41 protein-coding genes (1 of these 41 cut by a window edge) are annotated in these 57,671 nt (G+C 45.6%); 9 read left to right on the top strand and 32 right to left on the bottom strand.

Going from position 1 to position 57,671, the window contains the following annotated elements; genetic code table 11:
* The 4 genes from A8709_RS22990 to A8709_RS22975 all read right to left on the bottom strand — a co-directional run.
* On the bottom strand, nucleotides 1-625 hold the 5' portion of the coding sequence (locus A8709_RS22990) for an ABC transporter substrate-binding protein (RefSeq protein ID WP_065855547.1). It extends 719 nt beyond the left edge of the window; only the first 625 of its 1,344 coding nucleotides appear in the window; the start codon lies at nucleotides 623-625; its stop codon lies beyond the left edge, outside the window.
* Nucleotides 626-755: 130 nt separating this feature from the next.
* Nucleotides 756-2,552, bottom strand: a complete 1,797-nt coding sequence (locus A8709_RS22985; protein WP_167357157.1) for a cache domain-containing sensor histidine kinase — start codon at nucleotides 2,550-2,552, stop codon at nucleotides 756-758.
* 92 nt (nucleotides 2,553-2,644) lie between these two features.
* Nucleotides 2,645-4,282: a response regulator gene (locus A8709_RS22980; RefSeq protein ID WP_167357156.1), complete on the bottom strand. Its 1,638-nt coding sequence runs from the start codon at nucleotides 4,280-4,282 to the stop codon at nucleotides 2,645-2,647.
* A gap of 133 nt (nucleotides 4,283-4,415) precedes the next feature.
* Nucleotides 4,416-7,394: an RICIN domain-containing protein gene (locus A8709_RS22975; RefSeq protein ID WP_065855541.1), complete on the bottom strand. Its 2,979-nt coding sequence runs from the start codon at nucleotides 7,392-7,394 to the stop codon at nucleotides 4,416-4,418.
* Nucleotides 7,395-7,717: 323 nt separating this feature from the next.
* Here A8709_RS22975 and A8709_RS22970 point away from each other — a divergent pair, with 323 nt between their 5' ends.
* Nucleotides 7,718-8,590, top strand: coding sequence for an aldo/keto reductase (locus A8709_RS22970; RefSeq protein ID WP_244163293.1), 873 nt, complete (start codon nucleotides 7,718-7,720; stop codon nucleotides 8,588-8,590).
* Nucleotides 8,591-8,670: 80 nt separating this feature from the next.
* Here the strand turns inward: A8709_RS22970 and A8709_RS22965 are convergent, their stop codons facing one another.
* The 7 genes from A8709_RS22965 to A8709_RS22935 all read right to left on the bottom strand — a co-directional run bounded on the left by A8709_RS22965 (nucleotide 8,671) and on the right by A8709_RS22935 (nucleotide 18,113).
* A complete protein-coding gene (locus tag A8709_RS22965; protein ID WP_065855536.1) occupies nucleotides 8,671-9,168 on the bottom strand; it encodes a metallophosphoesterase family protein in 498 nt (165 codons plus the stop codon).
* 120 nt (nucleotides 9,169-9,288) lie between these two features.
* A complete protein-coding gene (locus tag A8709_RS22960) occupies nucleotides 9,289-11,364 on the bottom strand; it encodes a 3-keto-alpha-glucoside-1,2-lyase-like domain-containing protein (protein ID WP_065855534.1) in 2,076 nt (691 codons plus the stop codon).
* A 254-nt stretch (nucleotides 11,365-11,618) separates the two neighbouring features.
* Nucleotides 11,619-13,838, bottom strand: a complete 2,220-nt coding sequence (locus A8709_RS22955) for a glycosyl hydrolase family 95 catalytic domain-containing protein (RefSeq protein WP_084225337.1) — start codon at nucleotides 13,836-13,838, stop codon at nucleotides 11,619-11,621.
* 106 nt (nucleotides 13,839-13,944) lie between these two features.
* The gene (locus A8709_RS22950; protein ID WP_141692630.1) at nucleotides 13,945-14,973 is read right to left on the bottom strand and encodes an SGNH/GDSL hydrolase family protein; all 1,029 of its coding nucleotides are present in this window, start codon (nucleotides 14,971-14,973) and stop codon (nucleotides 13,945-13,947) included.
* Nucleotides 14,970-15,794: a carbohydrate ABC transporter permease gene (locus tag A8709_RS22945; protein ID WP_065855530.1), complete on the bottom strand. Its 825-nt coding sequence runs from the start codon at nucleotides 15,792-15,794 to the stop codon at nucleotides 14,970-14,972. Before A8709_RS22945 ends, A8709_RS22950 begins: the two co-directional genes overlap by 4 nt.
* Nucleotides 15,779-16,663: a carbohydrate ABC transporter permease gene (locus A8709_RS22940; RefSeq protein WP_065857287.1), complete on the bottom strand. Its 885-nt coding sequence runs from the start codon at nucleotides 16,661-16,663 to the stop codon at nucleotides 15,779-15,781. The genes A8709_RS22945 and A8709_RS22940 overlap by 16 nt, the downstream gene beginning before the upstream one ends.
* A 64-nt stretch (nucleotides 16,664-16,727) precedes the next feature.
* Nucleotides 16,728-18,113, bottom strand: a complete 1,386-nt coding sequence (locus A8709_RS22935; protein WP_065855528.1) for an ABC transporter substrate-binding protein — start codon at nucleotides 18,111-18,113, stop codon at nucleotides 16,728-16,730.
* Nucleotides 18,114-18,308: 195 nt separating this feature from the next.
* Here A8709_RS22935 and A8709_RS22930 point away from each other — a divergent pair, with 195 nt between their 5' ends.
* On the top strand, nucleotides 18,309-19,943 hold the full coding sequence (locus A8709_RS22930) for a response regulator (RefSeq protein ID WP_167357155.1): 1,635 nt from the start codon (nucleotides 18,309-18,311) through the stop codon (nucleotides 19,941-19,943).
* Nucleotides 19,944-19,956: 13 nt separating this feature from the next.
* Nucleotides 19,957-22,881 (top strand): cache domain-containing sensor histidine kinase, encoded by a 2,925-nt coding sequence (locus A8709_RS22925; RefSeq protein WP_065855524.1) that lies wholly within the window; start codon nucleotides 19,957-19,959, stop codon nucleotides 22,879-22,881.
* A gap of 112 nt (nucleotides 22,882-22,993) precedes the next feature.
* On the opposite strand, the gene A8709_RS22920 is transcribed toward A8709_RS22925, so the two are convergent.
* Genes A8709_RS22920 through A8709_RS22905 form a run of 4 tightly spaced genes read right to left on the bottom strand, consistent with a single transcriptional unit; the run spans nucleotide 22,994 to nucleotide 28,580 of the window.
* Nucleotides 22,994-23,755, bottom strand: a complete 762-nt coding sequence (locus A8709_RS22920; protein WP_065855523.1) for a DeoR/GlpR family DNA-binding transcription regulator — start codon at nucleotides 23,753-23,755, stop codon at nucleotides 22,994-22,996.
* Between the two features lie 10 nt (nucleotides 23,756-23,765).
* Complete coding sequence (gene rhaB / locus A8709_RS22915) at nucleotides 23,766-25,268, bottom strand: rhamnulokinase (RefSeq protein ID WP_065855521.1); 1,503 nt, start codon at nucleotides 25,266-25,268, stop codon at nucleotides 23,766-23,768.
* Nucleotides 25,262-26,482 (bottom strand): L-rhamnose isomerase, encoded by a 1,221-nt coding sequence (gene rhaI, locus A8709_RS22910; protein ID WP_065855519.1) that lies wholly within the window; start codon nucleotides 26,480-26,482, stop codon nucleotides 25,262-25,264. Before rhaI ends, rhaB begins: the two co-directional genes overlap by 7 nt.
* A 28-nt stretch (nucleotides 26,483-26,510) precedes the next feature.
* Entirely contained in the window at nucleotides 26,511-28,580 is a 2,070-nt protein-coding gene (locus tag A8709_RS22905) for a bifunctional aldolase/short-chain dehydrogenase (RefSeq protein ID WP_065855517.1), read from the bottom strand.
* On the opposite strand from A8709_RS22905, the gene A8709_RS35610 reads away from it, so the two are divergent.
* Entirely contained in the window at nucleotides 28,556-28,981 is a 426-nt protein-coding gene (locus A8709_RS35610; protein WP_341833435.1) for a DUF6199 family natural product biosynthesis protein, read from the top strand. The genes A8709_RS22905 and A8709_RS35610 overlap by 25 nt on opposite strands.
* 855 nt (nucleotides 28,982-29,836) lie before the next feature.
* Here the strand turns inward: A8709_RS35610 and A8709_RS22895 are convergent.
* Nucleotides 29,837-30,463, bottom strand: coding sequence for an SLOG family protein (locus tag A8709_RS22895; RefSeq protein ID WP_065855514.1), 627 nt, complete (start codon nucleotides 30,461-30,463; stop codon nucleotides 29,837-29,839).
* A 386-nt stretch (nucleotides 30,464-30,849) separates the two neighbouring features.
* Here A8709_RS22895 and A8709_RS22890 point away from each other — a divergent pair, with 386 nt between their 5' ends.
* A complete protein-coding gene (locus A8709_RS22890; RefSeq protein ID WP_065855512.1) occupies nucleotides 30,850-31,284 on the top strand; it encodes a methylglyoxal synthase in 435 nt (144 codons plus the stop codon).
* Nucleotides 31,285-31,417: 133 nt separating this feature from the next.
* Nucleotides 31,418-31,792 (top strand): YmaF family protein, encoded by a 375-nt coding sequence (locus A8709_RS22885; protein ID WP_065855510.1) that lies wholly within the window; start codon nucleotides 31,418-31,420, stop codon nucleotides 31,790-31,792.
* A 66-nt stretch (nucleotides 31,793-31,858) separates the two neighbouring features.
* On the opposite strand, the gene A8709_RS22880 is transcribed toward A8709_RS22885, so the two are convergent.
* The gene (locus A8709_RS22880; RefSeq protein ID WP_065855508.1) at nucleotides 31,859-32,890 is read right to left on the bottom strand and encodes a dienelactone hydrolase family protein; all 1,032 of its coding nucleotides are present in this window, start codon (nucleotides 32,888-32,890) and stop codon (nucleotides 31,859-31,861) included.
* Nucleotides 32,891-32,911: 21 nt separating this feature from the next.
* Nucleotides 32,912-34,198: a Gfo/Idh/MocA family oxidoreductase gene (locus A8709_RS22875; protein ID WP_065855505.1), complete on the bottom strand. Its 1,287-nt coding sequence runs from the start codon at nucleotides 34,196-34,198 to the stop codon at nucleotides 32,912-32,914.
* 162 nt (nucleotides 34,199-34,360) lie between these two features.
* On the opposite strand from A8709_RS22875, the gene A8709_RS22870 reads away from it, so the two are divergent.
* Nucleotides 34,361-35,182 carry a helix-turn-helix transcriptional regulator gene (locus A8709_RS22870; protein WP_167357154.1) on the top strand — a complete coding sequence of 274 codons (822 nt, stop codon included), beginning with the start codon at nucleotides 34,361-34,363 and terminating at the stop codon, nucleotides 35,180-35,182.
* Nucleotides 35,183-35,250: 68 nt separating this feature from the next.
* Here the strand turns inward: A8709_RS22870 and uxaC are convergent, their stop codons facing one another.
* Nucleotides 35,251-36,651 (bottom strand): glucuronate isomerase, encoded by a 1,401-nt coding sequence (uxaC, locus tag A8709_RS22865; RefSeq protein ID WP_065855500.1) that lies wholly within the window; start codon nucleotides 36,649-36,651, stop codon nucleotides 35,251-35,253.
* A 125-nt stretch (nucleotides 36,652-36,776) separates the two neighbouring features.
* The gene (locus A8709_RS22860) at nucleotides 36,777-37,709 is read right to left on the bottom strand and encodes a VanW family protein (protein ID WP_065855498.1); all 933 of its coding nucleotides are present in this window, start codon (nucleotides 37,707-37,709) and stop codon (nucleotides 36,777-36,779) included.
* A gap of 169 nt (nucleotides 37,710-37,878) precedes the next feature.
* Between A8709_RS22860 and A8709_RS22855 the strand changes: the two genes are divergently transcribed.
* The gene (locus tag A8709_RS22855; protein WP_065855496.1) at nucleotides 37,879-39,111 is read left to right on the top strand and encodes an aminopeptidase; all 1,233 of its coding nucleotides are present in this window, start codon (nucleotides 37,879-37,881) and stop codon (nucleotides 39,109-39,111) included.
* 62 nt (nucleotides 39,112-39,173) lie between these two features.
* Here the strand turns inward: A8709_RS22855 and A8709_RS22850 are convergent, their stop codons facing one another.
* The 5 genes from A8709_RS22850 to A8709_RS22830 all read right to left on the bottom strand — a co-directional run bounded on the left by A8709_RS22850 (nucleotide 39,174) and on the right by A8709_RS22830 (nucleotide 44,054).
* Nucleotides 39,174-39,977 carry a polysaccharide deacetylase family protein gene (locus tag A8709_RS22850; RefSeq protein ID WP_244163292.1) on the bottom strand — a complete coding sequence of 268 codons (804 nt, stop codon included), beginning with the start codon at nucleotides 39,975-39,977 and terminating at the stop codon, nucleotides 39,174-39,176.
* Nucleotides 39,978-40,015: 38 nt separating this feature from the next.
* Nucleotides 40,016-41,290 (bottom strand): D-alanyl-D-alanine carboxypeptidase family protein, encoded by a 1,275-nt coding sequence (locus A8709_RS22845; RefSeq protein WP_065855494.1) that lies wholly within the window; start codon nucleotides 41,288-41,290, stop codon nucleotides 40,016-40,018.
* 176 nt (nucleotides 41,291-41,466) lie between these two features.
* Nucleotides 41,467-42,021, bottom strand: a complete 555-nt coding sequence (locus A8709_RS22840) for a DUF1003 domain-containing protein (protein WP_065855492.1) — start codon at nucleotides 42,019-42,021, stop codon at nucleotides 41,467-41,469.
* Between the two features lie 301 nt (nucleotides 42,022-42,322).
* The gene (corA, locus tag A8709_RS22835; protein ID WP_065855490.1) at nucleotides 42,323-43,252 is read right to left on the bottom strand and encodes a magnesium/cobalt transporter CorA; all 930 of its coding nucleotides are present in this window, start codon (nucleotides 43,250-43,252) and stop codon (nucleotides 42,323-42,325) included.
* Nucleotides 43,253-43,382: 130 nt separating this feature from the next.
* Complete coding sequence (locus A8709_RS22830; protein ID WP_065855488.1) at nucleotides 43,383-44,054, bottom strand: O-methyltransferase; 672 nt, start codon at nucleotides 44,052-44,054, stop codon at nucleotides 43,383-43,385.
* Nucleotides 44,055-44,182: 128 nt separating this feature from the next.
* On the opposite strand from A8709_RS22830, the gene A8709_RS22825 reads away from it, so the two are divergent.
* The gene (locus A8709_RS22825; RefSeq protein ID WP_065855486.1) at nucleotides 44,183-45,076 is read left to right on the top strand and encodes a LysR family transcriptional regulator; all 894 of its coding nucleotides are present in this window, start codon (nucleotides 44,183-44,185) and stop codon (nucleotides 45,074-45,076) included.
* A 23-nt stretch (nucleotides 45,077-45,099) separates the two neighbouring features.
* Here A8709_RS22825 and A8709_RS22820 read toward each other — a convergent pair whose 3' ends face one another.
* From A8709_RS22820 to A8709_RS22790, 7 genes are all read right to left on the bottom strand, one after another.
* A complete protein-coding gene (locus A8709_RS22820) occupies nucleotides 45,100-45,567 on the bottom strand; it encodes a hypothetical protein (RefSeq protein WP_208607734.1) in 468 nt (155 codons plus the stop codon).
* Between the two features lie 193 nt (nucleotides 45,568-45,760).
* Nucleotides 45,761-51,919 carry an Ig-like domain-containing protein gene (locus A8709_RS22815; protein WP_141692628.1) on the bottom strand — a complete coding sequence of 2,053 codons (6,159 nt, stop codon included), beginning with the start codon at nucleotides 51,917-51,919 and terminating at the stop codon, nucleotides 45,761-45,763.
* A gap of 348 nt (nucleotides 51,920-52,267) precedes the next feature.
* On the bottom strand, nucleotides 52,268-52,744 hold the full coding sequence (locus tag A8709_RS22810; protein WP_065855480.1) for a DinB family protein: 477 nt from the start codon (nucleotides 52,742-52,744) through the stop codon (nucleotides 52,268-52,270).
* 28 nt (nucleotides 52,745-52,772) lie between these two features.
* Nucleotides 52,773-54,053, bottom strand: coding sequence for an FAD-binding protein (locus A8709_RS22805; protein ID WP_065855478.1), 1,281 nt, complete (start codon nucleotides 54,051-54,053; stop codon nucleotides 52,773-52,775).
* A gap of 160 nt (nucleotides 54,054-54,213) precedes the next feature.
* Nucleotides 54,214-55,578, bottom strand: a complete 1,365-nt coding sequence (locus A8709_RS22800; protein ID WP_065855476.1) for an allantoinase — start codon at nucleotides 55,576-55,578, stop codon at nucleotides 54,214-54,216.
* A 74-nt stretch (nucleotides 55,579-55,652) separates the two neighbouring features.
* Nucleotides 55,653-56,783 carry an ABC transporter substrate-binding protein gene (locus A8709_RS22795; RefSeq protein WP_065855474.1) on the bottom strand — a complete coding sequence of 377 codons (1,131 nt, stop codon included), beginning with the start codon at nucleotides 56,781-56,783 and terminating at the stop codon, nucleotides 55,653-55,655.
* A gap of 46 nt (nucleotides 56,784-56,829) precedes the next feature.
* A complete protein-coding gene (locus tag A8709_RS22790; protein ID WP_065857283.1) occupies nucleotides 56,830-57,669 on the bottom strand; it encodes an ABC transporter permease in 840 nt (279 codons plus the stop codon).
* Nucleotides 57,670-57,671: the final 2 nt, after the last annotated feature.

Here is a 57,671-nt window from a genome sequence, read left to right as displayed (position 1 = left end):
CTGCTACGAGTCCAATAAATCCAGCACTTTTAATCTTTTTGGCTGTCGCAAGCAATTCATCCAACGTCTTAGGCGGCGTCAGTTTCAAATCAGAGAAAATCTTCTTGTTATAGATAACGCCATACGTCGCAAGCCCATAAGGAAGACCATATATTTTCTGGTCATCTGCTTTGCTTGACCCCAACCCTTCCCAATCACTTACGAGATTCGGGAATTGATCATCCAGCGAGAGCAAGTATTCTTTCTTCAAACTGTCTGCATATTCATAAAGTGGGAGCGTGACGACGTCTGGCATTTCATTGGCAACCATTTTCACTTTCACATCATCACGGAAATTTTTCGACGTTGAGGTGATCACCTTAACACCCGGATATTTCGCTTCAAACTCTTTCAATACAGCTGGGTACCAAGAGTTCAGCAAGTCATCACGGTATGTCATGAATGTCACTTCACCTTTGATATTGGAGGCTTTAGCAGTTGGAGTTGCACTACTTGCTGCAGCAGTAGATGCAGCGCTTGGCGCAGCTGAGGCAGTCGTCTCTGTCTCTTTACCACATCCGGCGATGACAGAAGTTGTAGCTACAATCACAGATAATGTGAGTACCGTTGAGCGTTTTTTAAACATGTACACGTTCCCCCTATTGGTTAACTGACTCTTTAATCGCCGCCATCGGTGCACCTCAATGGAACGATTAATTACCTTCATCATAGCACCCGCCATGGCTAGGCAGAATGCGAATCCTTAGGGTACCTTGTCATATCTTCGGCAGTTCTTGCGGAGCAAGTACACCTCGAACAGGCAGCTCAAGACGGACTATTGTACCTAATTCAGGCTTGCTTTCAATTCGCAAACCGTAACCTTCCCCACAATACAACTTGATCCGTTCATGAACATTCCGAAGACCAATGCCCCTGGAGCCTTGAGCAAATGAATCCTCATCGTTAATGTGCCGCATAAGCTCCTCTAGCTGCTCACTCGTCATGCCTTTGCCATTATCCTCAATGTCAAACCACATTTTCTCCCTACCTGCAAAACCACTGATCTTGATAACCCCTTTCTCGTCCTTCGTCTCAAGTGCATGATAAATCGCATTTTCCACGATCGGTTGAAATAGGAGTTTAATCACTTTCAAGCTAAGTAAATCGTTAGGGATGTCCAGCACAAGTTCAAACTTATCTCCAAACCGTCGATTTTGAAGTACGATATAATTGTTCAAATGCTCAATTTCTTCCTTAACCTCTACGACCCGATTCCGTGTATTGATGCTATAGCGAAGCAAGCTGCCTAGAGTACTTATCATACTTGCTGTATCCATGTCTCTTTTCATCCGAGCGGTCATGCGAATCGATTCCAACGTGTTATAAATAAAATGGGGATTAATCTGCGCTTGAAGCGCATTCAACTCAGCTTCTTTCTCACGCATACTCGTCAAATATACGTCGTTAATTAACCGTTCAATTTCATTAATCATTTTATTAAACCCTTTGCTGAGATTGCCGATCTCATCATTTGAATTGACTTGTAACCTTATTGTCAAATCACCACGTTCAATCCGTCTCATACTTTCGATTAATCGCTTAAGCGGTTTAATGATGCCATAAGAGATTGATGCCGACATCACCAAGGATAGAACCGTAAAGGCAAAAATTAACAAGATTAACCGGTTTTGCACTTGTTGACCATCACCAAATAACGCTTTTTCTGGAATAATGCGCACAAAGGTCCACTCCGCAGAAGGAATCCGACTAACCATCATGTAGCGATTGCCCCCTGGAACTTTCAGCAATTGACCATTTGCTCCGCTTACATCTATTCCTTGCAAAAAAGCCAGTCCGAGATCCGGTTGGCTGGCATGTAGTCCGATATGACGTTCATTTAGATCATAAACAATCGTATTCGACTTATCCAAAATCACGATTTGTTCACCAGCAGTCGAACTAATTTTGGAGCACACATCACGTAGAAGAGAAATGTCCGTGAATAACCCAATGACTCCAAGAAGCTCCCCGCTATCTATGTCTTTCAACCCTCTCGCAACGGGGAATACGAAATGTTGGCCATTTGTTACCTTCGGGATCGTATTGGGAATTTCAGTCGCTCCCGCAATGATTTCAGTTCCATTCGAGACTAAGCTGCGTTGGAACCAATCTTCCTGTGATGGTGAATAGGGCTGAACCAATTGTTCCGAAGATAACGAATAATTGACCATTTGTCCTTGCCGATTAAAAAGAAACACGGAATGGATATACTTCTTCGTCAACCTCATACTATTAATTAAATTATTAGATTCGTTTTGAGTCATATCCCATACGTCTGGGTTTTCATCCTTAGAGGTCAAACCGTCGGCTTCTTTCAATACAGTCCGCAAGCTCCGATTATATAGCGGTTGGAGCGTCAACCGAGCCATATCATTGATATACAGATCGATCCCCTCGGTTGCTTGTTGATTTAACTGCTGAATTAAACGAATTTCCTTCTGTTTCGTATTCTGGGAGTACGTATGAAAGATGATGTAATAAATCAAAAGAGGCAACAGAATCAGAAGTGTCATGTTAACTAAAATCTTTTTTTGGATGCTTATATTCCGGAGTCGCCCCCTTTGCAGCATGTGCCATCCCTTCATACGGATTCCCCCACATTCATTTATTCGATCAGATTACGGTATTCGCTTGGCGAGACACCAATCATTTTCTTAAACACTTTACTGAAATAGGCAGGATCGTCATAGCCCACTAACTCCCCTACCTCATAGGTTCGATAGCTGCTATTTTTAAGCAGACTTTTTGCCTTATCAATTCTCACTTGCGTGACGTAATCAATGAAATTGATGTTGCATTGGATTTTGAACAATTCGCTCAGATAGTTGGCGTTCATAAACACCAGATCTGCCATTTTACCAAGCGTAATTTCTTCCCGATAATTTTCGATGATATAGGACTTAACCTGTTGAATGGATTTCTTCTCTCTCTTTTGATCAATGACCTGCATGTGCTGAATGACCTCGCTAAACAAGTTTATCGTATGCAAGCGGATTTCATCCAAGGTATCGAACTGATCCAGAAACTTAACGAATGAGAAGGCAACACCAAAGCAATCGATGAGCGCTTCTTTGAACCTAACATTATCCGACTGTAAAGAAAGAAAGGTATTCGACAATTCTAAAATAACCAATGATGGCTGTGTGAATTGATTGACATGATACTGACAATAGTTAGCGAAAGCCCCTTTGAGTTTACGGGTATCCCCTGTCGAAAGGCTATCCAGCCACCCTTTTTGCAATTCGGACGTGACTTTGGGGAATGAAGCTTCAAGGAACCTAGGCAACTTGGCATTGCCGTCAATAATGGAACTGTTGGATCGATAAAACCGATATCCCAACTGGGATACAGCGCTTTCATAGCTTTCATTTAAATCTTGAAATTGAGCCACCGCACGCCCACTGCTTATTGAAAAACGAAGCTTTGTATAAGTTTTCAAATTACGAAATATATCCGATGCAATCGAGCTCTGAATGTGTTCAAGCGACGCTTGATCCTTGACATTATATACTAGCACAAGAATGGTATCTTGATAAAAAGAGTGACACTGTGCATGGAGTGCCGCTGACTCTTGCGCAATATTTTTGACAATAAATTGATTAATTTTCAGTTGCTCAGTCCCTAAACTCATCTGCAAATAACGATGATTATCTAATTGAACAAGACTGACAGCATACATCCCATCCATCACTTCAATATTATAGTAGTCTAATTTCTCCCCGGCATCTCGCCTTGCTAGACGCTTACCCGAACAAATCAATTGCTGCAAAAACTGATCCCTTAACAAGGGCATGCTTTCATTAAATTTCATATTCATGCTGAGAGAATCCAGCTTACTTTGTTTTTCAGCTTCTAAATCGCGGTCAATCTTGATCAATAGTTCATGAAGCTGTGACTCAACAACTGGTTTGAGCAAATAATCAAGTACGCCTTCCTTCATAACCTCTCTAACAAACTCAAACTCATCGAACCCGCTCAAGACCACTTTTTTGATCTCCGGGAACCACTCCGACATCCGCTTCACTAATTTTACGCCATCCATCTTCGGCATCTTAATGTCTGTAATGACAAGATCTGGTTTCGTCTCCTCAATAAGCAACAGAGCCTCATATCCGTTAGCTGCTTCACCAATGATCTCATAGCTCGGATCTAAATCTGAAATAATAAAGGACAGCCCCTGCCTGATCGGTAACTCATCATCCACAACGAGAATTCTTAGCATGCTGCCACCACTTTTCGACAAATTCCTATATGCCAATACTATAGCACATTCCATTTCCACTAGAGAATGTAATCCTTGCGGCGATGTTGTCTTTTCTTCGGAAAAAGCCCGCATGGCACTTTTGTCCACACAGGCTACTTTTACATTTATGAAGTTATTGTTTGGCTAGCACCCAACGTTGATTGTCTCCGCCTGTATCGGTCCACTGAATAATGTTGGCGCCATCCGATGTGGAACCCCCATTAATATCCAATGGTAAACCGCTGGTTTGAGCGACTATTTTATAATAACCGCCGCCACTAGATGTCAGGGTGAACCGCTGGTTGATGCCGCCGTTATCCGTCCATTGATCAATCCCAGCACCGGCAGTTGTGGAGAATCCTACAACATCAAGCACCTTGCCACTATTCACATTCGTTAATTTAAAAGAACCACCACCCATGTCGTCCAAGCGCCATTTCTGGTTATTCCCTCCATTACTTGTCCACTGATCAACGATTGCGCCGTCTGTGGCAGAAAGAGCAGCTACTTCTATCACTTTCCCACTGCTTTTGGAGGAGATCACGTACGTTGCGCCACTTACGAGCGCCGCTGAAACACTGCCTTGTGCTTTGACGGATATATCTTTGAAATCATTATCCATCATATTCGATAGAACCCCTACTGAACCATTTGCCACAGAAGTGTCTGTATCTGTTCGCAGTGCTACACCATTCTCATAAGCAGTGAAACTAGATCCATTGACGTCGACCATTAGGTTGGTATACGAACCGACGCCTGGGAAAGGAGCACTAACATCTCCGCCTACTTTGGATTCTACGCCATTCACCATTTTGTAAAGTCGCACATAACCGTCCTCTGCCCATCTGTAGACATAATAATTCCATCTGTCTTTAAAGCGGAAAACTAACCCCGCATAGGTGTCGATTTTCTCCGAATTGATGCCATACCATGTATAAGGTTTCTTCGTTGGTTTCACTGAAGCACTGTAGGTATAATTCGTCCAAGTATTGTTTCCACCTGTTATCATAGGTTCATGGAGGGCACCCGTCAGATTACCACCCGCTCCAGTTTGGAACTGTTCGACTCTGCCTTCGCTCATATTGTAATTGTGCAGGACCTTCGTACCGCCATCCGTATCTACTTTCCAATCCCCATTGCCGTCTACAACTTGCCAGGATTCAGGTAGATTGCCAACTGTATCCGACGCAAATGTTTCCGTCCATGGAATACCCGACGCGCCTACGATGGACACATCGACTTGATCCGATGCGGTTGCATCATCCTTACTGACTGCTTTGATCGTCACCTTACCGCCTGATGGAATCGACGTTGGTGCAATATAGAAGCCATTGCCGTCGATCGTCCCTACGGAAGAATTCCCCCACAGTACACCATTTACATACCAATTGAATGTGGATGACCAACCATCGTTTTGCGCAGCGTTAAATCTAAAACTGTTGCCGGCCGCAATTTTCTGAGGATTAGGGAAAGGTAAAATGACTTTTAAGGCACTATACACAGGGTCATATGTCGTGCCTTGTTCAATCACCAGAATATCATCCCACTGTAGTTCAGGGATTGAAATCGTAGCAACACCGCCACTGTACGTGTACGCTGGGATCGTTCTCCGCGAATTCCACAGTTTATCTGGCGTTGTCATCCAAATGCGTGTTGGTGCTGTCGATAACGATACTTTGGCGGTAAAATTCGTTTGTGTCGTCATGACCTGTGTACTTGGATTAAAATTCCCATTCACCAAATGAAGGACGGTACGCCCAGTCTGTCCAAGCGCACTCATGTACACTTTGTTCGCACTTGAGGTTAATGTCGATGGGGAGAGCTGTGTGAGATTATGGAACAACTCTGAGTTCTCTCTCATGAACTTAAAATGACCAGCTTGAAGGGAGAATACACCATTCTGATAGGTATCATAGGAATTCATCCAGCTTTTCAACTGTCCAGGGAAACCGCCAGCGGCAAGTCCTTGTGCATTACCTGATCTTAAAAATGCTGCGTAATCTGCCGCATTGCTTGGTCCTGTCGTGAAGGATCCTGCATGATCCTGAAACCACATGACCGGCACATTGGAGCTGGTCACATGACCCTTTAACCAACTAATATTATTGACACCGGCATCAAACCTGCCATTCGTTGTCGACATGGGATAATCATTGATATTGTAATCGGACACACCTGCTCCGCCCCAATAGTTATTCGCCATGACGAAAATTTTCTTACCGTACGTATTCCAAGCATAATTCCGGACATCTTGTAAAATGCTTGCTGCATTGTTCTGATTGTACATTTCATCGAATTCAATACCCATTGCACCAAGATCGATCTGCTTTTTGGCTTTATACTCCAGTTGCGCTTTGCCGCTAACTGTGTTTGGATCGATATAGGTATAATCATCCGTCGCATTATAGCCTGCTTCATTCACATTCACCCCAGGAGCAAGCGTTTCATACCGTGGAGCCCACCAATGTGCGGATACACCTCCTGACAAGATGCTGCCGTCCTTTGTGAGACGTTGAACCGTAGCGGTAATGCCATCGAAGTTCTTGTCTTGCAGCTCCGTTCCCACCCACTCATAAATACCACGATGAATAATATCGGGTTGGATAATTCGTGTAAGTGCACGATCTCTAGAGTTGTTGACGGCTTGATCGAAGGCCCATACATTCACTTGACTCATATCCGTGACCAAATTTGCCGGAGAATTTGAAATCCCCGACCAATTTGTACCATCTGAAGCTTTGATACCGAACCAATATCGCGTATTCGCTGATAAGCCTGATACCGTAAATGTCTGCTGCGAACCTGAGGAGGCAGGACTAGGCACGCCTGACACTTGTGTGGCGACATTCCAAGTTTGATCTGTGACAGGTCCGCCCTTGTAATAACGGATCTCATAGGATGTAGCTGTTCCCACAGTTCCATCGTTTCCAGGTGCCGTCCAGCTTAGCTGAATCGACGTGCTGTTCGGCTGTGTAGTTCCGAGATCATTAACGATTGATGGTGGAATAGCGTCTGCTGCATATGAGGTACCGCTGAACGTAGTAAGCGTTTGCACTGCGATGGTCGCTAACGCGAGTACTCCTTTTAACCCATGTGAACGCAATCTTGTCATCTTACCAATTCCTCCCTGACTGCTTCTACGAATTTTCAAAGCTTATCGTGACTTATGTAGCTGCCCTAACTCCTCCCTCATTTATGCTTCACTAGCAAAATAATCATAAATCGGATCCATTCGTATTTGAATGTAGAATTTCAAGCTTGTTTGCACTTTTTACGTCTATTTCGTTTGTATCCTCTTTCCGCCTCTCTTTCTGGTGCACGTTTCTTTCGAAAACCATAAACTTACCCTTTCCAATATGTTAAAATTGGTATGTCTTGGTAGTCATTGTGGGAACGATAGAACAGAATAAGATTAGCTTACAAGGCGTAGGAGGAATGATAGCATTGGAAAAACGACCTTTTGGCCGGACGGGGCAGCAATTCCCGGTATTAAGCTTTGGCGCGCAACGTATTGTGGACGAGCATAACTGTACAGAGGATGAAGCCATTCAGATTGTAAATCGAGCGATTGATGAAGGCATTACTTATTATGACACAGCACCCAGCTACTCTAAGGGGCAATCCGAGGAACGTTTGGGTAAAGCTCTTGCACTGCATAACCGCAGGGACAAGGTATGGATTGCAACGAAGACGAATGATCGTACGCGAGATGGCTCCTTACGACTGCTTGAGGCCAGCCTCAAGCGCCTGCAGACGGATCATGTGGAGGAATGGCGCTTACATAATATTATGAAAATGGAAGAGCTGGATCAGTGCTTTGCCAAAGGAGGCGCACTTGAGGCTTTAATCGAGGCGAAGGAACAAGGGATGATCAAGCACATCTCGATTAGCGGTCATACGAATCCGAATGTCCAACTGGAGGCCATTAACCGCTATCCGTTCGATAGTGCGCTCGTTGCCCTGTCTGCAGCCGATCATCTCGTCTATAGCTTCGCTCATGAGTTCCTGCCGAAGGCGAATGAGAAGGGCATTGCCATTATCGGCATGAAGGTTATGGCGCTCGGCCAATTGGCCCCTTGGTATGAGAAAGCGCTGCGCTACACGCTCTCCCTCCCGATTTCCACCGCCATTGTTGGCATGGAGTCGATGGAACAGCTGGAACAGAATCTCGCGATTGCCAAAAATTTCACCCCGATGACCGATCTCGAGCAGCTCGATTTCCTGAAGGAAATTATGCATCTAGCCAATCCCGATGTGTTGAAATGGAAATCCAAGGACTGGGTGTCCGGCGAGTGGTATGTAAGATAGAAACGGTGAAAGCCCGATAAGCTCAGATGAGCCTATCGGGCTTTTCTACTTGATAAGTACAGCGTACGTCACAATAATCGCTATTGCTTAGAATCGAAATAGAAATGCTCAGCCTTCCATTGCTTCCCTAATTGAAGAATGCCATACGAGTAGCGGGGCTGTCTTCTTTTATCCGTAGGTGAACCGGGATTGAACATAATTATACCTTGCACATTTTGAAGATACGGGATATGCGAATGTCCAAAGATGACCATGTCGGGCCGCTCAGCTTCGAATGCTTCACGCGCTCTTTCTTCTGTTGTTTTACGGAAGCCATCCCCATGGATCAGCCCTATACGAAATTCACCGAAGGTTAATAGCTTCTTCTTCCCAAACCTTGCCACAATATCTGCACCGTCATTGTTACCAGCAACCGACTCACATGGCGCAATCTGCTCGACTAGCTCGATGACATGCTCACTTACCCAATCGCCAGCATGAATGATAAGATCAACACCCTGTAAACCCGCTATGAGAGCATCAGGCAGCTTCTCAGCTTTGTAAGATAAATGCGTATCTGCTATCACACCAATTCGCATCGCTTTCCACTCCTTCCAACATCAACTAGTCCTTAAGGATATACTAGTCATGAAAAAGCAGGAATGCAAATCAGCGTGCGCAGCGCTCTATGCACAATATTATGTCTGGAACCAGTAATATTACTGGGTAACCAGAACATCATCAAAGCTTGCCGTCGAGGATGCCATGCGGTAACCGATTTTGCCTGTGCTCAGCTCCGTTGTTCCATTTGTCCAATTAATAAGCTGCGTACCGTTCAAAAAGCCTAGTATATTATTGCCGGTTACTTTCACTTTGAGGTCGTACCAGGTATTGATACTTGAGCTGAATGAAACACTCGTAAGCAAGGTCAGTGTTCCACTTACCTTCTTGTATAACTCAAACGCATTCGTGCTGTTGTTGATGCGCAGCATATAGTAATTGTTCGCATCTGTTACACGGAAGAGTATACCAGCGTTGGCATATGCATTATTCAGCTTCAGCTTCGAGGAATACGTGTAGTTCGTCCAAGAGCTTCCGGCAAAAGCAAGCGCTTCCCCAGTAACCAAGGACTGATTAAACACTTGGCTGCCATCTGTGATGACACTCCATGTACCGCCGCTGGTTGTCCAATTACTTGATCCGCTCTCGAAATTGTCGCTAAAGACGGTAACTGGCGCGGAACCAATCCCCACTCCCTCGTATGCGCCCCGGTCTGTTACGCTGTTAGCCGGGACTGCGCTGCCCCAATAATCTTTACCGCCGTTGCTGCTAATCGCAACTCCGCTATCGATGGCTGGAGAACCGTACTGCAACTTGTAACCATCGAGCGCGGTTAAACTCGTTCCTGTCCCTGGGTTCACTAGGAGTGGGTTGGTCGTAAGCTTGTGCGCATCACTTGGTTCAGAACCGGGATGATTACCATAAAAAACATTATAATCAAACACATTATTCGTGCCGCTGCCGAATGAGTATCCGCCGCTGCCTAGGTTATAGATGATATTATTATTAAAAGTCGTATTGCTCGCATATCCACCCCAATCGTTGATTAGCAGAATATTGGTGCCAGCTCCCGCCCCAACGTAGATGGTATTGTTATAGATGCTCGTATTAGTGACAGGACCTGCCAATTGAAAAATACGTGTACCATCGTTCTGACTAATGTTATAACGCACAATAGTACCATTATTGAAATTACTTGTACCGTTGTTACAAATCAGAACAAAGCCGCCATCATTGTCATGACTGTAGTTGTATTGGATGATCGTTCGATTCGACACATAGTCCGAGTCAAATCCTTGCCCATCCAAGCTTCCATGCGTGCTATACGCTTCGTTGTATTGCACGAGTGCATCGTCCGTATTGAACGGCCAGATCGCAACCCCTTCAGCGCCTGAGCGCATATTGGCATGATGAACGACATTGTACTGAATGACAGGAGCTGTGCTTACCCTAACCAGAATGCCGTCACGCCCAATATCGTACACGGTATTATATTGAATCAGCACGTTGGTGAAGCCTGACCATGGCCCGGAGTCAACCATGCCGCCACGATTCATCCAGCGAGAGTGCGTTTGAATACCTGTTGCATCCACCGTATACACGGTATTTCCTTCGATCCGCACGTCGTTCCACTTGGTGGATACGGAAGTTCCTAATGCCTGAACCGCGATGCCGCCATTCTTCTTATCCGTATTAATCCCGTTCACATCGTGTACGGTTAGATTTGAAATATGAATGTAGTTGGCCGTCCCATAGTCCGAAGCAACTACATTGACACCTAAGCGTTTTGCAGCGGTCGTCCCCTTATTCGTCACTTCTAAATTTTTAATTTCCCAGTATTCCTGATTGTACAAATAGACAGCCGCTCCTCCGCTGCCATCGGCATTCATCGTAAGCCCATTGCCGTTAATGAGCGGTTTATTACCGCTGCCGTAGCTAGAAAGGGTAATCGGGCTGCCAGGCACGCCAGAACCCTTCGGATAAAGCTGCCCCGTCCAAGTACCTCCCGCCTTGAAAAGGATCTGATCGCCAGCTACGAACGTTGTCGCATTCACCTTGGTCAAGCTTTGCCAAGCCGTTGCCTGGCTTTTCCCATCTCCGCTGTCATCAGGTCTCGATGAATCCACATAATAAATAGTTCCTGCGGCCAAAGCAGCTTTAGGCATTGCTCCTACTACGGAAAGCAGGATAACGATGGCAGCGAAAATGGTCATTAATTTTTTGGCTGAACACATAAATGATTCCCCCTTACATGATTGGACACAAATTTGTTAACGCTTTCAAAATTTTCCATTTCAAATCTACTCCTCTTAAACGATAAAACCTCAGCATTCAACGATTGATCATTTGTCATTCATCAAGCAGGTTTCTTTTTTCATGCGACTGCTGTGCTGTGCTCTCCCCTCACCTCCCTTCAAGTATCCTTCGAACAGCAGTCGCTCCTACGACTGCTGTTCGCTGTGTCACCTCAAGGAATTACCATTTAGACTTATAGATTGGAAACCGGACCAATGCCGATCTCCTCAGGGAGACTTCCGGAATAAAGAAGGACAGTTTCCCCCTGCTTCAAATCAATCTCATACACACCTGGTGACATCTCCGTAACGGAGAAAATCCGTTCTCCGCTCGTTTCGAGCGGTCCAACCAAATTCGGCATGATCTTCAATGGCGCGCCGGCAAGACTTTTAATCACCACAAATTCCGTTTTGCCCTTCTTCCATCGACCAGAAACTTCAAAAGCGCCTTCCGCCAAAAGCTTCCCAAAAGCTATTTCCTTCCATTCATCAGGAACGGCTGGAAAAATGCGGATCATATCGCCCCAACACTGCATGAGCATATAATGGATGCACTCCGCGCTGGACAACGGCGTTTCGATCACCGGGGACAACTCCGCATACATGGAATTTGGATACAAAAAACGGCGGAATTCTGTTAAGTAAGCCAGCGTTTGATTGCCATCACCCAGCGTAGCTGCCATACAAGCCGCACCTGTATAGGAATAGCCTTGTAATCCTCCCATTAAATCAATCCAATGAGAGATGGATTTCTTAATCAATTCTGCATATTCCGGCTGATCAGCATGGACAAGATGCAGAGGGAAAAACATCAATAGATGGGAATAATGCCGATGAGATACGGCAAAGGGCACGTCTTTTCCTACCTTGAAGCCATTGTTGTCAATGGGATAGGGCGTCAGATCCCGCAGCACTTCCCTCCAACGCTCCTCAAGCGGATCGCCAAGACGCAGCTGATCATTAGCCGTAAGCAATGCCTGACAGCCCCAACGGAACAATGCCAAATCATAATTAGCGTCCTCCGATGGATAAGCCGTACTATTTTCCGGTCCCGGATACTCGGGGGAAACTGTTTTGGGCAAATGAAGATAGCCATCCTCACCCCTAAAGCTGATGTGTAAATACACATTCATGCTGGCTCGCAGCAATGGATAAAGTCGATCCTTAAGGAACGTTTCATCCATTGTGGAACGGTAGTGCCTCCACACATTATGCAACGCCCATGGTAAGTTCCCGTATTCAAAATCAGGTTTTAGGCATGGTGATATTAAATGAACGCTGGATTGCCTTTCGATATACGCACCGTCATCTAGTCCGATGGGTATCGCGTTTTGGCGTAAGTTTTCTTGATATCGTTCCAAATTTCCGATTAATGACTCACCGATTGACAGCCGATTTGCTTTATAGACCGAGAGATAGGACAGCTGTACGTTTAAATTCCACCAAGTTCCTGGCCAAGCTGATTGCGTAAGCCAAGGCCCCTGATTATCCAACACGGGTGTATCCTCACGGACAGCACTTGCCAACTTGTACATTTGAATCCAATACATCCCTTCCCAATACTTATCAGGAATAGAGATGAAGCTCGCCGGATAGTAGTCATGCCACCAGGCTCTATGCGTTTCAAGAGAATCTTCCAAACAAAGCTTAGTAGCGGAGTCAATCGTCCTAAGAGCGTCATCTATTGCGCTTTCGTCATAATAGGAATTTGCGATGCTTACGTATACGACACCATGGGACTCGCTATAGTTAATCTCTTTCCAAGCCACGACACAGGCTCCCTCGGAAATAACGGTGCCGTCTTCCTGTTCTTTAACGAAAGTTTGAATACTTATCTGTGTTCCTTGCTGAGTAAGCTGCAGTGGAGGCGGAGGGAGAAACCTTCGAGACAGATTGTGTGGCTGGAACTCCAACCTCGGACTCACGCCATGGCGGGGCCGAAATCCCACTAACGCGCTTTCGCGTCCAGTTGATTTCCATTCAATCATCAGACAATCCATCCGAGCATGGGCAATGGATCGCCATTCAAGCGTTCCTTGATCTGTCGTCATCATTCCTGTTGCTTCTGCATGCCATAAAGACAACCGCATGGTTTCTTCCTGGATCTTGCCTCTTGGCCGCAGCAGCATATCACCAATCGGAACACGCGGTACGGACCAATCGATCCCAGTCAAATGATTATGCGCAACAACATCATTCCGTCCCAGTTCCCACGCCAAATCCTGCGGCGAGTCCTTCAGAATCATGGCCCCAATCATCCCATTTCCGATGAAAGCGCCTTCTCCCCATTCCTTTCGTGGACTATGGCAATTACGCCCTTCCGTTGCTTCGTAATAACCGCCGTGAAACTTAAGCTCGTTCTGAACCAAATCGTGTGCAGAAAGAAATGATTCCCAATCTACTTTAAATGCCATCCTGGATTCCTCGATTTTCCTATAGTTATGCAGGCCTGTATTCTGCAGTTACCTTATGGAATAAACAGATTACAGGCCAAGTTCTTCATTCATTTAATTCTTTTGTTTACAAATGGGTAGTGATCGCCGCATACAGCCGCTGAGCAATCTGCTCCATGCCAGCTTGGGATGGATGTACCAAATCAACTGTTTGGTTGTCAGGATCTAATAGATCACGGCCAGGAATACCGATAATACCTGGGTGGTTACGCTTACAGACAGCCTGCTGCACAATCTCACGAAACTGGTCTGCCTTGGGATCTCCTGATGCATCCATCGCAAACCAGAACATATCTATAACGAATAACTTGCGATCTCCGAGTCCGGCAGCTAATCGAGCTAGGAAGATATCAACGGCTTCACGAAATTCTTCCGCCGTCCAGTCATACACCACATTGATTCCCAGCTCAACGGTAGCGATCTCCCAGCCTTCCAACTCCATCAAATAATCTGCCATTTGCGGTTCAAGTTTAGCTCCGCCTGCAAGCCCGAAATTGCGCAGATCTGAACCAAGCAGTTGCGCTAGACGGAAGGCATACGTTCCTGTTGGCGACCAAGCTGAAGCTCCATGTGTGATGGAGGAGCCGTAGGCTAGATAGCCTTTATTAGGGATCTTCATGCTGTAAGGCGGCTCCACTTCACCTTCTACAGAAGCTAGATACACCTTCCCTTGATAGGGAAGTACCAATCGGTACAATTCCCTATCGTAGGCATACTGCGGCAGGATCATGTTGAGCTCTGGCCGCAGTTCAACTTTGTTGATGACAATCCGGTTATATCCGACATGCAAATAAAAAATTTCAGCCTGCAGACCACCTACGACAAGTGATGCCATGGTCGTAATCGGTGTTTCAAGATGCGGCTTCCACCAAAGCCCGATCTCTACCCGTTCACCCGTCATGCGGAATCGAATTTCGGAGCCTGCAGCGCTCTGGGCATTCCGCTGCGCAAACTCATTCAGTGTTAGTCTCAGTTTTTCCGGTATTCGGCATAAACGCAGCCCTTTTGTTTCGTCTTCCACCACTTCCGTTACATGGTGAAGCACGACCTTAGGCTCATTCGGCGGATATAACATCGTTTCCCTCCACTCGATCAACCTTTAACCCCTGACATCGTAACGCCCTGAACAAAGTATTTCTGCGCAAAAATAAACAGAACAATCGTAGGCAGTACAGCTACAGCAGCACCAGCCATTTGCAGCGCATAGTCAGCCCCAGCTTCGGTCTGGAAGTATGATAAGCCAACCGTTAGCAGTTGCTTCTTCATATCTGTTATGAATACAAAAGGCGAAGCGAAATCGTTCCACGTCCATAAGAAGGTAAACAATACCATCGTGACAAGCGCCGGTTTGGCCAATGGTAAAATAATTCGATAATACACTTTATAATGCGAACAACCATCGACAATGGCCGCTTCGGATATTTCTTTGGGAATACTAATAAAAAATTGTCTGAGCAAGAAAAGGAAGAAAACATCGAAAGCAGCAGGCAAAATAATCGCCCAATGCGTGTTATTCAAATGAAGGTACTTATACAACAAGAACCTTGCCACAATCGTCGTATCGGATGGAATCATCATCTTAGCGATCAAGATCATGAAAATGACATTTTTAAACCGGAATTCCAGCCTTGCAAAGGCATAAGCCGCCATGGTCACGAGCAGCCCTCTTAACACTAGGACGCCTAACACGACTTTAATGGAGTTAAAATACCAGATGAAATAGGTTTTGTGCTTGAAGATGGTTTCAAAATTGCCCATAAACGGATGGCTGATGAAGAGAGAGGCCGGATGCTGCGTCATCTCTAGTGGCGTTTTCAACGCAAATGAAATCATGAACAGAAACGGAATGATCATCACAATACCGAGAAGCAGCATCACGTAGGTCATCATCAATTTCGGTTTTAATAATGTACCCATCTTTTTTGCCCCCTCCATTGGATAATCGTAATCACTAAGATAATGGCAAACAACAGAATCGCTTGAGCCGAGGCAAAGCTATATTTGTTGTAAGCAAACGCTTCTTCATAAATATTCAATGAAATAACACGCGACGAGGTACCTGGACCACCATTCGTCAAGTTACGGATAATCGCATAGTTTTGAAAAGATCCGATAATATTGGTAATCACCAAGAAGAAGGTCGTCGGTGAAATCAATGGCAATGTCACGCTCATAAACTTCTTAAACCGCCCTGCCCCATCGAGTTCCGCTGATTCGTACAAATCTTTGGGCACGCCTTGCAGAGCTGCTAAGTACACGATTGTTGGGAAAGCCAGTGAATGCCAAACTTCAACGCCAGCGATCGTTGGCAGCGAGGTGTGAATACCTCCCAACCATTGCGGAGGATGTGCAATACCTACAGCTGCGAGCAGCTTGTTCACAACCCCATCATACGGATTAAGCAAAATGGAAAACACAATCGCGATCGCCACTACGTTCGTAACATACGGCAGCATAATCAACGTCCGTGCTAATGTTCGCAAATGAAAAGTCGCATTAAACAACATAGAGAGCAGCAAAGCTGCAATAATAACACCTGGTACATAACAAATCATAAATAGAAAGCTTCTTCCAAATGAACTTAAGGCAATAGGATCCTTCAAGACCGAGATATAGTTAGAAAGTCCAGCAAAGTGTACATCCGATAAGCTTTTGAAGCTATTGTAATCCAAAACGCTGATGACAAATGCGTAAAGGGTCGGCAGTAAATAAAAAAGCGCAAATCCTGCCACGAAAGGCGTGACAAACCAGAAAGCAACCTTTTCTTCGTTCGTAATCCGCAGCATGCTCCATTCTCCTCTTTTTAGGAAGGAGGACATCACCATGATGTCCTCCTCCGTCACTTCTCAATTATTGTTTGCTAGCCGCTTGAATCGCTTGGTCTTCTCTTGTTTTAATCGATTTAACAGCTTCATCTACTGATTTCTGACCTGCAAAGTACAACTCGGATTCTTGCATAATAATGTTGCTGTACTCACTCATTGCACTACCTAGCAATTTCTCCTGTGTGAAGCCTAGTCCATTATCAAGGAGCGCTTTGCGAAGATCGTCTGATGTTACACTGCCTTGCGATTTATCTGCGATATTTTTCAGTACTGCATTCATGTCATCCTTGCTCAAATTCTTCTGAGCTGGGAATTCGCCTCTTTCTTTGTAGCTATTCTCTGCAAAGTACGATAGGAAATCAAACGCTTCCTTAGGGTGAGCAGATTTCTTATTAATCCCAAGAGCAGCGGTAACCCCAATGTTGTTATTGCCTTTGCCATCATCAGGTGTTGGAGGTTGAACTACGCCCCATTTCCAGTCACGCGGATATTTATCGAAATTGTTTAATGAACCCAAGTACCATGTTCCAATGAACTGCATCGCATACTTGCCTTCCAAGAATCCAAGGTTAGACAGTTTCTTTGTCTTAAACTCAATCCAAGACGGTTGAATTTTGTGAACAGCACTCAAATCGTTGTACCATTTAAGCGCATCTTTATATGCCGGATCATCATAATTGGAAGTTCCATCTGCTTTATAACCTGGTACGTCTTTTTGTCTAGCCTGCATATACAGGTAATTATCAAACGTAAGCATATAAGAGCCTTGGATGCCTTTTGCCGGATTCGTTAATTTTTTGGCCGTCTCAATGTATTGGCTCCATGTCCATTTTCCTGTAGGGTATGGAATACCAGCTTCATCAAACAGCTTTTTGTTATAAAAGACTGCCCACATCGACAAATTGTACGGAATATAGTAGACTTCATCTTTGTATTTCGTGAGTGAGTCCCCGTAAATCTTGTCAATATCATAGTTAGCTTGCTTTGCCAAATCTTTCATCGGATACAAGAAATCTCTGGACGCATACTTGTTCTGATCGATGGGATTCGAAAGGTTAATGATATCCGTCTTGTCACCCGAGAGCATCGCGATATCGATTTTCTTCATGGCTTCGTCTAGTGTCCCTGGTAAAATATTAAGCTCAAGCTTATTCCCGGATTTGGCTTCCCACTGTTTCTTTATTTTATCGTTAGGTGAGCCGTCGTCCCATTCTTTCTGGCTAGCTGATGTAATGAACATCGACAACGTGACAGGATCTGCCTTTTTGGGTGCCGTGCTTGATGTAGCTGCTGTAGCTGCTGCTCCTGTTTCTTTTTTTGTAGTGGTAGCGCTACCACATCCGCTCAAAAGGCTTAACCCGACGACTGACGACAAACTTATTAATGCCCAACTTTTCTTGAACCCCTGCATAAAAGCGCCTCCATTTTTGTGTTTGCCACATGTATTGTGTTGCTTACGAGTTTCATTCTAGGGGGAATTCGGATAAAAAAATAGGGGATGGTTTTTGGATTAGGTTTGATCTTTTTGACTGTTATTGATATCCTTCAGAAGTTCCTTTACATGAAAAGCATGCCTTATTATGATAGAGTCAAAGGAGTGAGTCCGATGAACGATACCTATAAAATACTGATTGTTGACGACGAATTCGAGATTCGGGAAGGGTTAAACTCCTTTTATTGGGAACGCTTTCAATTTCAGGCAATTGGGCTAGCTGCCAACGGCAAGCAAGCGCTCGACTTGATGCAGCGAAATGATGTGGATGTGGTCATCACAGATATTAAGATGCCCGTTATGGATGGCATTGAACTAAGCAGAGAGATTTCCATCCACTATCCTCATGTCAAAATTGTGATTTTATCTGGCTATAAAGAGTTTTCCTACGCACGAGATGCCCTTCAAGCAGGCGTGTCCGAATATTTATTGAAACCTGTAGACCTGAAGAATCTCAGCGAAAGTATGATGAAATTAAAGTTGCAAATGGATGCAGAACGGCAATCTTCTCAAAAATTACAATCCTATGCGAACCAGTTAGCTAACAGCTTGCCTGCCGCCAGAGATCACTTTTTCCAGTCATTGGTCGAGGCTCCCTTACCTGAATACCATGAGGCCAAAGAAAAAATGAGCCTATTGGAAATTGAAATGAACGCCTCCTATTATTGCTGCGCAGCTGTTAAGCTCGAAACCAAGGAGCAACAGGACGGGAATGCACCTGATTCCACGATGATGAACAAGGCTCACACCATTCTCGAACGTCATCTCGATGCAGGGCAATGTCACAGCTATGCGCTTAGGAAAAAAGCGGGTGAACTCATCGTCTTCCTAAATCTGAATGGGACATCGGTTCCTCCTCGTCGATCACTTTCATTGCTTTTTGAGCAAATTATCGTATCGATCGAACATGAAACAGGTTGCAGGTCCATCATAGGCCTTGGTGATGTTTATCAGAGTCTACTCTCTTTCCCTGATTCTTACAAGCAAGCAAGAAGTGTCATGGAACGAAACATTTTCTTGGAGCGTGGCGGGTTGTTTCTATGGGATTCTGCCGAAGGGCAGCTACTAGAACGCAAAGATTATCCCTATCCCCATGAAACCAAATTACTAGATGCTGTACTAGAAGGCAATCTAGATAGCAGTTTACTGCATTTTCAGCAATTTTGGAACAGCTGTGGTTTAGATGCAGAACAAGCTGAGCACGCCCATGTCCACAGATACTTGATGCCGCTGTTTACGATGCTAGAACGAAGGCTGGATCTGCATGGCGCTTCATTTGAATCGATCGCAAGTCTCTCTATGCCTTTCATCGAATTTGTTGAGCAGTTCCAAACTTTGTCTCAATTAAAAACAGCGTTGGACCGCTTGATTTCAGATATTACGCTGCATATCAAAAAATTAAATGACGTCGTCCAAACGACCTCACATTCGGCTGTCCATCAAGTAAAAAAATATATTGAAGAGCATTGCAGCGAAAAAATCACACTCAATCAAATGGCTGAGCTCGTTTACCTCAATCCCAGCTATTTCAGCATTCAATTTAAAAAAGAAACGGGCATTAATTTTATCGACTATTTGAAAAATTGCAGAATGGAAAAAGCCAAAGAATTGCTGCGCCGCATCGATCTTAAAGTCTATGAAATCGGAGAAATCGTCGGCTATCAAGACCGTAAATATTTCGCAACGACCTTCAAGAGTTATACCAAGCTAACGCCGCTCGAATACCGTCAATCCTTCATCACATACTGAAAGCGGTGTCAACATGGAACGATTGAAGCAGATTTTGTTAAGCTTACTCTATGATCATTCGATTCGCAAAAAACTGCTGTTCTGTTCCGTACTGCTCACATTGACGTTAGCCTCCACCTTTTATTGGCTATCCGAATCCTTCGTGAGTCGACTTATTGTACAAGAAAAAGCAGAATACCAAGTCAATGAATTTAAACAAACGGCCAATTACTTCAAATCTCTATTCGCAGATCTGGATGCCAATACGAATAAGCTAGTTAATGAACCCTCGATACAAAAGGCCGTCAACGAGCCATTTACCCAGAACGATTTCTTTCAAATTGGCCAAAGGGTTCAGACACTGACGAGCGAAATCAATGATACGTTGTTATACCATGATTATATCGACAAAATTATGATACTAGGTAAAAACGATCTTGTTTATCTGTATGAATATGATAATGGCGGCAAATTCGCCGGAACCGATTTCAAGTTTACGCATTGGCTGAATGAAAGTGCTGCAACTTTACTCTACAAACAACAGGAAGGTGTACCTTTCTACGCTGCATCCTTAGATTCATCTCTCACCAAGGGTTTAGATGAAAAAATGCTTACGAACATGCTTGATCATCGCATTGCTTATTACCGGCCAATTCGCCTGGAAAATGAAACGATCGGCACCATCGTGGTGACATTTAACGTTCCAGAATTCGCTAAAGAAGTATTCAATAGCTCTGACATTGATGAAACGCTGTTTATGCTGACGAATCAACACCAGTCCATTTGGAGTAATCATACAGTTGGTCTGCCCGAAGACTTCTTCCCTACTTTATCCGAACAATCGGACAATGCTTCGTATAAAGTCATGAAGAGGAACGGAAATAAGGTGCTCGTTACTCATTTTCAGATGTCATCCTATCCCTTTGAACTCATGAGTGAATATCCGATCACATCGATCGTTACCGGTACTAGCGGAACGCACACCTTTATTTTCCTATTCGGTTTGGGATCACTTATCTTTGTCATGATCTTGTCGTTCTGGTTTGCAGGTACGCTATCCAAACCGCTGCTGGAATTAACACAAGGGCTTTCCACGGGATTCGCTGCTTTAAATGAGCGTTCGGCAATCGAACCGCACATAAGCTTTCCGAATTTTAGCGTGCGTTGGAAGTTAATTGCGTACTTCATTCTAACTACCTTTGTGCCGAACCTACTGTTCGTCCTGCTGCTGACTTATGTGCATTATGACAACTATCAGCATAAGGTGATGCAATTTACTGAAAGCACGGTACAGCAAGTCAAACGAAATATTGATTATAGTCTGAAAAGCTACGACAGATTGACGCAGCAGCTCATTTTCCATCCTGATGTCCAACAAACGATGCGCAAGTCAGAAGAGGCTACTTTGCAGCCTTCGGATATGACACTGTTAGAACTTCAATTCGGCAATGTCAAGCAGCGGAAAAGAGAGTTTCTTTCCATGGAGCTCTATAACCAAACGCGTGACCGCATTTATACGGGCATGTATGCGGGCACCGTTCCCATTTCGAAAACGGATCCGCGCGTCTTTGAAAGACTTGATCATAGCTCAGGTGAGCTGCAGTTGATCGGAACGTATCGCAATTTATACATGACGCCGGTGCTTACATTTGCCAGAAAAATCAGCAGCTCCAGCGCTGGGAACCTTGGCTCCCAACTTGGCTATTTGATTGTTAATGTAGAACAAGACATGCTGAACAATATATTTCGCACCATTCGCATCGGAGACTCCGGTTATTTCTTCTTGATTGATCAGAGCGGCACCATTCTCTCCCATGACAACGACGATCTCACATCACATGTGCTGCAGAAAGATGACCCCCTCATATCCGAGATGATGCAGCAGAAGAGCGGTTCAACGTTCAAAACTGTGGGCAGCAACCGATATATGGTTTTCTACGACACAGCGTCTTATTTTGGTGTAAAAATGGTAGGGATTGTCCCCTCTGCCGAGCTTAAGAAAAAGGTGTATCATCTGATCTGGTACGGCGCTGCCTTCTTCGCCCTATTCGGTATCTTGATCCTGCTGATAGCAACCGTGATCTCAGGCCTAATCAGCAAACCGCTGCGTAAACTCCAAGACTTGATGCATGAAGTGAACACAGGAAACTTCGAAGCACGTATGAATCACAAAGGACGAGATGAAATTGGCAGTTTAAGCCGGCATTTTAACAATATGATCAAACGTTTAAATGAGTTAATTACTGAGAATTATCAATCGAAGATTCGCGAGAAAGAGCTTATGTTTCTCGAGAAGGAAGCTCAGCTTCATGCGCTGCAGCAGCAAATCAATCCCCACTTTCTATACAACACGTTGGAATCGATTAAATGGATGGCTTTCCGGCAAGGCGCTGAAGAGATCGTTGAAATGACTACCGCGCTGGGGCAGTTTTTTAGAGTGAGCATTAGTAAAAAAAGCGGTCTCATTCCAATGACCGACGAACTTGACCACCTAGAGCAGTACTTGCGGATTCAAAAAATCAGAGCCAAGAATCGATTCCATATTATTTGGAATGTCTCGGAGGAATTACAATATTCCTTAACTGTCAAATTGATCTTGCAGCCTATCGTAGAGAACGCCATCGTCCACGGCTTGGACCCTATGGAAGCTGACGGATTGCTGATGATCAAGGGGTATATCGAAGGAAGCCATATGCATATCGAAATTCTCGACAATGGCATGGGGATGAGTGAGGAACAATTACAGCGGTTGCGTTCGACTGAAGAAGATCAAAGGGAGTCCAATCATACCGGTATTGGTCTGATAAATGTGTTCCAACGGTTGAATTTGTATTTTGGCGAACACTATTCCTGGGATATCGACAGCAAGGCTGGCAAAGGAACGCTCGTACGGCTCCATCTGCCCGTGCTGTCAGAGGGTGATACGTTTACGCAATCATTGTCGGTTGATCAGAATTAGTTTAGAACATACATTCCCATATCACGAATGAACGAAACCCAGTCCACACACTTTATTATCGTGTTTGGACTGGGTTTTTGATTGTTCTTATCATCTAGTTACACATAGTCTGTTAATCTAACTGACGCACATTCACGCCTTTTTCACGAATACGTGCCAGCGCGTCTTTACTTGTCAGTCTGTCCGTAATGACGTGTTGAATATCGGACCAATCTGCAACCTGTGTTAAGTCTTGCATACCGAATTTACTATGGTCAGCCAGCAGATAAGTTTCGTCTGCGATGCTGATCATTTTGCGCTTAATCAGCGCTTGAAGCTCGTTCGACTCACTGATGCCGCGCTGTACGTGGACACCTTTGCACGAGAGAAACAGCTTATGCGCATGGTACATATCCAAGGATCTCTCCGATAATGGTCCCACGTAGGATAAAGACTTTGGAGAGAGTAAGCCGCCAGTGGAGATCACTTGAATCTTCTCTTTGCCGCTTACTTCCAAGGCAACCTTCATCGAGTTGGTGATGATCGTAATCGCCATATCGGGAATCATTTTCGCCATATACCAAGCCGTGGTACTCGCATCAAGAATGATGCGGTCCCCCTCCTGAATATGCGAGACCGCTTCCTTCGCAATACGATTCTTAAAATCCGCGTGCGCCGTCTCCCGCTCCATGAACGGAACTTCGGTCTGTGCTTCTTTCACGCTTACCGCACCGCCGTGGCTGCGCATAAGCTTGCCTTCAGCCTCTAACCGATCCAAGTCACGTCGAATCGTTTCTTCCGTAACTTGGCACAGTTCGCTCAGCTCGGTCACCCGGATGCTTCCTCTTTCATTTACCAATTGGACGATTCTCTGCCATCTTTCTGCTACCAGCATCGTTAACCCCTCATTTCACCGTCGATCGGGAGGCCACCAGACAAAAACTTGCATACGCCGCCTGCCAACCCGCGCCATCCTCTGGCTGATACGTTTTGACTGGGAACGAATTCCGAATCAGTTTCCTGGCTTCGCGTAGATTCGCGATATACCCTAGTGCTATCCATTGTACTACAAGGTTACCTAAGGCACTACCCTCTACGGGACCCGCCCATACCTCACGTTGTGTGGCATTCGACGTGAATTGGCAGAGCAGCTCGTTCTGGATGCCGCCGCCAACGATGTGTAGTCCACGATACGTTGTGCCTGAAAGCTGCTCGGTACGCTCCAAAATAAAGCGATATTTCAACGCTAGGCTTTCCATAATACAACGTACTATCTCTCCATCGGTTTGAGGCACAGTCTGCCCAGTGTCGCGGCAAAATTGTTGGATTTGCTTCGGCATATGTGCCGGATTGAGGAACATATCATCGTCCGGATCAATGAAGAATTGAAAAGGCTTCACGACTTCCGCCTGCTTCACGAGTTCAGCGAAGCTGGCAGTTTTCCCTTCCTTTTCCCATGTCCGCTTACATTCTTGAATGAGCCATAAGCCCATGATGTTCTTCAATAAGCGATTCGTCCCATAGACGCCGCCTTCATTCGTGAAATTCCAAGCTAGCGCTTGTTCCGTTAGGACAGGAGCGCTCGTTTCTGTCCCTAGCAACGACCATGTTCCACAGCTAAGGAAAGCAAAGTTATCATCTAAGGCAGGAACAGCAACAACTGCTGAGGCGGTATCATGCTCGCCAACAGTGTAGACGGGAATGGAAGGAACATCCAGTTCCTCGCAAATGGCTGGGCTCAATGCCCCCACTTGTGTACCCGAAGCAACGGGCGGCAAGAAAATCTGTCCAGGAAGTCCTAATTGCTCGATGAGCGATGCATCCCATGTTAAGCTAGTCGCATTATACAACTGGGTCGTCGTCGCGTTCGTGTATTCACTATGTTTTTCGCCAGTTAAGAAATAGCGAAGCAGATCTGGGATCATCAGAAATGTTGCCGCACGATCAAGCAGTTCGGGATTATTTTCTTTTAACGCAACCAGCTGGAAAATGGAATTGAATTGCAAAAACTGCAGCCCAGTAGCGGCATACAGCTCTTCACGACCTATTCCATCTATCACTTTATCCATGATGCCATCTGTGTGGTGGTCGCGATAATGATAAGGATTACCCAGCAGCTCACCATTCGAAGCAAGGAGTCCAAAATCGACAGCCCACGAATCAATCGCCAAGCTCTCGATATCGGAATATCCATGATGCTTCGTTTGTAAAATGCCTTGCTTCAGCTCATGAAGCAGCCGCAAAATGTCCCAATGCAGGTGGTTGCCCACCTGCACAGGATCATTCGAAAAGCGGTGAACTTCCTCGATCGTGATCCGGCCCGCTTCAGAATCAAGACGTCCGACGATCGCTCTGCCGCTGCTTGCTCCCAAATCAAAGGCTAGAACTGCCGAAGAGGTACTCACCAGCTTGCACCGCCTTTGCCTCGCGCATTAATTTTCTCGTCGTAGCCGCTTGCCAAGTAAGCTTTCATCGGATCAACCGGCACCCCGATTTCTTCACGAACTGCTTGAAGCAGAGGCGTTACATCGAATTCAAAAGCTTTACGAACCGCATCTTCAGCACCCAGAACATCTTGATTTTCTTGAGCAGCACGAACTTCTTCTAGGTTGATCAGAAGCGCTTTCGCGTATTGCGTTTGTACGTTAAGTACAGAGCGAAGCATCGCTGGGATTTTACGCTCGATGTTATGACTTTGATCGATCATATAAGCAATATTGTCAGATGCTTTACGAATCAGTGGATTCTTGTCGTTCGCTGCATCAATGATTTGATAGAAAATAAGGAATAATTCATACGGATTCACGGATCCAACGATCAGATCATCATCCCCATATTTACGGGAGTTGAAGTGGAAACCGCCTAGTTTATTCTCGTCTAACAAGTACGTCACGATGTGTTCGATGTTCGTTCCTTGCGGATGATGTCCTGTATCCACGAGCACTTCAGCTTGCGGACCTAATTTGTTCGCCAAATTGAACGCCATGCCCCAGTCAGCTAGATCCGTGTGATAGAACGCTGGCTCGTAGAACTTGTATTCGATCAACATGCGCATACTTGGTGACATCGCATTGTACATTTCTTTCAGTGACTCATACATCCATGCTTTACGCGCTCTGATGTCCACTTGACCTGGGTAGTTGGAGCCGTCTGCGAACCATAGGCTGAGCACATCGGAGCCTACTGTTTTGGCGATATCCACGCACTCCAGCAAATGATCCGTCGCTTTACGGCGAATCGCAGCGTTCGAGTTCGTTACACTTCCGAAGATATAATCATCTTCTTGGAAAAGGTTCGGGTTCACCGCACCGATGGATACTCCTAGATCAGTCGCATGCTGCTTCAGCTTCGCGTAATCGTCTACTTTGTCCCATGGGATGTGGATGGCAACCGACGGGCAAACACCCGTCAGCTTGTGCACTTGCGCCGCATCTTCGAATTTCTCGAAAGGATTACGCGGAACACCTGTTTGTTGGTAAACTTTAAAACGTGTGCCTGAATCCCCGTAGCCCCATGAAGGCGTCTCAACTTTAAGGGCTTTTAGCTTCTCTTTTACAGCTGCAATATCGATACCTCTAAGGGTTTGTTGTTCTTCAAATAATGCGTAGGCTTTATCGCTCATCGGTTTATTGCCTCCTATTAGGTGATTATTAGCGTGTGAAGGCAGCAGGTACGCCACCGTCAACTGTGATCATGCAACCTGTTGTTTTCGCCGCTTTAGATGAAGCGAAGTATACGATAGCTTCTGCCACATCTTTCGGGAAAATGTTAACAAGCAACGTCGTTCTTTTGCGGTAGTGCTCTTCCAGTTGGTCTGGTTCGATGCCGTAAGCAGCAGCACGCTCATTGCGCCAGCCGGAGTTCCAAATCGCGGAACCTTGTAGAATCGCATCTGGCAATACGGAGTTCACGCGAATACCGAATTCGCCGCCTTCTGCTGCGATACAACGAGCCAAGTGAATCTCTGCCGCTTTGGCCGTGGAGTATGCGGATGCATTTTTCCCAGCAAATACGGAGTTTTTGGAACCAACGAATACCATGCTGCCGCCGATCGTTTGCTTTTTCATAATTTTAAACGCTTCTCTTGCAACAAGGAAGTACCCTGTGCTTAGCACGTTCATGTTCAAGTTCCATTCTTTCAACGATGTTTCGTCAAAAGGACTCGAAGTCGCAAGACCTGCGTTATTCACGATAATATCAATACCGCCATAGCTAAGAATGGATTCGCGGAATGCTGCTTCTACTTCTTCTTCCTTCGTTACGTCCATACGAACAGCAATCGCTCTGTTTTCTCCATATTGTTCATTAAGTTCTACGGCTAACTTCTGTGCACCTTCAAGGTTCAGGTCAGCAAGCACAACGTGCGCGCCATCTTTGAGGAATTGACGAGCTGTAACACTTCCGATACCGCCCGCGCCGCCAGTGATGAACGCAACTTGACGGGAGAATTCAGCTTCTGCTGGAGCTAAAGTTAATTTATAAAGTTCAAGAGGCCAGTATTCCACGTTGTAAGATTCATTTTCACTTAATGAAACGAAATTCCCAAGCGCAGTTGCGCCTCTCATTACGGAAATTGCACGTCGGTAAAGTGCGCCGCTAATTTGAGCCATTGCCCAGCTTTTGCCTGTGTTGATCATCCCAATACCTGGAATAAGGATAACACGCGGAGCAGCTTCGTTGATAACGTCGCCTTCATTTTTGTTACGGTCAAAATAGGCTTTGTACTCTTCTTTGTAAGCTTCGATTCCTGCTTTCAAAGCTTCTGTTAAAGATGCTGCGTCACCAGTTGTCGGATTCCAGTCGATATATAATGGCTTCATTTTCGTGTGAACAAGGTGATCCGGGCAAGCTGCTCCTACTTGGGAAAGAACTGCTGCATCACGGCTGTTTACGAATTGGATGACATCAGCCTCAGTGTCAATGGTAAGGATCATTTTCTTCTCGTTGCTTACTGCACCGCGAACGATGGGAAGAACTTGAGCTAGAATCTCGCTGCGAGTTTCTGCACTAAGGGATTCATATTTGGATCCGCCATACAAATTCGCTTCGTTCACGCGAGCTTCGATGAAGCTTGCTGCTTCATTAATGATAGCGATGGTTTTGAGGTAGCTTTCTTCGGACGTTTCGCCCCAAGTTACAAGACCATGCTTCTCCATTAGAACAAGCTCAGCCTTCGGATTGTTGCGAACGCCGTCTGCGATCATTTTGGAAAGTGTAAAACCAGGACGTACATAAGGTACCCACACGAAACGATCGCCATAAATTTCTTTGGCAAGCTCAGGTCCATTATGTGCGCAGCAGAGCGAGATAATCGCATCTGGATGCGTATGGTCTACGTTTTTGAATGGCAAGAAAGCATGTAAAAGCGTCTCAATGGAAGCACGCGGATGTTTGCTGTCGATCATACAGTTCGCAAGGTAAGCAACCATTTCTTCGTCGGACATTTCTTCGCGCTCGATCAATGGACGAATATCTTCCATGCGAAGACCTGTGAAATTCTTTGCTTTCATCGTTCCAAGGTCAGAACCGCTCCCTTTGACCCACATCACTTCTACATCGCGACCACGGAAATCCTTCTCGATCGTTTTGTAAGAGGTGTTGCCGCCGCCCCAGTTGCAAACAGCGCGATCCGTTCCTAATAAATTAGAACGATACACAATTTCCTCTACGCCTTTCGATATTGCATTCGCTTTTGATGCTTCCCATAAATTCGCAACCATTTAAGTACCCTCCAGATATAGGGATCTTTGAGCGTAGACCAAAGTCTCACCGCTCTACATCCCATGAGTATGTGTTTGTTTTTGATGGTTTCATCTTATCATATCTTTGTTTATTTTTGAATAATTATTTTTATGTTTGTTTTATAAAGAAACAGAAACAGTTTTCGGTGCCCGCCGTATATAGAAGAAAGGAGATGATTCGAATGATTTTCTTCAGCATTCTGTTTGTTGCGATCGCTATTCTCAACATTTTCTACCCCAGGTTCGGCTGGTACATGAGGTATGGCTGGATGGTCAAAGGGGACTCCGAACCCAGTGACGCTTATCTGCTAATGAGCCGAATTTCTTCGGTTATTGTTTTGATTGTGTTTCTTTTTGTCTTTTTACCTTTGTTATTTTGAAATATAAGCTTGGAGCTGCGTTCCTTGCTTTTGCCGCCGCAGCGCGGGGGTTAGTCGGGTTTTCCGACTAATTGCGCACCAATTGACAATATCGCAAGCCAGTTACTCGGATTTCCCGATTAAGTACACACTAATTGACATTCTCGCGTGCCAGTTGCTCGGGTTTTCCGACTAATTACACACCAATTGACATTCTCGCGTGCCAGTTGCTCGGGTTTTCCGACTAATTACACACCAATTGACATTCTCGCGTGCCAGTTACTCGGGCTTTCCGACTAAGTACGCACCAATTGACAATATCGCGTGCCAGTTACTCTTGTTTTCCGGCTAAGTACGCACTAATTGATATTCTCGCGTGCCAGTTGCTCGGGTTTTCCGACTAGCTACTTGTCTACTCTCACTCTCGCGCACCATTATGTCGATTTGATCGACTTGCAACCCCCCTACTCTCACTCTCGCGCACCATTATGTCGATTTTATCGACTTACGACACGCCTACCCTCACTCTCGCGCACCATTATGTCGATTCTATAGACTTACGACACACCAACTCTCACTCTCGCGCACCATTATGTCGATTTTATCGACTTGCAACCCGCATACTCTCACTCTCGCGTACCAATATGTCGATTTGATCGACTTGCAACCCGCCTACCCTCACTCTCGCGCACCATTATGACGATTTAATCGACTTGCGACCCGCCTACCCTCACTCTTGCCCACCATTAAGTCGATTTTATCGACTTGCAACCCGCCTACCCTCACTCTCGCGCACCTTTAAATCGATTCTATCGACTTGCGACCAAAACAAAAGACGCCCATCAGGTCAATTGACCCGACGTGCGTCTTTTCACATTAGATATCATCATCAAAATGCCACTTATCTCCGCCACTGTGCGACTCGCCAGCCATGTCTTCCTGCATGTCACTACCGTAGTCTCCTTGCTCGTCCTCGGCTACATTTTGCAAATCAAAGGCATTGATTGTCATGATCGGATAAGCATGATGCGCCGCAATTTGTGCTGCTTGCAGCTTCATAAACTTCGGTGAGCCCTCTGTCTCTTCATCATAGACAAGCAGGATGCCATCCGAGTTTCGGAGCAGGAACTTGTCCCGTTCTTTGAACTGCCAAGGCCCCTCATATTTGGTCTTCGTTATACTGTTTACATAGTTGGCGCGCTGCATAACGCTCGCGTAGCACCCTTTCTTGTCGTCACTCCACTTCTCTTCCTGTTCCAGAAATGGCGTGATCACAGCAAGCTTCAGCTCAGGATGGGTGCTCTCTCGCAGATCCAGCACAGCTTCAGCAGCCCAAAGCTCGACACCCCATTGACCACTCACAACAACCCATTCTAGTCCGTCATCCAACAAGGCGATGAGCCGCTTTTGAATCGCTTTTTTGATAATCGGAATACCCGGATGCTTCAACGAGAAAATGCCAAGCTCATTGGCTTTATATCCCGTGATTAAAATTCGTTTCAAACAAACTCACCTCTTTGTTGATCGTCCTATCAGGTTAGCATACATAGTCATAATTAGGAAGGCGCGCGCGTTCTTACTCCCGATATGTTGTATCTTTCTTTTTTTGTTTCTTTTTTCATGTTTCTTTTTTTGTTCATTTTTTATGTTTCTTTCATTTTTTATATTTCTTTCATTTTTTATATTTCTTTCATTTTTTATGTTTAGGGTTCTTGTTCACGAACTTATATGTCATATTACATAACATTAATATTCACAACCACGACATAAAGACAGTTAATTGACTGAATTTTTCAAAATAATGATTGAATTTTTCACAAAACTGCGATATTTTGATCTTAACACAAATGGATTACGTCAGATTACATAACATAAAGGGGCGAAGAGAAATGAATATTGCACTCGTTGCGCATGATGTATACAAAAATTTGCTTGTCGACTTCGTTATTGCTTATAAGCATATTTTTCAAAAACACCAGCTTTACGCTACAGGAACTACGGGAAAAAGAATCAGTGAGGCCGCTAAGCTCGAAGTGATTCGGTTACGTTCCGGCCCCTTCGGTGGTGATCAGCAAATCGGCGCAATGATCGCAATGGATGACATTGATTTACTCATTTTTTTCCGTGATCCGATTTCCGCATTAGGTCATGAACCAGATATTACTGCTCTTCTTCGCCTCTGTGATGTGCAACAGATTCCTCTCGCCACCAATGTAGGCACAGCAGAAATGCTAATTAGAGCCATGGAAAGCGGCTTCCTCTCTTGGCGCGAAGAAATACGAAAATATGATTCCCCACGATTGAATGGAACAGAAAACAACTAATAATTATAAACAGGATGTCTAGCAATCTATTTTTCAAGTGCGAACTTTTCTGTGATTAACTAACCTTACGACCAAGCCAGTCCACATTGATTTGCATACCTTATATTATCTCTTCTTGAAAGGATGATATATAATGACAAAAATCAAGCAAGGATCTGGCGGGCCCGTACAATTCAGACATCGCATGGAGGGTTTGACATCTCTCGTACAAAATCATCGGCATTCATTCGGTAATTTATCGGATATCGTAATCCCCGAGGATGGCAGACATCGTCATACGTTTCAAGGCATTACGACAACAGCAGATGGGCATCGTCATTCCTACTCTGGGCGAACTGGCCTCAACATCGGTGTAGGTCCGAACCATTTTCATCGCTTTCAAATTACCACCAATATTGCAAATGGACATCGCCACGTCATCTCCGGCAGAACAACGGGCAACATTCGTATCGGTGGAATGGTCGGGTACAAATTGATCATCGAGCGTATCGTACGTCAGAAAGTTTAAAAAGTCCGCTCAAAAAAGACTACTGAATAATCTCAGTAGTCTTCATCTTTTAGACCTATATAGAGGTCAAGATTCATTCCCCATTAAGGCCTCAACCAGCCAAGGATATGCCTGATCACCTTTCACCTCATGAACACCTTCGTACAGATGAACGCCTAAGCGTTCCCCAACTCCCTCTTTTTGATATACCTGTTTCAAATAAGAGACAGCCGCTTCCACCGTTGCAATCGGGAATATCGGATCCTGCCTGCCTGACGCAATGAACAGCGGACGCGGAGCAAGTAAGCCCACCAATTCAGGAAGCTCTGCATAATCAAGCACACCTGGTACATAGTTATCGATACAATGATGAATAGACATGATGCTGCCTTTGAATGTATTCGTAAAAGCACAAAGGACTGCAGCCTGAATGCGCTCATCACAAGCCGCGGTATACGCAGCAAGTAATCCGCCTCCTGAGAATCCAAAACATCCCATGCGATTCACATCTACTTCCTCACGCGTCATGAGATAATCCAATGCTCGCCGGGCTTCTTGAACACGCACAGCAGCAATTGAAACACCATAAAGCATAAGATGCGACGCCAGTGTTTGGCACGAGGAATTACCGACTTGCCCCGAGCGCTGATCAGCCTCCAAACGGCGATCTCCGAATCCCAAGACCTCAGGTACGATAACCACAAAGCCACGCCTCACCATTTCTAGCGCATAATTACCGTGAATATCCGACTCGCCAATGTGATCTGTGCCATCTGCGTTCAAACCCACGATCTGTCTGCTGCCGTAGCCATGTCCATGCAGAGCCAACACAGCAGCTGATTTGCCAACTACGCCTTTGGGCAGCAGTACATAAGCAGGAACACGGAAGCCCCAGAATGTCCCGAACTCGACACGTTCACGGATATGATCCTCGAGCTCAACGCGTTCTAGAAGAACGGGACGAAGCTCGTCCAGTTCTTCCATGGGTACAGCCAATGAATGAACCAGCCGCTTTCGCTGCTCTTCCTTTGTTTGCTCTGCCCATTCAGCGCGCTGTTTCTCTCGCTTCCGCTCGTATGCTCGATACAGCCCTTCCATACTTGCGTCCGGACTCCACATCTATCTTCCCTCCGTCACCTGCTAAAATTTCACCAGCTTATCAACCGCAACTGGCTGACCCGTACGAAGTGAAATATTACCTGCAATCCCTGTTAGAATCGACATCGCCCCATCCACATGGGAAGCCGCACGGTTGAATCGATCATCCGATGGTTTGTCGAAAATATCCTTCAACAATACAGGATCCCCACCACCGTGACCGCCAACACCTTCTTCAAGCTCCACTTGATAAGGCGCTGCGAACATTGGGAAGACGGTAATCGACTTCGATTTCAACGCGCCCTCATCCGCTTTCTCGCCGCCTGCGTTTACGTAAGATTTCTCAACAACTTTCATTTCAATCCGGCCTTTGCTGCCGTTTATGTTCACATTAAAGCCTTCCCAAGGCAAGTACGCATTTAAGGAATACGTCAGAATCGCTTTATTTTTATAGCGTACCATGACGCCCATCGTATCTTCAATGGAGATCCCGTCGCCAAAAACGCTCTGATCACGTTGATAACCATCCTCATGCTCCGCATCCAAATATAGCCCTTTCAGATGTTCATTCGAGTCCAAATGAAGCGCAAACGGATCTTCTTTCGCATAGGCGTTCCCTGTAGCACGTTGATAGAACTTCGTTTCTCCGCGTTTCTCCGCGTTCGCTTTCCCATAGAACATGAGGTCTCCCATGGCAAAAACCGTCTCTGGCTGCGTCCCCAACCAGAAGTTAACCAAGTCAAAATGGTGTGTTGACTTGTGAACAAGCAATCCGCCTCCATTGCGCTTATCGCGATGCCATCTGCGGAAATAATCAGCGCCATGCTCAGTATTGAGCAGCCACTCGAAATGCACGGAATGCACATCACCGATGGTGCCGTCCATAATAAGTTCACGAATCTTCGTGTTGTGCGGTGCGTAGCGATAGTTGAACGTCACACGCAATTGACGACCTGTACGTTTAATGGCGTCAAGAATTTCTTGGCATTTTTCCTCATCCACCGTCATCGGTTTCTCTGAAATCACGTCACAACCTAGTTCCATCGCTCGGATGATGTACGTATGATGTGTGCGATCTACCGTCGTGACAATGATGGCATCCGGCTTCTCTTGACGAATCATGTCCTCGAATTGGTCCGCTTTATAAGTAGGAACTGCATGGTATTCATATTTCGTCGCGAGTAAATCGTTCGTAAAATTCATCCGCGTTTGGTTAATATCACAAATCGCAACTAGCTCCGATGTATCTCGAAAGTCTTTTACCATAGATCCATAGAAAAATTCGGCCCGTCCTCCGGTACCTACAATTGCATAACGTGTTTTGTTCATATCAGTGCTTCCCCTCTCGTCATTGAACCTTCAATATCGCTTAATGCAAGATTAATACAATATTTGTTGTGTTTCTATTCAAATATTACCTAATCACTTTATTTCCTTGCATATATTGCTGTAAAATAGAAGGAACGAATGCGAACTAGAGGAGTGTCCACCTTGATCCATTATGAGATTGAACGACTACGCAGGGAACACCCCTACACGATGCTTGTAAATCATTTTCACGACCATTATGAAATCTATTATCTACTTAGTGGCAAACGCAAATATTTTATCCAAGACCGCGTCTATGCCATGCAAGAGGGTGATCTCGTATTTATAGATAAACATACACTCCACAAAACGCTAGATGCGGATGATCGTCCCCACGAGCGCATCTTAATCAACTTCGAAGAGCACTGGATCGCTGCAAAAGGGGATGATACGTATGCCATTGCCTTCACGCCTTTCCACGAAAAGCAATATATTTTCTCGCTCTCCGGAGCGAATCGCACGCTCATAGAGAACCTGCTCTTCAGTTTGTTGCGGGAAAAACAACTGGAACAGCAAGGTTGGGAGCTGAATAGCAAAGCGTTACTCACGCAGCTGTTAATCTTCTGCACGCGGCTTATGGATCAGCTTAGTCCAGTCGAAGAGCAGCCACAGGGCTATAATCCGAAGATATTCGAGATTGTGACCTACATCAATGAATATTTCAACGAACGACTAACACTGGCACTAATCTCCGAAAAGTTTCATATTAGCCCCAGTTATTTCTGTCGCTCATTCAAGGACACGACTGGCTTCTCCTTCGTTGAATACTTGAACAATCTCCGTATACGTGAGGCGCAGCGTTTGCTCCGGGAAACGAAGCTCAAGGTGATTCACATCGCCGAGCAGGCAGGCTTCGACAGCGTCGCGCACTTCGGACGTGTGTTCAAGCAGGTTACTTCACAGACACCATTGGAATGTAGGAAAATGATGCATTTGGGGTTGTAAGTTCATCACCTAACGAAAAAACCCTTCATGCAAGCTTCAGCTCGCACAAAGGGTTTTGTTAGCTTATATTAAAATCCAAAATATTGCTTCGCATTATTGTACGAAATCCCTTGAACCAACTGTTTCAACAGCTGCTCGTCGTTCGGGAATTCACCCGCTTCGACCCACTCGCCTATCATGTTACACAGAATCCGACGGAAGTAGTCGTGACGCGTATAGGACAGGAAGCTGCGGGAGTCCGTCAGCATACCGACAAAACGGCCCAGCAATCCGAAGTTACCCAGCGTTTTCATCTGGGAGATCATACCATCGCGGGTATCGTTGAACCACCATGCGGCGCCCAATTGGATTTTGCCAGCGATGCCATCGCCTTGGAAGCTGCCCATCAAAGAAGCGAGAATTTCGTTGTCACGCGCATTCAACGAATATAGAATCGTGCGCGGCAAGGAATCGGCGACAGCGAGTGCAGACAACAAGCCCGTTAACGCGCTCGCTACAGGAGCATCACCAATAGAGTCAAAGCCTGTATCTGGACCTAGCGTTGCGAATGCATGTCCATTGTTGTTACGGGAAGCGTTGATGTGGTACTGCATCGCCCAATCCAGCTTCTTATAAACGCCACCTAAGAAGATCAATGTGAATGCTTTGTATTTCTTCTCATCTTCCAAGCTAACTGACTGACCAGCAAGTCCTGCCGCGAAGATCGCATCCACTTCTTCTTTGGTCCCCACTGCAAAAGGCACATAATCCAGCGCGTGGTCAGATACTTTACAACCAACGGAGTCAAAGAAGACAGCGCGGCTTTCTAGACCTGCTAACAAGTCATCATACGTACGAATTGGCGTGCCAACCGCTTTCTCTAGTTGCGCAATCCACGGAAGGAACGTCGCACGGTTGATTTCCAGCGCTTTATCCGGACGATAAGAAGGCAATACTTGCGTATCGAATCCTTCAATATCTTTGATTTTGATATGGTATTCCAAGGAATCTACAGGATCATCTGTTGTACAAATAACCGTAACTTTGGAATTCGTGATCAAGTCGCGGGCGCGGGAGTTCCCCTCAGCCAGCTTCGCATTTACTTTTTCCCAGATTGCTGGTGCATTCTGCTCATTGATAATGTCTTTCACGCCGAAATACGTTTGAAGCTCCATATGAGACCAGTGGTATAACGGATTGCCAATCGCCATAGGAAGTGTAGCGGCCCAAGCTACGAAACGATCATAATCACTCGCTTCGCCCGTCACTTTGGACTCATCTACACCGTTGGCACGCATCATCCGCCATTTGTAGTGGTCACCATATAACCAAGCTTCCGTTATGTTATTGAATTGCTTATTTTCATAAATCTCTTTTGGGCTCAAATGACAGTGGTAGTCAATAATCGGTAATTCTTTGGCATATTCATGAAAAAGATGTACAGCAGTTTCATTCGTAAGTAAAAAATTCTCATCTAAAAACGTTTTCATAAAGCGATTTCCACCCTTCTCAAGCTGAATGATCTGCCCTCTATATTAGCAAACCATTCCCTATGAAATCTTGTGATTTCGTGCTTTAATTTCGTGAAATATGCATATATTGACCTCAAGAAGGGTTAAGGCAGGTCTATGCCTACATCTGAATTCAACTGAATTTCTTCTGGAATCACTTTGGCTGCCCCAGGAACATTTCGCTGCTTTACATTAATGACGTCCGAAGACGTAATGCTAATGTGCACTTGTCCAGGCATCGTATGGGCGCGGATTAAAATCGGTTGATTATAATCGTTCCTGAAGCTGAAGTCAGGCCCGCCCCAATTCACAGTAGCATCTCTTCCATGCGGCACATACGGCACCGACCGACTGTGTGAATACCGTTCAACAATTGTGAGTCCCGCTCGATCCACAGCATTGTAGAGCGTTGAAGAGATTTGGCAAATACCGCCTCCAATCCCTTCCGAGAACTCCCCCCTTACAATCACCTTGGCTGGCATATAGCCCCTGCTCGGCGTTCGAACCCCCACCACACGGTTAAAAGAGAACGTCTCATTCGGCTGCACGACATAATTATTGATCGCCTGTGTAGCTAATTTGAGATTCGTAAAGCGATGTCGATTGTTGGAATTAAAATAGGTAACATAATAGCCGATGGGACGAACACGAATATTCGCAAGCAGCTCACTGTCCACTTTCGGATAAATCGCTAGTTGCGGAAGCTCCATCTTCAGCGGCCCCTCCGCATAATAGTGTCCATAGAATTGCTCGATAAACGCACGACGATTTAGTCTAACACCAGCAACCTCCTTCACAATGCCGCCGCTGTCATTAATGATGGCGTTGACGGGTTTGCGATAGATCGCTTTGTCGATCTGTTCAGCCAGACGGTCTAATTTCTGTGTATCCACCAATGGCACATCCAGGAGATGTGTCGTGTATGGCTCGCGCTGAATTTGAGCGGTCTGATGGCCGTTTGGGCTATCTTTTAGCTGAAAAGGCATATCCTTGGGCTGAGCAAGCAGCAGCAGGCCCACTAACCATTCATAACGCATGAACGCACTTCACCTCCTGCCTTAGTGTAAACAATTGTCAAAATTCCATACAATAACAACTAAGGGATATCCCTAAACGTCTCATTTCTTTAACGGTAAAAATTATTTGACAGTCTGTTCATAGCGCGATAAACTGCAAGCAAGACCGTGTACAAGGAGGGTATATCGAATGACTTTTGAGCAAAATCTTGAGAAATACGCTGAGCTTACCGTTCATGTTGCGCTGAATATCCAATCCGGACAATCCCTGTGGATCAACGCCCCAATTGGGCACCCCGATTTCGTGCGATTGATTTCCCGCAAAGCCTATGAAGCCGGCGCCAAACACGTACATATTGAATGGCAGGATGAAATCTGCACACAGATTCGCTATACCTACGCACCCGAAGATTCTTTCAATGAATACCCAACTTGGCGTGCTGAAGCCCTAACCGAATTAGCCGAAAATAACGGCGCCTATCTCTGGATCGATGCCGATAACCCCGAGCTGCTCAAGGATGTGGATCCTGCTCGTATTGCTGCCAATGCGAAAGCGGCGGGTCCAAAGCTGATCAAATGGCGAGAATACATGTCCTCCTACAAAATGACCTGGTCGATCATCGCAGCGCCTTCGCTTGCGTGGGCCCAAAAAGTGTTCCCTGATCTCGATGATCAGGCAGCGGTCAGCGCCTTATGGGATGCGATCTTCGAAGCCACTCGCGTGGATCAAGAGAACCCCGTGCAAACCTGGCAGGAGCACAATGCGACACTTCGCAGTAAACGTGAACAATTGAATGCGAAGCAGTTTCACAAAATCCATTATCGCGCTCCCGGCACAGCGCTTAGCGTGGAACTGCCACCGCAGCATATCTGGCGCGGCGGTTCTGCTACGAACGAAACCGGCGGGTTCGATTTCAATCCGAACATCCCGACCGAGGAAGTATTCATTTCCCCTAACCGATTGGGAACGAACGGAACCGTTCGCAGCTCGAAACCACTCAGCTATCAAGGCAGCTTGATCGATAACTTCTCGATTACCTTCGAGCAAGGCCGCGTAACGCACTATACAGCGGAGCAAGGCTTTGAATCGCTGCAAGCGATGATCGAAATGGATGAAGGCGCGCACTTCCTCGGCGAAATCGCACTTGTACCGCATGTGTCTCCGATCTCGAACACAAATTTAATCTTTTTCAACACGTTGTATGATGAAAATGCTTCAAACCACTTGGCCCTTGGCCGCGCCTTCCCGACGTGTATTGAAGGCGGCACGAAGATGACCAAAGAGGAGCAACTGGAAGCGGGACTGAACGACAGTCTGATTCACGTTGATTTTATGATCGGATCCGCTGAAATGGATATTGATGGTGAGCATGCCGATGGTACGATAGAGCCGATCTTCCGCAAGGGGAATTGGGCATTTTAAACACAAAGAGCTCGAATAAGCAGATAGCTGCTTTTTCGAGCTCTTTTATTCATAAATGAACCTTATTTCGCACTAATCAGCTCAGGAACCGTCACGAGAGTGTATCCTTTTTGCTTCAAATAGGCAATGATTTGCGGAAGTGCTTGTACGGTGTTGTTTAAATCCCCATGCTTCCCCCCTGCAAAGTGTTGCAGGATAATCGCGCCAGGACTGACTTCTTTTCTAACGTTAGCTAGAATTTGTGCAACACTTTTACCATCCCAATCTAACGTATCCACAGACCATCCGATAATCTGATGTCCGGAGCCCTGTGATTCTTTTACAACCTGAGGGGATACTGCCCCATATGGTGCGCGAAACAGCTTGGGAGCTACACCCGTAATTTGCTTGATTACATCATCTGTCGAACTGATTTCACTCTGAATCTTATCTGTTGCCGCTTGAGCAAGATTGAGATGATCCCAGGAATGATTGCCGATCGCATGTCCTTCATCCACAATTTTTTTCATCATCTGCGGGTGCTGTTTCGCATGCTCTCCGACGACGAAGAAAGTCGCTTTCACTTGTTCCTTTTTCAGGATATCCAGTATGCGCGGCGTATATTTCTCATCAGGTCCGTCATCAAAGGTTAAAGCTACTCTAAGTCCTTCTTTTTTGACGTTATTGATCACTGCTGCTGCAGCATCCTTCTGATCCGCAGCAGAAACAACATGTTCCGTTGTCACTATTTGAGGTACTTCTACTTGTACAGGAGCTATAACTTCTGTTTTAGGTACAGTTACAATACTTGTTGTCTGCACAGCTTTGCTGCATCCTGTTATCCCCATAACCATGAGTAGGATGATTACTTTCGAGATTGGCTTCATTCCTTCGACACTTCTTTCTCACATTCCCTCAATTGAGGTTAGGCACCGTATTTATCTTCAGCGAATATCGTGATCTGCTTACGCTGCTTTCGCTTCTGCTTCCATTTCAATAAACCGTAGGCTAAAACCAATAAACCAACTGCCACGCCATAACGCCAAGAGGATGTAGATGTGGACGTAGAAGTAGAAGTGGTTCTACCCACCTTTTGACTCATCACGGAAAGCGGCTCAGGATCATTATGCGTGACGGCATTGACAGACACGATAGGGATTTCCATTTGAGTTTCTCCGTTTTTCTTTATTTGATAGGTCCCGATCACTTCTCCAGCTTCAACCCTGTTTTGACCACTTTGCCATGCCTTGAAAACAGGTGTATATGTGTAATCGGCCTCATCGCCTTTACGCTTCGTTAGCAGGCAGGAATTACCAAGCGCACCTTCAACGCTCTCCCCATAGAAGGTCGTATCACCGACGATTTCCCCTTTTTGAAACGTTCGCAGAATTTCCATGTGGTCGAGTCCATAGTTGCCTATCGTCTCTACATCCTGATATTCATTACTCCGTGACGATTTCATCACAACCGCAATGACCGTTTTATTATCTTTTTTCATATATTCAATAAGGGTGTTATGTGCTTCGTTCGTAAATCCGGTTTTCCCACCCAAGGCTAGCGGATTCTTGAAAATAAGACTGCGATCGCGAATGGACACCTGCCGCTGGTCTGTCCTCACATCGGTCTTCTCAGTTCCCATGGCTTCCATAATCGCCGGATATTTCATGGCTTCTTTGGCTAACAGCGCCAAATCACTCGCTGTCGTATAGTGCTGAGGATCGTGCAAGCCGTTCGGTGTGACAAAATGCGTATGTATCATCCCAAGCGAAGCCGCTTTGGCATTCATCATTCCCGCAAATGAAGCCTCATCGCCGCCGATATGCTCAGCAATCATCATAGCTACATCATTGGCCGAGATAACCAGAAGAGCTTTTAAGGCTTCTTCCTTCTGCATGCGCTCGCCTATTTTTAAATTAAATACAAAATTACTCACTTCTTGCTGTGTGGCTTTCTTGCTTGCCGTCATCCATTCGCCATCATTCATATGATCTTCGAGGAGGATCGCCGTCATGAGCTTCGTTAAGCTAGCAGGAAACGCTTGTTCATCTTTATTTTTCTGATAGAGAACTTCACCTGTCGAACTATCAATAACAACACCTGTCCCGCTATAAATGTCAGGAGGATTCTCCGCCCCATACACAACACCCATTTGTCCTGTCAAAACGAAAAACATCATCATCACGAATACGGCTATTCTCACGCTATTTCCTCCTACACTAGCACAACTAATCTATCAATTAGGGTTATGAGCAGTTGATCATAAATAGGGAGAACCCTGGACAACGGATTCTCCACATTTAGTATAGGATTGATTTATGAATGCAAGATGAAAAACAAATTATTTTTTTATTACAAATGGTTTTACAAACAAATGGTTTATGCATCCAGCTTTGTTGGATTGCTTTGGGCAGCGAGAATGAGACGTTTTAAATCTAGGAGTTCATCTTCAATCCGATGCAAATGGCTCTGCATATCGTCAATTTCTTGCTCGGATTTATAATTGATAGCAAAATCGATAATGGACTCATGCTTTTCTCTTGCCGCTTGCCTGTTTTGACTCATCATGATCACCGGCGCTTGAAAGGCAGCAATAAAGGATAAGCAAAGATTTAATAAGATAAATGGCGGTGAATCAAAATGCCGCGCGAATGGAAGCAGATTCCAGATGATCCAAATCGCTAGGAAGAGAGCGAAATATATGATAAACTTCCAGCTGCCTCCGAATGAAGCTATTCGATCAGCGATTCGGTCTGCCCACGTTGTTTTCCGCAAATATTCTTCATCTAAGTGCGAAAGGATTTTACTTTCGTAATTATCAACGAGCCGATCAATCCGTTTGGCATCATCGCGATTAATTTCAATATCAAAGCCTTGTATCGTTTTTGCATCACTTTGAATCTCTTGTTTTTTGAAATAAAAGTTTTTGCTCATTGGTCTTCCTCCTCAAATGAGGAAGTCAGGAAACCCGTTATTCATTTTTCCTCAGGGTTGATTCCATTTTTATAAGTAACCAAACCTCCAAATGATAGTTAGTGATCATGACTTCCCCGAATCGTATTTCTGGCTCTGGTTCACTAGAATTTCGACTACCCATAAAAAAGAATTCAACTCCTTTTTTTTCCTGAATGATATTGCCTTCATCATAATACTCTATACATTATATTTTGTACACGACAAAAAAACTGTACGTTTTCATATAAAAAAATGAGCTAAAACAATCAAAATGAGGCTCTTAAAACCAATTTTTCCTCTTGAAGAAAATGACCATACCCAGCGTGATAGCTGCCATTAGTCCCCACACATACAAATAACCATAATCCCAGTTCAGCTCAGGGATAATTTTGAAATTCATCCCATAGATACCTGCAATGAAGGTTAGCGGCAGAAATATCGTCGAGATGATCGTAAGTGTTTTCATCGTTTCATTCATACGATCTGATTTCATACTGATCTGCATTTCCAATAAGCCCGTCATCGACTCACGGAACATATCAATCGAATCCACTACCCGAGAAATATGATCGAAGATATCGACAAAGTACACATCTGCATCAGGGTGAGAATACGGCAAATTTTGATGGCTAATGGATCCGAGGACTGCCCTTTCTTCAACGAAAACCCGGCGAAGACTATGGGTGATGCGTTTGAATTGAAAGATTTCGCGGGAGATCTTGGAATAGGGATTTTGATAAATGACTTCTTCCCACGTTTCTACTTTATCTTCGATTTGATCAACGATTTGAACGTATTCATCCACACAGCGATCCATGATATGATAAAGAATTTGGGCCGGGAACTGCATCTTCCCTTCCACTTCTTTGAATTCTTCATAAAGACTGTCTAACACGGGGATATCATCTTTATACACGGAGACAACATAGTTTTTTCCGACCACCAAAGCAATTTCCATTGGCTCATAATCCGTATTTACCGCAAAAAATGAAATGAAAATACTATTATTATACTTATCCATTTTAGGACGTTGATTTAATTTCATTGCGTCTTCTACCAGTAGATGATGACAATCAAGCAGGTCAGAAAGAATATGATGCGTTTCTGAAGGCTCCGGATTACGAAGGCGAATCCAAACCATTTCGTTTTCCGCAGGTTTCCTCACTTTTTCAGTTGTCGTTTGATTCGTCGTGCGATTATAAATCAGCATAGAAAATCCTCCAAGTTTTCAGTAAATGAAAAGCCGCTGTATCCTATACAGCGACTTGATCCTTATTCTTTCATTTCCATAGTATCATTAAACAGGTAGATAATCTGTGAAGAATCTTAATTTCACCCCATCAACCCGTCACAATTCCCATTACGAATCCATCATAGCCTTTACTTCCGACGGTCTGAATAGCGGTAGCCGTAATTCTAGGCTCATTGCCGATCAGATCATAAAACTTCCTTACCCCTTGTACGCGCGGATCGGTACTTTTGGCGTGAATGACTTCACCGTCGCGAATCACATTATCACCAATAATCACCGTTCCTGGGCGTGAAAACTGAAGTGCCCATTTCAAATAATTAGGGTTATTCGGTTTGTCGGCATCAATAAAGATGAAATCAAAGGGATCTGCCCCCTCATCACGCAGCTTCGCCAATTGTTCCAAAGCATCTCCTACACGGATTTCGACCTTATCCTCCACCTGAGCAAGGGCAAGATTAGCCTGTGCCACTTGCGCATGGTGTGGATCAAGCTCCAACGTGACGATGTGACCATCAGACGGTAGTGCTCTCGCTAACCAAATGGTGCTGTATCCTCCCAGTGTGCCAATTTCCAGAATTCGTTTGGCCCCTTGCAACTGGACAAGCAGGTTCAAGAACTTCCCCTGTGCAGGTGATACATCATAAGCGGGTAAGTCAGCCTTTTGATTCGCTGCCAAAACGTCTTCTAATACCGTGTCTCGCGGAATAAGACGTTCCGTAATATATTGATCAACCTGTTCCCATGTTTTCGTTTGACTCATCGTGATCACATCTCCTCTTTGTGTTTAACTTCTATTTCTAGTGTAAAGGAGATATACTCATACGTATAATATATCTTTCTTGATTAATCATATAAATAATGTATGAATTAGATGCTGGAGGACCTAGAATGAATCTACATGCGTTACGCTTATTTCATGTCATTGCGACTACCGGGAGCGTAACTCGCGCCTCGGAGCTGCTCACGATAAGCCAACCTGCCATAACGGCGCAGATTAAGAAGTTTGAGAAAGAACTATCCATTCCTCTACTTAAACCGCAAGGGAGAGGGATCACACTGACAGAGGCAGGAGCAGAGATCGCATTACTGGCCAAGAGGCTTTTCGCAGTTGAACAACAAATTGAACAGTATGCACATCACTACCGAACTGGGACCCATGGGAGCATCCGATTAGCTGCGACGTATTTACCTTCACATTTCCTACTCCCTACGTGGCTGGCCAAATTCAAACAGCAATTCGAGCAGGTAGACATGATGATTACTACCACGAATTCCTCGGATGCACTGAAGCAGCTTTTGAACGTTGACGTCGATATCGCCATTTATGGCGGGATTCCCGAGAATTATCCGGATACGATTCAGACGGAGGAGTTGTTCCAGGACGAGCTCTGGTTTGTCGTTGCGCCTGGCCATCGCTTCGCGAATCAACACGTTTCGTTAGAGGAAATGGTAAAAGAACCTTTTGTTATGCGGGAAGAAGGCAGCTCGACGCGTGAGAGATTATTATCCTTGTGCCGCACCTACAGCACTTCAACGCCCTCTATTTCTTTGCAATTTAATGGACTGTATGAAGCGATCATGGCCGTTATTGCCGGATATGGTGCCAACTTCGTTTCCTCGTTAGTCGTTCGGGAATATGTTGAACGGGGAGAGCTGTGCCGCGTGTATGTGGATGGCATTCATTTGACCAATACGATTGCAATTTGCACCCGGAAAAATGAACCCTTATCCGCTTCTACGACGAACTTTATTGCGATGATACGGCAGAACCCGGTTAGTTAGGAGGCTAGGGTTGAACTAACTTTTCAGATTACCTCAATAACAAATGTGTACGAAGAGGATCCTTCCGAAACTCTGCTCTTCGTATCTTTCAACCAGACAGCAGACAAGGAGTAATAATAAATTCCTTTCTCTGTTGGAACTTCAAAAGATTCACCAACGAGAGGCACTTCTGTGAATGTACCGTTATGAGATTGCGTGAGAGTGATTTCCGTAGGATTTTTCACATGAAATTTATAGGTGAGGCGACCACCCGCTTTAACCCGATCCTTGTCTTTATCTTTGAGTTGTTCACTAGGAGCAGCATAATCTGCACAAGTCCCTGTTCCTTTGGATGCGTTGTTCCAGCAATACGAACTTTGATAGACACTAATCGCTTTATTTTCAAAAGTAATGACCGGCTGAGGCGGAGTTTCTCCCAGTTCTTTGGTTAGATTGGATCGCTTGGCTTCAAGGCTACACCCGGTAAATAACAAGATAATAAGACATAGCATGAGTATGATTTGTATTTTCAATCCGATCACGCCTCCCACATCATTAAACGAGCATTTCTTTAGAAATGTTTCGTTTATTCCGTATGATCCTGTATTTATTTTCCTTTTTTTAAAAGTGAATACAAAAAGGGCCATTCCATTCGTGAATTTCTTTACGAATGGAATGGCCCCTTTTTGTGCCGAAACAATAGATCTATAGCGCTTTAGTAGCCACTAATAGATTGTATAGAATTTGAGCCGCTTCAGCACGTGTAGATATGCCTTTCGGTTCAAATTTGTCCGCTGCACGCCCTTCAATGAAATGCAGTGCTGCTGCCGCTTGCACATAGTCCTTCGCCCAAGCGGATACTTGATCCTCATCTGCGAACGTGCGACTTGCTTGATTAGCCGCTTTACCATACTTGAACTCGTACGCTCTGAGTAATAGGGTTACCATTTCCTCGCGCGTGATTGGCGCGTTCGGATCAAATAATGTCGCAAGCTTTCCTTGCACAATACCTGCCTTAACGGCAGCGGATACAGCATCCGCGTACCAATCGCTCGATTTCACATCGGTAAATGCCGTTTCAGCTTTATCCGTGAGCTTCAATGCTCTCACAAGCAGCGCTGTGAATTCAGCACGTGATACGTTGCGCTCAGGTTCGAAGCTTGTCACACTCGTTCCTTCCACGATTTGCTTCGCCGCAAGCTCCTTGATCACATCGGAAGCCCAATGGCTGGATGGCACATCTGCGAACGATTTTGTAACTTCAAGCACAGCATACTTACTGAAATGGTTAAGCTCCGCTGAGATCACATCGTCATTTAATTTGCCGCCGATATACGTCAGTGTTCCGTCATTGGCAATGTAGAAAATTCCCGCTAGCTTCGGATTAATAGAAGTCGGAACTTTTAGCTCGATTGTAATCGGCTTATCGAACTTCGAAATCTCAATCGTTTTCCCGTCCGAAGTTTGCATGACCAAATGGAATTCATACACATCGCCGATCAGTTTATTTTCTGTAACTGAAGAAAGATGACTGTTGTTGATAAGTGATTTCGCATCAGTGTTGGCAATCAAGTCCAACTTGAGTGAAATTGTCCCTGACTTTAATTCATCCGCCGTGAACTTATCAGTTAATTGGTTAAGCACCTCGGTCGGGAACGATAGGGTTAACGCGTCGGACTTGATCTCTAGCTTATTCTGTTTAATCAGCTCTTTCATATTCGCTGGAAGTCTAATCTCCGAAGTCTGAGCTGGGACCTCTACGGTAGTTATACCGTTTTGACTATTGGTTAATTCACTTGGAGTAATGGTAATCACGTGATTCGGCGCTGCCGGGACTACAGGTAGATCACCGTTCTGTGTCGCCACATTGACAGTTGTTGTCGCTGTAAATCCACCGTCTACTGTTGTTGCTGTTATCTCAGCCCTACCGAATGAGACTCCCGTAACCTTACCATCAGCATCCACTCTTGCAATATTCGCATTGCTCGAATTCCAAGTTACCATTTGATTCGCCGCATCTGCTGGGAGAACCGTAGCGGTTAATTGACCGGAATTTCCAACGATCAGATTAAGGCTAGACTGATCTAGCGTGATACCGGTGACGGCAATGATAACTACTGGTGCTAGTGGTGTCCCGCTAACTTCATTGGAAGCTCCACTTATTCCTCCTGGATTGAGAGCCTTAACCACGAAGTAATAGGTTGTACCATTCGCCAATCCGGTCACATCATAGTTATACACCGAACTATCTACGGTGACAGGAGGTAAGTTGTATGTCTCTGATGCTGTGCCCATGAATAATTGGTAGCCAGTTGATCCATCAACCGAATTCCACGTCAGTTGGACATGACCATCACCCGTTGCAGCAGCCTGTAGTACAGGTGCACCTGGAGCCGGCACTTGTGGTGTCCCGCTAACTTCATTGGAAGCTCCACTAATTCCTCCTGGATTAAGAGCCTTAAGCACGAAGTAATAGGTTGTACCATTCGCCAATCCGGTCACATCATAGTTATATACGGAACTATCTACGGTGACAGGAGATAAATCGTATGCCCCTGATGCTGTGCCCATGAATAATTGGTAGCCAGTTGATCCTTCAACTGAATTCCACGTTAGTTGGACATGACCATCATCCGTTGCAGCAGCCTGTAGTACAGGTGCACCTGGAGCTGGCATTTGTGGCGTTGCCATCATTTGATTGGACGCTTCGCTTATACCACCTGGATACGTAGCTTTGATTACAAAATAATAAGTCGTGCCATTCACAAGGTCTGTCGCAGTATAGCTGTACACGTCGCCTCCGACTGTCGCTACGGCATCTCCGAAAGTTCCCTCTGCCGTTCTCTGATAAACCGAGTAGGAGAGCGACTCATCCATTGGCCCCCACACAAGCGTCGCCTGTGCATCTCCCGAGGATACTGAACTTATCGTTGGCGGTGTAAGCACTTGACCAGAAATTGTGATAATGGCGGTGCCGGATACGCCTGATCCGTCATTTGCACTAGCCACGACTTTCACTTGTCCGTTTTTGATGGAAGTGAGCAATCCGCTGGCGCTAATCGTTGCCTTGTCGGTCGTTGTCCCATCAAGGTTGTAGACGGACCATGTGACCGTTTGGTTAGTTGCATTCGCAGGTAATACCGCTGCTGCCATTTGAAGTGTGTTTCCTTTTGTAGTGATGGCTGAAGTACCGTTTGCACCTGTTACGTTAAGGGAAGCAACTGCAACAGGTTGACCGGTTATGTCAAACAACGCACTCCCGCTTATACCCGAGCCATCATAAGCCATCGCTACCACTTTCACTTGTCCGTTCTTAGCGGCTGTCAACAAACCACTAGAGCTAATTGCGGCCTTATCAGTTGGACTGCCATCCGCATTATAAACGGTCCACAAAACAGAATTCGAAGTTGCATTCGCAGGCAGCACCTGAGCTAACATTTGTAAAGTTCCGTTAACGGAAGATATTCCTGTCGCTCCTGCATTTCCTGAAACACTTACCGAATTTACTGAAATCCAGTACGGTATAACCGTGCCACCCAATTTAAAATCTGAGAACCCAGCTGTTTTGGCTGCATTTCCACCTAATTTTCTGTCGAATATCCCTATCTTGGGCGTCGTCAAAGTAAATGTAAATGTATCTGTCACTTGTGTCCAAGTAATACCATCTGAACTGTAATAACCCTTATACGTGTTTACACTTTTATCAATTTTCAAATAAACATCCCCAGAAGCAACTGGATCCGTGTAACTTTTATCCGTTTGCGAACCAGCTTTCACTTGTGAAAATCTGATTTGTTTGACAGCTGGGTTACCATTTGCTTGACGACCCAATGAGATTAAATTTCCATCATCTTGATAAACCACTAAGCCTGCCCATTCAAAATTGTTCGAAGCATCAAAATTTAACTTTGTAGTAATCGAGAAGTCGCCCGTTGTTCCAAGATCTCTAAGGAGTAGGTTACTAGGTTTGGTTCCTCCCCAGCTTCCTTCTATGGTTGTTAATTTCATGACATTGGGATTCATTCCATCAATCGCCCAGTTATCTCGGGATTCCCGTACCCATGACCATCCATTTCCTACAACCATCAATTGTCCACTAATGGTGATTGTTTGAACACCTGTTATACCAGAACCATCCTTAGCAGTCGCCTTCACTGTGACACTACCGTCACTCAATGCTTTCAACACGCCAGAAGCGTCTATAGTCGCTGTGCCAGTTCCATTAGCAACCGACCATGTAAATGTACGATCCGTTGCATTCAAAGGTTGTACATCAGCAACCATTTGCAAGGAAGCCCCTTTATACGTTACTGCCGTTACACTATTCAGTCCGGATACCGTGATGCTCCCGACTTTGATCGAACTGATTGTGATGAACTGACTTGCTGTAACTCCCGTGCCATCATTGGCAGTCGCAATGACTTTTACAGTCCCCTCCTTAACAGCAGTTAACAGTCCTGTACTACTCATTGTTGCCAGATTCGTTGCCGTGCCGTTCGTGCCTACAACAGACCAAGTAATGGATCCGTTGTCAGCGTTCACAGGCGTTACGACGGAAGTCATTTGCAGTGTGCTGTTAACGGTAATCGTTTGAACGTTATTTGCACCCGATATTTGAATTTTCGTCACCGGAACATTAGGCGCAGCAGCAACCGTAACATTAGCAACGGCTTTAACTGAAGTGCCGAATACGGTTCCATTTACTACGAAACTTCCTACTGTCGCATATTTTGAAGGATCCATCGTATCCCACGCTACAGCAACCTTTTTCGTAGTAGCATCCGTAAACACTTGAGTGACAACAGCAGGCAAAACAGGCGCCTTACCCGCAATGGTCGCAGCACTGACATCAGTTAGACTGGCAGCTGTTCTAGGCACATAATTGCCGATAGTCGTCCGCATAGTCCCTGTATTCACTGCACTCCCCATCGCATTTGCAACATGCGAAATTTCACCAACCTTATTCAAGGAGACCGTTGTAGCATTATGAATTTTCACGCCTGGCGCATCAGGAATTTCAATACCGCTCTCCATACTTACGATTCCGCCCGTGAAATTCGAGTAAATACCCAAGCCATAGGCTTCATGTGAAGCCACGGTATCCGCCACTTTATAAGAAGCATACCCATTCACAGTGCCGCTATTGCTCATCCAACTTTCTTGATTGGGTACATCGTACGGAATTTCAGTTTGATAAAAGTAGGTCCGACCGCGCTCACCATTCCATAATGTCTGGTACTCGTGAAAATGTTCCACGAATAGCCCGTACATGGTGACGTCGTTCCCATTCACAATCATCCCATTAATTGTTGTGTTTGAGTTCCAACCAGCGCCCGTCCCGTGGTCGGCACGCCATACCCAGAAATGATCACCAATCACATTGTTGCTGTTAATTTCGATACAGACGTCAGCTTTGGCAAGAGCATCTCCGCCAACTCGGAAGTAGAGATCATGCAACGAAGTCGGATTCGCAGAATGATCGTTTGAACTGCCTTTTGGTCCAACCTGCAATAAGACAGGGGAATTCACAGATCCCGCTTCAAAAAGTAGTCCTGCAATTTTCACACCATCTACATCCGCAACAGAGAGAGCCATAATTCCGTTATCGGAATGCAAAGTAGCAAGTCCAAGGCCGAGCACGACCGTATTCGGTTTTGTAATCTTCACCGTATCCGTGAAATGATAGACACCTGGTGTAAACAGTAAGTTTTTACCTTGATCAAGTGCCGCATTAATCGTGGCAACGGGTGTTGTTGTATCTGCAATTAAGAAGTTCTCGATGGGAATCGAAGTTCCTGGCGTAGAACCAGTCGACCAGCTCGTTCCACTTTTATTCGTAGTCGTGTCAGGTACGAACACTTTATACTGATTTGCCACGGAATCGAATGTTAAGAATGGCTTTTCTCTAATAACGGGAGCTTTGTCAACAACAGTGAATGCCTTCGTCGGCCAATCTTCCGCTGGTGCGTTGACGGAACCGACAATCGTTGTATTCCACAAGGATCCATTCCAAGTTCCCCACTGGCTATTGCGCGTGAACCATTGCTGCTGCGATCCAGAGTTCACCGTGCCATCAACCAATGTATCTGCTAGAAAGCCACCACTTGCCCAACCGCCTTGGTCATGCAAGGTTAAATTACCTTTCACGTGCAAGCGTCGGATCGGCGCTGCCTGAGAGACAGCGAATTTCATATCTCCGCTCGTCGGGGCTACAGCTAAGTTTTCGACGGAACGCCAAAAATTTTGAGTTGCGTTGTGGTTAGTCATCCAATTGGCATCCACTGTCACACCGCCATTAATGGTGACATCATCAGGGACTTGTCCTAAGCCAGACACTTGTGTGTAGAAACCGACCTTAATATTAGCGGTATAGGCGCCTGGCTTGAAGAGCATCGCATATCTTTGCGTACCGAATTGGTTGGACTCTTGTTGCGTAAATAAATCCGTACTTTTCGATTGAATATCTGCCGCAGGCGTTGAAGGATCGAATACAAACACATTAGGCCCGAAATCAGGCTCGGTTAATCCAGAGACTTCCGTCGATAGACCCGATTCAACCCCACCACTCACTGATGCCACTTTGTAGTAATATCTCGTATTCGCAGTTAAACCTGTATCCGTATAGCTTACTGCTAGAATACTTGTGGAATTAACTTTGGTAAGCGTTCCATTACTGCTCAGCGAACGGTATACGTTATAACTATCTGCACCTTGTACAGCTGTCCAAGTTAAACTCACCGAGTTCGTCGTCGTTGTAACTACTGGTTGAGTAGGTCCAGAAGCAAAGGAAACACCCGCTCCGAACGTAAATAAACTACATAAAATAGTAAAAATAAGAACGATAGATAACCCTCTTTTGATCAAAAATGCCGCCTCCCCATTACTGAAAATGTGACTTAACTCCTGAAGCATTCTTACATTAAACCCCTTACTCCCTAATCCTCCCAAATAAGTTAAGCGCTTTCAATCGAATCACTAATTACTCCTTTCTTTCACTTATGTCTAACGGCATCCTATCCGTTACACCTTTCTTTCCTCATCATAGCTACAAAAAAGCGGCCCGATAAGAAAACAAATTGACCTCTTTGAATACTTTTTTAACTTTTTCACTAAATTTTCTGAATAATGGTGAAAAGAAAAAAGAACCTCCAAATCCACCCCTAGAGTGGTTTTGAAGATTCTTCTACGAATTAGCTAGGAACAACCATTTATCTATACACGCGGATCCCCAAATCTTTTAAGCAGGGAAATCGCCTGGAAATGCATACCTTCGTGATACAGTGTAAACGTCAGAAACTCTCCGATTGTACTTAGCCGTACGCCGCTGCCTGTCGTAAAAGGAGCTGTCACCTGCTCATCAAAGCGATCAAGGAATGTTGCTTGAATTCGTTTAGGCTGCTCGGCAAGCATCTTAAGTAAGACCTCAAGGGTGGGAAGCGACTCCTTCCAGTCTGACGGTTTGGTCCCTTTGGCAAATAGCCGATCAAAGTTCTCAGGCAGCTCCATCTTCTCACCACTGAAATGAAAAGCAAACTTTTCTTGAACCACATAGATATGGCCCAAATTCCATCTCACATTGTTATTGAAGCCCTCCGGCACACGATCTAGCGATTGTTCAGATAATCCCTCAACCGCTCCGATGGTCAAATGACGAATAGCTTCAAGTTGCTTGAATACGATGTGTCCCATGTTATCCCTCTTTCTTAGCTAAATGGATCTAACAGTCCCCCATGATATACGTATGTAAAAAGGCATTGCGGAACTTTCCTTGGGGATCATAGTGATGAAGAAGTTGTTGGAAATCAGGCAGCTTCTGATAAAGCTCCGCTAACCGTGCAGGCGGCATGGTAAACAGCTTCCCCCAATGGGGGCGAGCATGGAAGGGTTCGAGTTGCTTTTCGATGAGCGGCAATACATGCCGAACGGCCTCCCAATCCGGTTTCCACGTAAAATGGAACGCTACGGACTTTTGCCCATAACAAGGGCTCATCCACAAATCATCCTCGGCAATCGTACGTACCTCGGAAACAAAGAGAAGCGGCGAAATATGTTCACGTATTCGGTCAAGCGCACACAGCGCCTCATAAGCATCCGCACGTGATACGAAATACTCACTCTGCAGCTCCTCGCCAGCACTCGGAGTGAAATCCATGCGAAAATGCGCTAATCGTTCGTGCCACGGACCGGGAACGCCCAATTGTTGGCTGCAATTCTCCCCTGTATAGCCTGGTACCGGGTGTCGAGGCACATCCGCTAACACTGCCCCATAAAATTCAGGCTCCGCCTGTAAGGCAGTTGTGTCTACAGTGGTATCTGTTAGTTTCCGTTTAACCCAGACTTGATTGAAGGACGCGTTCGTCCAATCCGCGAATAGGCTCACACTATAGGCGCTGGAGAAAATATCATCAAAATGCGTTTCCAATTGCGCGAGTGGCAGATTATCATATACATGCTGCGTCATTTGAAAGGCTGGAACGAGATCTAAGGTGAGTTTTGTCACGATGCCTAAACCACCAAGTCCAACAACGGCGCCGGCGAAATCTCCCCCCTGATCATCACGAGAGAGCACGACCACATCGCCATCCGCTTTGACCATTTCTAACGAGTGAACGATCGTAGCCAAATTGCCATTCGCATCACCCGAACCATGTGTTGCTGTTGCAATAGCACCTGCAATCGTAATGTGTGGCAGTGATGCCAAATTATGAATCGCATATCCGTAGCCATTCAGATATTGGCAAAGCTCACCATACCGGATGCCTGCTTCCACGGTGTCTCTATGGTTCACAGGGTCAATGGCGATGACTTGATTCAGTTTCTCCAGCGAAATCAGTTTCTCCGTGGAATCAGCAATGCCATTAAAAGAGTGACGCGTGCCAAGCACCTTGATTTGACGGCTGTGGGCTACGATTTCTTGAATTTCTTCCACACTTGCAGGAACATGAAGTTCCGAGGCACTAAACGTGTAGTTGCCAGCCCAGTTTCGAAGGTTTTTCACATCTTCACACTCCTATGCTAGTCTATTCTTGAGGTAAGATCGATAGTTATCCCCTGTAATTATATCACCAACATCCCATAGCATGTTAACCGAAAGCGCACAAAAGGCCATCCTTCAAGTCATTGACCGACTCGAGGGACAGCCTTCACATTCCCATCCACTAACCTTTTACCCATTCACCGGCCGTTTCTGCCAGAACACCTGCGATTTCTTCATATACGAGTCGCCCCTGGCTCCAAGTTGCAAGTACTTTACAGCCAAGCTTTCTACCCACATAGGGACTATGCTTATGCTTATACCATAAATCAGCAGCCTTCAGTTCATACCCCTTCGTGAGAGATACCATGACGAGATCGGCATCTGCACCTATTCGAATCTCCCCTTTGCGGGGGAGGAGCCCGAATCTTTGAGCTGGCGCATAAGAAAGTAATCGACTTAAATGAGGAAGCGGGATGCCACGCTTTACATAACCTTCATCCAGCAACACTTCCAGCGAGCTCTGAGCACCTGAGATCCCGCCCCAGGCTTCGAAATAATCCAGTGATTCCTTCAATTCCCCAGGACACGGCGAATGATCCGAAGAAATCATATCAATCCAGCCCAGACGCAAGGCCTCCCATAATTTCTCCCGCTCAGCTTCACTTCGAAGTGGTGGTGCACATTTGGCCGTGGGACCCATCCGCTCCAAATCCTCGTCGGTCAGCGCTAAATAATGCGGACACGTTTCTAGCGTTACATCCATGCCGCGTCGTTTGGCCTCCACAATTTGCTGTACCGCCGCCTCAGAGCTTATATGCACGAAATGAAGCGCACACCCTGTCTGCTCCGCATAAAATAGCGCGCGATTCACCGCCTCTAGCTCGGCGATGATGGGGCGGGATGCGCTGTAATCCGCTGCCGCCACTTCTCCGGCCGCTTGCTTCTCCCGCGTTAACCGTGAAACGATCGCTTCACTCTCCGCGTGAAGGGCCAGCACGCGATTCATGCGTGCAATTCGCTTCATCCCTTCCCACAAGGTGAGGTCATCGACCTCACGGAACGCCTCCTCACCCGGATCCCCCGGTGCGGACATGAATGCCTTAAAACCGATAACGCCCGCTTCGTTCAGCGCTTCCAAATCATCTAAATGCCCTGGGACAAGCCCGCCCCACAGCGCATAATCCACATGCGAGTATCCGCTCGCAGCGGCCAGCTTCATCTTCAAAGCCGCCACCGTCACCGTCGGTGGAACGCCATTCAGCGGCATATCGAAGTAAGTCGTGCACCCTCCCGCAGCTAAAGCAGCCGACCCAGAGGCGAAGCCTTCCCAATCTCCAAGTCCAGGCTCATTTAAGTGAACATGTACATCGATCATTCCCGCCATAATGATGTTTCCAGATGCATCGATCTCCTGCTCCGCTTCTAACAGGAGACCTTCCTGCACATGGGTAATCCGACCATACTTAATCCCTATATCCAAAAAACGGACCTCATCCAGACCGACAACGGAACCGTTTCGTATAATCAAATCGAGTCGTTCGCTCATTCTCTTCACCTCGGCTAACCATGTTTGAACAGCAGCAGGGCCGAAACACGTATGCCTCGGCCCTGCGAATAACGTTATTTCAATTCCACTTTGATCAGCGCAGGATCTACAGCTTTCAATAGGCTTAAATCATGGTAGGAAATTGCCGTTGGAATGGTTTTAATATTACCTACAGCTTTCAAATATTCACCAACCGCAGCGCCATTACTACCATTTACGTACGTATCATTCACTTCCATTGAATACACATTTCGGCTCATAATTTGCGTTAATTCTTCTACACTTAGATGAAGCTCAGGAGCTAGGATTTTAATCGCGTCATCACGGTTACTATTAATGTAATTCGTTGCTTTTTCAAGTCCAGCCAGAATCGCTTTAATCGTATTCGGGTTTTTCTTAATATACTCATCAGAAACCTGCATCGTCGTATGAACACTCATCCAGTTCACATCGCCTTTTTTATCTGGCAAATCACTCTTCGTTCCACTGAATAAGAACTTCCCGCCGCCTTGAATCGCTTTGGTGATGAAGGGCTCCCAGCATGCTAGGGCATCAATATCGCCTTTTTGCAGAGCTACGACCGCATCACTTGGTGCGATGTTCACGTATTTAATTTTGGTCACATCTACGCCAAGCTCTTTCCCCATATTATCAATGGCAATTTTCACGTCAGCGCCGTTCGGGATCCCGATGGTTTTACCTTCGAGGTCTTTGGCCGACTTCAGCACCAAATTTTTAGAACCAACAACAGCTTGCGTTCCAGCAATTTGAGCAAGAGGGGCTACAATTTTAACCGGTACATTGGAGGATTTTAGAATAATATCCATGAAGTTCGTTTGAATGGACAGGGGTGCGCTGCCGCCGGCAACCATCGGTCCAATATCGGGTCCACTTTCGATGAGCTGAGAGGTCACGTTGAGTCCTGCTTCTTTGAAGTAGCCGAGCTTATCTGCAATGATTTGCTGCGAGGAGATTTGTGCATCGCGTACACCGACTAAGGTCACGTCCTTCGTTTCAGGAACTGCAGCCGCTGGTGTTGCTGCTGTGGTCGCTGCTGCGACAGGTGCCGTGGTTGCCGTTGCAGCCACAGATGCTGCTGGTGTCGTCGTGCTCGTCGATGCTTCTTTGGAACTACATGCTGTCACGACCATAGCTGCTGCGATCAAAACCAAGAATGATTGAGCCCATATCCGTTTGTTTTTCATGTGTTTCCCTCCACTAATCTCTCTATTTGTTTGAATTTAAAAACTGCTACTTCTCAACTGCATCTCTAATCCCGCCTTTACGCCAAGCGAGGACCCTCCTCTCCACCAATTTCACTAAAAATGAGAACAAGCTGTATGATAAGCCAATTAAAATAATGGCCACAAACATGTTGGAAATTTTAAAATAGTTCCGTGCATCCACGATGATATAGCCAAGCCCTGACCTCGCTCCCATCATCTCGGAAACAATTAGCGCAGAGAACGACAACCCCAGGCTGACTCGCGCGCCAACAATGAAATTCGGAATCGCCGAAGGGATCATCACGCGGGTAAAAATCTGCCTTTCCGAAGCGCCAAGACTCAGCGCGGAACGAATGAGTGTTGAAGGGACCGATTTGAAGCCGTCAACGGTATACACCAAAACAGGAACGAAAGTGGTCCATGCGATCAGCAGCACCTTCGGGAATTCGCCAATCCCGAACCAGATGATAAACAGTGGGAGCAGCGCTAAAGCCGGAATCGGACTAACCAGATTGAGTATCGGTGACATCCATCGCTCAAAGGTTCGAAATTTACTCATCAGAATGCCGAACACCACCGCAATGAGACACCCAATGATGAAACCAAGAGCGATCCGGATTGAGCTGGAAACTAAGCTTTCCACGATAATACCTGTCTTGGCCAGATCCCAAGCGTCTGAAACAATCACAGATGGCGGCGGTAAAAAGAGGGGATTAAACCAAGCAACCTTCTCATTTAACTGAGAAAAAGCTTCCCATACCACGAAGAATGTGATGAACGGCATGAGATTCCATCTCACGAACCAGCTTTCCTTGCCTGCAACGCGTTTCAGTCGAGGTTTAACACCTTTCGCCCCTGCTAACATTA

The organism is Paenibacillus pectinilyticus (genome assembly GCF_001700435.1).
Classification (GTDB): domain Bacteria; phylum Bacillota; class Bacilli; order Paenibacillales; family NBRC-103111; genus Paenibacillus_E; species Paenibacillus_E pectinilyticus.
This window is presented reverse-complemented; position numbering and strand designations above follow the sequence as displayed.

Coding starts and splice junctions, on each gene's coding strand:
- A8709_RS35610 (WP_341833435.1), top strand. CDS start 28,556: ATGCTTCCCATAAATTCGCAACCATTTAAGTACCCTCCAGATATAGGG.
- A8709_RS22875 (WP_065855505.1), bottom strand. CDS start 34,198: ATGAACAAAACACGTTATGCAATTGTAGGTACCGGAGGACGGGCCGAA.
- A8709_RS22825 (WP_065855486.1), top strand. CDS start 44,183: ATGAATCTACATGCGTTACGCTTATTTCATGTCATTGCGACTACCGGG.
- A8709_RS22830 (WP_065855488.1), bottom strand. CDS start 44,054: ATGAGTCAAACGAAAACATGGGAACAGGTTGATCAATATATTACGGAA.
- A8709_RS22940 (WP_065857287.1), bottom strand. CDS start 16,663: ATGCTGCGGATTACGAACGAAGAAAAGGTTGCTTTCTGGTTTGTCACG.
- A8709_RS22935 (WP_065855528.1), bottom strand. CDS start 18,113: ATGCAGGGGTTCAAGAAAAGTTGGGCATTAATAAGTTTGTCGTCAGTC.
- A8709_RS22840 (WP_065855492.1), bottom strand. CDS start 42,021: ATGAGCAAAAACTTTTATTTCAAAAAACAAGAGATTCAAAGTGATGCA.
- A8709_RS22905 (WP_065855517.1), bottom strand. CDS start 28,580: ATGGTTGCGAATTTATGGGAAGCATCAAAAGCGAATGCAATATCGAAA.
- uxaC (WP_065855500.1), bottom strand. CDS start 36,651: ATGAAAACGTTTTTAGATGAGAATTTTTTACTTACGAATGAAACTGCT.
- A8709_RS22850 (WP_244163292.1), bottom strand. CDS start 39,977: ATGAAGCCAATCTCGAAAGTAATCATCCTACTCATGGTTATGGGGATA.
- A8709_RS22945 (WP_065855530.1), bottom strand. CDS start 15,794: ATGGGTACATTATTAAAACCGAAATTGATGATGACCTACGTGATGCTG.
- A8709_RS22930 (WP_167357155.1), top strand. CDS start 18,309: ATGAACGATACCTATAAAATACTGATTGTTGACGACGAATTCGAGATT.
- A8709_RS22985 (WP_167357157.1), bottom strand. CDS start 2,552: ATGACACTTCTGATTCTGTTGCCTCTTTTGATTTATTACATCATCTTT.
- A8709_RS22975 (WP_065855541.1), bottom strand. CDS start 7,394: ATGACAAGATTGCGTTCACATGGGTTAAAAGGAGTACTCGCGTTAGCG.
- A8709_RS22880 (WP_065855508.1), bottom strand. CDS start 32,890: ATGTGGAGTCCGGACGCAAGTATGGAAGGGCTGTATCGAGCATACGAG.
- A8709_RS22795 (WP_065855474.1), bottom strand. CDS start 56,783: ATGAAAAACAAACGGATATGGGCTCAATCATTCTTGGTTTTGATCGCA.
- A8709_RS22855 (WP_065855496.1), top strand. CDS start 37,879: ATGACTTTTGAGCAAAATCTTGAGAAATACGCTGAGCTTACCGTTCAT.
- A8709_RS22925 (WP_065855524.1), top strand. CDS start 19,957: ATGGAACGATTGAAGCAGATTTTGTTAAGCTTACTCTATGATCATTCG.
- A8709_RS22960 (WP_065855534.1), bottom strand. CDS start 11,364: ATGTGTTCAGCCAAAAAATTAATGACCATTTTCGCTGCCATCGTTATC.
- rhaI (WP_065855519.1), bottom strand. CDS start 26,482: ATGAGCGATAAAGCCTACGCATTATTTGAAGAACAACAAACCCTTAGA.
- A8709_RS22970 (WP_244163293.1), top strand. CDS start 7,718: ATGATAGCATTGGAAAAACGACCTTTTGGCCGGACGGGGCAGCAATTC.
- A8709_RS22920 (WP_065855523.1), bottom strand. CDS start 23,755: ATGCTGGTAGCAGAAAGATGGCAGAGAATCGTCCAATTGGTAAATGAA.
- A8709_RS22790 (WP_065857283.1), bottom strand. CDS start 57,669: ATGTTAGCAGGGGCGAAAGGTGTTAAACCTCGACTGAAACGCGTTGCA.
- A8709_RS22890 (WP_065855512.1), top strand. CDS start 30,850: ATGAATATTGCACTCGTTGCGCATGATGTATACAAAAATTTGCTTGTC.
- A8709_RS22860 (WP_065855498.1), bottom strand. CDS start 37,709: ATGCGTTATGAATGGTTAGTGGGCCTGCTGCTGCTTGCTCAGCCCAAG.
- A8709_RS22965 (WP_065855536.1), bottom strand. CDS start 9,168: ATGCGAATTGGTGTGATAGCAGATACGCATTTATCTTACAAAGCTGAG.
- A8709_RS22810 (WP_065855480.1), bottom strand. CDS start 52,744: ATGGGACACATCGTATTCAAGCAACTTGAAGCTATTCGTCATTTGACC.
- corA (WP_065855490.1), bottom strand. CDS start 43,252: ATGCTGATTTATAATCGCACGACGAATCAAACGACAACTGAAAAAGTG.
- A8709_RS22885 (WP_065855510.1), top strand. CDS start 31,418: ATGACAAAAATCAAGCAAGGATCTGGCGGGCCCGTACAATTCAGACAT.
- A8709_RS22955 (WP_084225337.1), bottom strand. CDS start 13,838: ATGGCATTTAAAGTAGATTGGGAATCATTTCTTTCTGCACACGATTTG.
- A8709_RS22800 (WP_065855476.1), bottom strand. CDS start 55,578: ATGAGCGAACGACTCGATTTGATTATACGAAACGGTTCCGTTGTCGGT.
- A8709_RS22820 (WP_208607734.1), bottom strand. CDS start 45,567: ATGCTATGTCTTATTATCTTGTTATTTACCGGGTGTAGCCTTGAAGCC.